Source organism: Salinicola sp. LHM (assembly GCF_034479735.1).
GTDB lineage: Bacteria > Pseudomonadota > Gammaproteobacteria > Pseudomonadales > Halomonadaceae > Salinicola > Salinicola salarius.
The window spans coordinates 2352547-2410217 of the sequence record NZ_CP140261.1 but is presented as its reverse complement, the minus strand read 5'-3'; the positions used below and the strand labels follow the sequence as shown (position 1 = coordinate 2410217).

Genomic DNA, 57671 nt, shown 5'->3' with positions numbered 1-57671 from the left:
TCTATGCGACGTCAACTACTTTGGCCGCTTGGCGACAATTAAAATGGCCGGTTGGGTGGGGTAGTTGTCGTCAGTCCGACGACCCAGCTTTTCCTCCTTGTAATTGTCGTTGATAAGCACGCTTACGGTAGCTCTCCCCGCTCAGCTCCATCAGCGTGGCGTGGTGCACCAACCGGTCGATGGCGGCCACGGCCATCATGCTGTCGGGGAAGATACTGTCCCAGGCGCTGAACGGCTGGTTGGCGGTGATGATCAGGCTGGCCGACTCGTAGCGATGGGCGATCAGCTCGAACAGCACTGACGTCTCGGCCTCGCTGCGTTGGACGTAGCCGATATCGTCGATCACCAGCACGGCGTACTTGTCGAGCTTGATCAGGGCGTCGCTCAGGCGCAGTGCCTGCTTGGCAGCCTGGAGCTCCTGGACCAGGCTTGAGGCGGTGGCGTAGCGCACCCGGTAACCCTGGTCGACCAGCGTATGCCCGAGCCCGGCCGCCACGTGGCTCTTGCCGACGCCGGAGGGCCCAAACAGCAGCAGGTTGTGAGCCTGGTCGACCCACTGCGTGTCGCCGGCCAAGGCGCTCAGTTGCTGGCGCTGCTCGGCCGCGATGGCGTCGAACTCGAAGGACTCCAGCGTCTTGCCCACCGGCAGCCGGGCCTCCTTGAGGTGCCGGGCCAGCCGGCGTCGCTCACGCTCGGCCAGCTCGTGCTCGCATAGGGCGGCCAGTGTTTGTGGCAGGCTCCAGTTTTCGGCTCGGGCGCGGGTTTCCAGCTGGGGCCAGCAGGCGGCCATGGTGGGCAGGCGGAGCTGTCGCAGTAGCAGCGGCAGCGTCTGGGCATCAGGCATGGCAGCACACCTCTGTGGTCGGCACGCTGGGCACCAGATGGTTGTAGCTGGCGATGTCATGCTGAGTCACCTGGGGGAAAACCAGCGTGGCGCTCGGCGTGGCGGCGAAGCGGGCCTGGAGCTCGGCCAGCGTCGGGCTCTTCCCGCGCGCCAGGGCGCCCAGCCAGTAACTGGCGATCGCCTCGGCCTGGTCCTGCTCGGCGGCCAACGCCAGAGCGCCAACGATGCGCTTGCAGGCCTCGGCGACCGGCAAGGCGGCGGTCAGCCGGGCGTACAGCTCGCGCCACTCCGCACTCGGCAACAGGTCGTCGCGGAACGTCAGCCCCGCCAGCGCCCGGGGCTTGCGGACCAGCCAGCCGATCACATGGCGGTAATCGATGACCCGCAACCGGCCGCTTTCCGGCGTGGCATGCAGCCGCCTCAGCGTCAGCAATGCTTGCTGTGCGTGATGCAGCACCAAGCGATCATCGTAAAGGTGCACCCGCAGGTTCTCGCCGATCAGCCGGGACGGCACCGAGTAGAGCACCTTGCGCACCTGGATGGTGCTGGAGGTAGTGACGCGCACCGTCACCTCGCTGTAGTCGGTACCGGGCCGGCTGGGCAGTGGCTGCAGCGCGCCACGCTCGACGGTGATCCGGGCCGCGTTGCGGCGGTTGATCGCGGTGGTCACCTCATCGAGGAAGGCCTGGTAGTCATCGAGGCTAGCGAAGTCCTGGGAGCCGCGCAGCGTCAGGCGCTGTTGCAGGCGCCGCTTGAAGTGGCCATGTGGCGACTCGATGCTGGCGTTTTCATGGCCGCGCCCTGGGTTATTACGGGTGGCCGTCATGCCGTAGTGAGCGCACAGGGCAGCATAACGCTCGGTGAGGTCGGCTTCCGCCTCCCGGCCGAGGTTGCGGAAGGCCGCCGACAAGCTGTCGGTGCGGTGCTCCGCGGGGACACCGCCAAGCCGCTCCAGCGCACGGGTCAGGCCTTCAGCCAGCGCCGGGTAGCTCTCGCCACCGAGCACCACCCGGACATAACACCAGCCGCTGTAGGCCAGGCGGAAGTGGTAGAGCCGGTGATCAAGCAGCTCCCCTGCCACGGTAATGACAATCCCCTTGAGCTCGGTGAAGTCGGAGAGGCCGCGCAGCCCGGGGCCATGGGTTTGCGGGAACATTACCTCTTTCTCCGGGCCGTGCGCGGCTCGCCAGCCCTTGACCCGGCGCTGCAGGGTTCGCAGCAGGCTGTCCGGGTACTGGCCGGGGTGCTGCTCCTGCAACCACTCCAGCAGGGTCAGTGCCTGCAAGCCCGGGGCGGCGGCCAGCTGGGGGACGAGCGTGGTCTCCCACACATCGGCGAAGGGGTCGGGCCGGGTTCGCCAGTGCCGTGATGCCGGCGGCTCGGAGGACTCGGCCCGGCGTTCGAGGCGGCGAGCGGTTCTGACGGAGAGGCCGGCCTTGGCGGCGGCGACCTCCTGGGTCTGGCCTTGTTGACGTTGCGACATATAGAGCGTGACCTGTTGGCTGGTGACCGCCATACCGGCTCCCTGGTGGGTCGGGACAAGCGGTCAAGCTTAGGGCAACCGGTCACAGTAGTTGTCGTCGGCCGGCCAGAGTAATTGTCGCTCTATACCAGGTCGATGAACCTGGCATCGAAGCCATGAGGAGCCGCGTCGTCGGCACGTAGAAAGACGTGCTTGGCATAAAGGCTGCCATGGCGCCAGCGGCGGTTATGCAGTGTACGAAGCAGCTCGCCGCAACTGTCGATAATGCGCCCTCGGGTCGGTTCGGGCGTGTCGGACCACCCTGAGTGGATATCGATCATGTCGGCATACCCTTCGAGCTCGGGCGTGATCAGGATAGCCTGCCAGTGTCTGACGTTCTTTCGCTCTTCGAAATAGGCGGTTTCCAGAGCGGGAATATTCAGCCGGTGAAACGTCGCGACGTTGCGTGCCTCACGCGCGAAGGTGGGTTCGCCGAGGGGGCGCTGGAGGCTGCGACCCAGATGGTTGGTTTGGCGTTTGACGAAAAAGGTTCGTGGCGGCAAGTCCTGTGCCTCGAGAGTGACTCGGCTGACTTCCGAATGGCCACCTCTTTCCAGGTTGGGGGCATCGACGGGATCGAGATCGAGTGACCAGAGCGCGTCGAAATCATCGATTTGGTTCTGCTGAAAGTAGGGTTGATACCGGGGAGCAAGAAAACGTTGCACAGTGGGTCCTATCGACTGCTTTTCTTCATGGGTCGTCGCTGGAGGCCAGCCTGCAAACCTGCCAGAGCATAGTGGCCAGCTCGCCGCTTCACGTCACCGGCTTCGAGCGATTGGGTGTCTTGTTGGTTCTGCGCCGGATTCGCAGCGGTGGGAGAAATTATAACCGCGGGGAGTTTGATCGAAAGAGATCTGAATGAATTAATGCGCTGCTGGATATTATATTCAACAACACTAAAGTAGATGAAAATTCCTCTTCCTCTCGATCTCGATATCCTGATAGTCTAGTAGCTATTGTAGGTCGCTGAAGCCCTTTGCTACTAGATATTGATTTTCTATGTGTCAAAGTGTCAGTTCGGCGAGGAAGAAATCGTTTGGAAACGCGCCCGATATGCGCGTTTTGGCCTGATTTTGGCCTAAAGAGTTCATGGTCGCGATCCCGCGATCTTTTGGCCTGGCATATTTCAGCGTAAAGTGATGAAGTGTGCCGGGCGTCTTTTTTATTGGCAACGCGAAGGCTGCCTTCTGGCAGGCCGATACAGTAGCTTCTCCCCGAATCTTTTCTCAATCTTTCCGTTTCTCTCGTCGTGTATCGCGCGCGACATCAATCGGCTCTGTCATCCGAGAAGAGTACATGCATCAGCTTTTGACGCAGGTTAATTGAAATGAGCCGAGAAAGGCGCAAACTGAATTCCAATTAACTTTATCATTAAGTTTAATTAGAGCGTCGCCGAATCAATTGGATCTCTCGTTCGATATTTGGGAGTGCTCTTTGGAATGACAATGAAATTGACTGCGCGAGATTGGCAGGCTGTCCACCATCAAGCGAAGAATGCTCCCAGGACCGGGACTTTGGCTCACCGAGCTCAGGCCGTCGGGATGCCCTTGGGAACCTTGAAAACGCGGGTCAAGAAGCTGATGGATAGAGGCATCGAGCGGGAGCGTGCCATTGAAATTGCGCTGAGCAAGCCGGTCGGGCCTCAGGGACGTCCCAGGAAGCTGACCCATCGCTAGTGCAGGGATATAGGGATAAAGGGACGAAGGCAGTCATCAGCAGAGCCATGCACTCTCTTCAGCGGGCTGTTGCCGACGCCGTGGGAGAGGGGAAGCCATCGAGTGACTTTGAATGCGAGCCCCGAGCGACGCCCGGGGCGACCCGTCTTGTAGAGGAAAGCAGAAAAAGGCGTGAAGCTCAGGAAGATTGAGGATTTCCCTCCCACTGCGGCTTGCCGTCGCGCATCAGGACACGCTCGCCCTCGGGCTTGTCGTCCAGCTTGGCTTCATGAACTTCGCCGTCATAGCGGTACCGGACATCGTAACCGACGGTCTCCTGTTTGCTGTCGTTGACGGTGCTGCAGCGCTGTTCGGTCGTCTGGTAGGTGTCGCCCTGCTGCATCTGCTGCTGGACCTGATTACCCGCCAGTCCGCCGCCGACGGCACCTGCTGCCGTCATGATCTTCTTGCCGCTACCGCCGCCGAACTGATTGCCTACGACCCCGCCGACAATGGCGCCAATGGCTGTGCCGGCGATGCGATTTTCGTCTTTCACCGGGCGCTGGTGCGTGACCGTGACGTTCTCGCAGACCTCACGGGGTGTGCTGGAAGTCTGCACGATCGGGTCCACACTGACGATGTCGGCATATCTCGGGCCGCTTTCGGAGGATTGATAGGCCCCGACAGCGACGCCACCAGCGATGCCCAGTGCCGCTATGATGCTGCCAATGATGATCGGCTTCTTCATGACCTTGCTCCTTCTTCGTACTCACCGTGGATATCGCGACGAGGCGTGAGTATCCGGCGGTGGACTGCCACTTCTCTTTTGGTGTCCCTGTCGATTGCCGGTCGGCATCCGCCTTGAGAATCGACGCGTCCGGACGAGTTCTCCAGATGGGCTCAGTATAGTCTCGAAGCGCTCGCCAAACGCCTGTGTCAGGCGTTGTTGAACACTGTTTTCATTTTGGTAACGAGGTGTTGTCGATTGGCGACAGGCCTCGATACGGCAGACAGTCGTCTGGCGAAAAACCGAGGAAAGGCAGCCGTATATTCGGGGGAACGGCCGAGAAGGGTTGGTACGAGGGGAAGGGTTGGTACGAGGGGAAGGGTTGGTACGAGGGGGAAGGAGCGGTACGTTCGTCGGCACCGTGATCATGGTGCCGACGATATCGGTCGTGGCGTATTACAGCTCGAACGTCGCCAGCTTGCGCTCGACCTTGGCCTTCTTCAATTTGGCCACCTTGGGCAGGCCGTTCTCGAACGGGGGGAAGTCCTCGCCCAGAATCAGCGGGGCGAGATAGCGTCGCCCGGCTTCGCTGATATAGAGACCTTCTTCGCTGATGTAGTCGCGCGGCATGAACTTCTCGTGGTTGGCGATCTCCGACAGCGGCGCCGCCTCGATCTTCCATTCGTATGGCGTGTCCGAAACGCGCTTGATTGCCGGCATCATCGAATTCTGCCCCGCCAGGGCGAGTTCGACGGCGGCTTCGCCCACGGCATAGGCCTGATCGACATCGGTCTTGGAGGCGATGTGGCGTGCGGCGCGCTGCAGGTAGTCGGCCACTGCCCAGTGGTATTTATGGCCGAGATCTTCCTTGACCATGGAGGCCAGCATCGGCGCGACTCCGCCCAGCTGCTTATGGCCGAAGGCATCGGTGCTGCCGGCATCGGCAAGGAAGGTGCCGTCGGCATATTGCGCGCCTTCGGAGACCACGATCACGCAGAAACCGTGACGTTTGACGGCCTCGTCGATACGCGCCATGACCGTGGCCCGATCGAAGGCGATCTCGGGAAAGATGATCACATGCGGTGCCTGTTCGGACGACTCGCCAGCCAGCGCGCCAGCGGCAGCGATCCAGCCTGCATGACGACCCATGACTTCGAGAATGAACACCTTGGTCGAGGTGGAACACATCGATTCGATGTCGAGCGCCGCTTCTCGTGTCGAGGTGGCGACGTACTTGGCGACACTGCCGAAACCGGGTGAGTTATCGGTGATGGGTAGATCGTTGTCGACGGTCTTGGGCACATGGATGGCCGTCAGGGGGTAACCCATCGTCTCCGAGAGTTGAGAGACCTTGAGGCAGGTATCGGCGCTGTCGCCGCCGCCATTGTAGAAGAAGTAGCGGATGTCGTGAGCCTTGAACACTTCGATCAGGCGTTCGTATTCGGCGCGGTGCGTCTCGATCGACTTGAGCTTGTATCGGCAGGAGCCAAAAGCGCCTCCCGGTGTATGGCGGAGCGCCGAGACGGATTCGTCGCTCTCCTGATTGGTATCGATCAAGTCTTCCATGAGCGCGCCGATGATGCCGTTGTGCCCGGCATAAAGGTGACCGATGCGGTCCGGGTGGCGGCGGCAGGCCTCGATCACGCCGCAGGCGCTGGCGTTGATGACGGCGGTGACGCCACCGGACTGGGCGTAAAAGGCATTATGCTTGGCCATGTCGGCTCTCATCTCCTGGTATTCGGTTATGCTGGCTCACGTCGTTGGCCCGGCGTGCGCGGATCTTCTACCGGTGCTGACTTCCTTGACGCTGCGCGGTAGAGACAGCCTGTCTTCGGCCACCAAGTGATGAAGCCCGGCGGTCAACGGCGTGATGCCTCTTGTCGAGGATGTTGCGATGTCGCGAGTCACGGATGCCGGCCCAGCATAGCCGAAAGGCGAATGCCTGTTAACAGAGAAGCCCGTAGCTGCCTCGGTCATTTTTCTGCGACTGCGGAATGAGTTAGCCGCTAACGCCTGTCATTGTTGCCACGATGAGCGGGGTATCTGGCAGCGGTGTTTCGATACGTTTCCGGAAGACATCAAGGATCATGGAGCGTCTCCAAGCGGCTCTCGAGGCCATTTTTCGCTCAATGGCAGGGGCCGGGTTCCACGGCGAGCGGGCCGGTGGCCCGGCTCGCGAGGCCATGCTAGGCTCGCCGGCTCATGCAAGGGAGAGTGGTATGCACGTTCATGTAGTGGGGGTCTGTGGCACGTTCATGGGCAGTCTCGCGCGTCTGGCAAAGATGCTGGGATATCGCGTGACCGGCTCGGATGCCAACGTCTATCCCCCGATGAGCCTTCAGCTCGAGGAGATCGGCATCGAGTTGATGGAGGGTTATCGCCCCGAGAATCTCGAGCCGGCTCCCGATCTGGTCATCGTCGGCAATGCGCTCTCCCGGGGGAATCCGGAAATCGAAGCCTTGCTGAACGCCAAGCTCCCCTATACTTCCGGGCCGCAGTGGCTGGCGGAACACGTATTGCCGGGGCGGCAGGTTTTGGCAGTGGCGGGGACGCACGGCAAGACCACCACGGCGAGCATGCTGGCCTGGATACTGGAAACCGCGGGTTTCGAACCCGGGTTTCTGATCGGCGGTGTATTGCGCAATTTCGGATGCTCGTCTCGTCTTGGCAAGGCCGGTGCGCCGTTCGTGGTGGAAGCGGACGAATACGACACCGCGTTCTTCGACAAACGTTCGAAGTTCGTCCACTACCGCCCGGATGTCGCGATTCTCAATAACCTGGAATTCGATCACGCGGATATCTTCGCTGATCTAGCGGCTATCGAGCGCCAGTTTCACCATTTCGTTCGAACCGTGCCGGGTAACGGCGGCCTGTTGGTCGCCGACGACGAGCCGGCACTGGAGCGGGTTCTGGCGCAGGGCTGCTGGTCGCCGGTACAGCGCTTCGGTCAACGTGACGGCAGCGATTGGCGTTTTGCGCTCGACCCGGAGGATAGCCGTGTCTTTACGGTGACGGCCGGTGGCGAGCAGCAGGTGGTTCATTGGGCGATGAGTGGCCGCCACAATGCCGCCAATGGCGTGGCCGCGCTGGCGGCCGCTCATCGGCTCGGGGCTTCGCTGGCCGACGGTTGCCGAGCGCTATCCACTTTCGCGGCGCCCAAGCGACGCCAGGAGGTCCGCGGGGAGGTGGCCGGGATTCAGGTGCTCGACGACTTCGCGCATCATCCCACCGCGATTGCGCTGACCCTCGAAGGGCTGCACCAGGACCGCCACGGTGGCCGGTTGCTGGCAATCATCGAGCCGCGCTCCAACACCATGCGCCAGGGCACGATGAAATCGCGCCTGGCCGACAGTACGTCGATAGCCGACCGGGTCTGGTGGTATCAGCCACCGGGGCTGGACTGGTCGCTGGACGAGGTTGTCGCCGGACACGCGGCCAGCCGGGTATCCAGCGACCTCGACGCGCTCGTCGGCGAGGTCGTGGAGGCGGCAGCCTCGGGCGATCGAATCGTGGTCATGTCCAATGGCGGATTCGGCGGGATTCACGGCAAGCTGCTTCAGGCACTGGAGGCTCGTCATGATGCGCGATGAAGCCGCGACGTACGCAGCGCCAGTCGCCGTGGCGTTGACCGGCGCTTCCGGCGTGCAATACGGGCTGCGTCTGATCGAGTGTCTGGTGGGGGCCGGGCACGAGGTTTACGTAATGATTTCGAAAGCGGCGCATCGCGTCGTCGCGGTCGAGACCGATATCGATCTGCCGGCGCAGCCGGATCGGCTGGCCCAGTCGTTGACCGAGCGATTCGGCGCTGGCGAGGGGCAGGTTCGCTGTTTCGGGCGGGAAGACTGGATGGCGCCGGTCGCTTCTGGCTCCGGCAACTGGCGGGCGCTGGTGATCTGCCCATGCTCGACCGGCACGCTCTCGGCGGTAGCCTGCGGGGCGAGCAACAACCTCATCGAACGGGCCGCCGATGTCGCGCTCAAAGAACGTCGGCAGCTGATTCTCGTGCCTCGGGAGACGCCGCTCTCGGCGGTGCATCTCGACAACATGCTCAAGCTGACCCATATGGGCGCCGTCATGCTGCCGGCGGCGCCGGGGTTCTATCACCGTCCGGACAGCGTCGAAGCGATGATCGATTTCATTGTGGCGCGGATACTCAACCAGCTAGGTATTGCTCAGACGTTGATGCCGCGCTGGGGCGACTGAGTATCGTTCTTCTGCAGGCAGCCTCACACGGGCGAGAAGAAGACGACGCGTGCCGTCTCCAGTATCAGGGAGGCGAGGCAGAGCCATACCCACGGTGGCATGTCGCGGTCGGGGCGCTGAAAATGCTGGTAGCTGATGCGGGTCACGGCGCAGACCACCAGCCCGAGCAGGGCACCGCCGATCAGGTCGCTGGCCCAGTGAACGCCGATCACCAGCCGGGACAGCGCCATGGGCATGCAGACGATGATGCCCATCCAGTAGGCGTATCCGCGGTAGCGCTGGGGCATCACCTGGGCGGCAAACGCTGCCGTCAAACCCACCACGACGACGATCGTCGACGTATGGGCGCTGGGATAGGACATCGAGCCGGTCAGGTAATCGGGGGTGTCCGGCCGCGCCCGCCCCGCCAGATCCTTGAAGACCGTGTTGCTGACCGCGACCAGTATCAGGGCGCCGGCGATGTGCAGTAGCGCCGCGAAGCGCTTTGCATAAAGAAGCCACAGCAGCCACGGCGCCATCAGTACGCTGATGCCCATCGCATCGCCGATCTCGGCGAGTGTTTGGCTGGTTCCCACCAGCCAGCTCCGCTGAAGCAGGTTGGCGAGGGAGTGGATCTGCTCATCCATCGGCAACGGGCCGTCATGCATCAGCACCCATGTGGTCCAGCCAATCAGGGCAATCAGGCTGGTCAGCAGCAACGACAATGACGCCAGGGGGAATTCGTTCGCCGGCGCAGGCGAGCAAAGCTGGTTCCATCCCTTGGCCAGTACGGGGCTGCGAGTCATGCGATTTTCCAGCCAGCGATGCACGCGGCCATCCCCGCTCAGTTGATAGCGGATCCAGGAAAACAGCAGCGCCAATGCCAGTAGCGACAGGGATAGCGTCAGCAGCCAGCGCTCGGCTCCTGCCGGCAACTCCATCAGCTCTTCCCACGAGCGTCCCAGCAGAAAGCCGGGCAAGAGATAGACCGGCGCCCACGCCAGGGCAGAAATGATATTGACGACAGCGAAGCGCTTCGATGGCATCGACAGCATGCCCGCGACCATGGGGATGAATGGGCGCACGGGGCCGACGAAGCGACCGACGATGACCGATAGGGTGCCATACCGCTGGAAGAACGCGTTGCCTCGGCTCAGCCACTCGGGATGTTGCTTCAGTGGCCACCAGTGAGGGATCCGGCTGCGTTGCTTGCGGCCCAGCCAGAAGCTGAGGTTGTCGCCGGCAAAAGCCCCGAGGGTGCCGGCTGCCAGCACCAGCGGCAGGGAGGTGTCGTTATGACCTGCGATCGAGGCGGCTGCACTCAACAGCACGACGCCAGGAACCACGATGCCGACAACGGCCAGGGACTCGATCAGTGCCACCGTGAAAATGATAGCCAACAGCAGTTCCGGCTGAGGCGCAAGCGTATAGAGCCAGTGTGTGAAGTTCACGCGTGAGGTTCCAGCAGTTTGTTGGCGGCGGCTTCGAGACGTTTCGAGAATTGCTCCACGCTTTCCTGCGCCTGAAGGGTGCATACCCGGCTGTAGGTTTCCAGCGGGCCGATGTCTGGATGGGCGACCATTGTCACCACGTCCGAGAGCCTTTTGGCAGCGGCAATGGCTCCAGGTTCAGCCGTGTTGGGCAGAATGAGCCAGAAAACGTTGGCATTGTATTCGCCGAGCAGGTCGCTCTGGCGGCTATTGTCGGAAACCGCGTGGCTGAAATTGGACGAAAGCACCTCGCGCAAGTGGCCACCGAATTGATCTCCGGCTTGATCCAGCTGGGGAATGTACACGACCAGTACGCTCAATGGCTGGTCGAGCGCAGACGCCCTGGCGATTTCTATTTTCAGGTTTGCTCGAATACAGGCGATAGGAAGTCGCTTGTCGCGTCGCCAAGGCCTCAAAGTGAAGCGCTGAGCACGGGATGGGTGATTCAGCAGAACGAGCAAGGTAGCCGCAACGAGCGCCAGCCACCAGCCCAGTATCAGGTTGAGCGCCGTGATGTGTTCGTCGCCGAGCAGAGTGAGCATCGCCGGGACGAGACAGAGCGCCAGCAGGAGCGCCGGGAGGAGCGTCAACAACAGAAAGCCGAGGATTATCGACAGTCCCAGCCACAGCATGGGGGTGTCGCTACTCGGAGCTTCCACCGCACACAGAATCAGCCCGCCAGTCAGAAGCAGATGATCGACCACCGTCGGTCGCAAGCGCCCCAGCCATTGCAGCGGCAGAGAGACCAGCAACGCGATCGCCAACAGCGTAGGCGGCAATATCAAGTCGTAGTGGCGCATCAGGTGTTCCCACAGCGCGAGCCCCACCAGCAGCAACAGCGTAAGTAGCTGAGCGATCAGCTTGTATCGACTCAATGCCAAGGTTGCATCTCCGAAGCATGCTTCGCCGGCTTGCCGGTATGACGAGCGAAACGATCGCCAATTTCCGTCAGTGGGGTCGAGGAGACCTCCCGATGAGGCATGACAGCACAGCCCAGATATCGTCGGCGCTGGTGGGCGGCTTCGGCGCTGGGCGCCACGAGAATCACGGCAACCCCATAGTCATTGAGCCGATAGGCACGTTCATAGAGTGCCAGTTGCTCCTGAAGGTATCGGCAGAGCTGTTTCATGTCGGCACTCGTCGAGCGGGCGCAGCCGAAAACTACCACCTCGCCATGCAAGGCTTCTCGCTCGGCTCGCTTGAGTTCGCGTTGAATGTCGGTATCCAGCTGAGCCGGCGGGAGCAGCCAATCGGGCTTCACTGGCGGCGGCGTCCGCTGCTGTCGCTCCAGGGACAGCAGCCAGACGATAGCCAGGGAAGTCGCGGCAACGACGGCGGTTGGGAGGGTCTGCGTCCAGCCGATGTAGGTCACGCACGACAGGTAGGCCGCCACATTCACCACGATTCCGGCTCGACCCGCCAGCCCCAACAGGCACAAGGGCAGAACCCAGAGCCAGATATCCGTATGGGCGCGACCGACCAGGAGCAGGCCGACGGCGAGCAGGAGAATCGCGATGGGAAACCACGGCGTGAGACGTGCAGGACGAGCCAGCAGGAAAGCGAAGACGACGGCGCTGGTCCAGGCAGTTGCCCTCATCGCGCCTTCGGCCAGCCAGCCCGTCAACAGAGCAAGCACCAAGATAAGCGCCAGAAGCGTTTTGAAGCCGAGGCTTTTGTACTTGCTTTGCATGGTGGCTTATATTGGACCGATTGCGAATGGCGTGCTCGATTCGTGTCTCACTATCGCATGTGCCGGGACTGAGCGTATAGCGTGATCGACGATAACGGGCAAAGCGCTATCGTATCATTGACGCCAAGTTTTCTAGCCTACCGGGCCGTTGCGGATTTCGACGACGAACGGCGCTCGTTGCGGGCTACCAACGAGATGGAATAGTACACCATGCAGCAGACTGCGGCCTCTCGGGTCGAGGATATCGTTCAGTACATGCAGGATCTGGGGCAGCGGGCGCGTAGCGCCAGTGCCGCGCTGCGCCGGGTCGACAGCGGTTCCAAGAACCGCGCGCTGGAGGCCATCGTGGCTCGGCTGGAAGCGGCGCGGCCGGCCCTGGCGGCGGCCAACCGGGAGGATTTGCAGCGCGGGCGCGACAACGGGCTGAGTGACGCCCTGCTGGATCGCCTGGCGCTGACCCCCGAGCGAGTCGATGCCATGATCGCCGGTGTTCGTCAGGTGGCGGCGCTTGCCGATCCCGTCGGCCAGATCGATGGCCTGAGCTATCGCCCCAGCGGCATTCAGGTCGGCCAGATGCGTGTTCCCCTGGGCGTGATCGGTATCATCTACGAGTCGCGTCCCAATGTGACCGTTGAGGCGGCGAGCCTCTGTCTGAAGTCCGGAAACGCCTGCATTCTTCGTGGCGGCTCGGAGGCGGCGTCCAGCAATGCGGCGATCGCGGAGTGCATTCGTCTGGGGCTCGAGGACGCCGGGCTGCCGGCAGCGGCCGTGCAGATCGTGGCAACCACCGATCGTGCCGCGGTAGGGGCGTTGATTACCATGCCGCAGTTCGTGGACGTCATCATTCCGCGAGGCGGCAAGTCATTGATCACGCGCGTCGCCGACGAGGCCACGGTGCCTGTCATCAAGCATCTCGATGGGATCTGCCACGTCTATATCGATGCGGCTGCGGATGTCGACAAGGCGGTGGCGATCGCCGACAACGCCAAGACCCAGCGCTACTCTCCCTGCAATACCATGGAAACCCTGCTGGTGCATGCCGATATCGCGGCGCGGGTGCTGCCCGAGCTGGCAGCGATCTATCGCGACAAGCACGTCGAGATGCGTGGCTGTCCGCGCACACGGGAATGGATCGGCGATGCCGTCGCCGCCTCGGAGGCGGACTGGTCGACGGAGTATCTGGCACCGATTCTGGCGATTCGCATCGTCGACGGTTTCGACCAGGCGGTCGAACACGTCAACACCTATGGTTCGCAGCATACCGACGCGATCGTGACGGAAAACCTGACCCTCGCCAGACGGTTTCTGGCCGAGGTGGATTCCAGTTCGGTCATCGTCAATGCCTCGACACGTTTTGCCGATGGCTTCGAATATGGGCTGGGCGCCGAGATCGGCATTTCGACCAACAAGCTGCATGCCCGCGGCCCGGTTGGCCTCGAAGGCCTGACGACCCGAAAATACGTGGTCTTTGGCGACGGTCATGTCCGGAACTGACGTGCGACAAACTGACGCACGACATTCGTCCATTGCGCGTATCGCCATGCTCGGCGGTACCTTCGACCCTGTCCATATAGGACATCTGCGTAGTGCCGTGGAGTTGGGAGAGGCGCTGGCGCTGGATGCGGTGCACATGATTCCGGTCCACGTTCCGCCTCATCGCACGGCACCCGGTATTTCCGCCGAGCACCGGCTTGCCATGCTGGAGGCCGGTATCGGTGACACGCCCGGCCTGGTGGCGGACGACCGTGAGGTGCGTCGTTCAGGTCATTCCTACTCCGTCGACACCCTGGCGTCATTGCGCGAAGCGTGGGGAGAACAGGCGCGGCTTGTCATGGCCGTCGGTCACGATGCCTTTCTGGGGCTTCCCGACTGGCATCAGTACGAGCGCTTGCTGTCGCTCGCCCATATCGTGGTGATCGATCGTCCCGACCACGAGGAACCGCTGAAGCCGGCACTGGCTTCGTTGATCGAAGGTCGTGAGGTCGCTACGGTCGAATCGCTGATGACGGCGCCTGCCGGCCACTTGTTGCGCCTGCGCTTGCCCAGCCGCATGGCGATCGCGGCGACCGAAGTGCGTCGGCGCTTGCAGCAAGGGCTCAGCGTGCGATATCTGATTCCCGAATCCGTCGAACGCTATATCGAAACCCACGGGCTCTATCGCGAGTCGGGGACTGGCGTTGACGGGTTATCCGAGTAAAATGCGCGTCTTCCGGATTTCCGGGAGACGCGATTGCCCTTTTTCAAGGGGCTATATGACGAGGAGCTATGCAGACAGATACGCTTAAATCATTGGTGGTGGATGCGCTCGAAGAGTTGAAAGCGCGTGACGTCGTCGAGCTGGATGTAGCCGAATTGACCAGTGTCACTGATGTCATGGTGGTCGCGAGCGGCACATCGTCGCGTCATGTCTCCGCACTGGCGGATAACGTGATCGAAAAGGCGAAGGAGGCCGGCCTTCGACCGCTGGGCGTAGAAGGGCAGCAGAGCGGTGAATGGGTGCTGGTGGATCTGGGCGACGTCGTCGCTCATGTGATGATGCCGGAGACCCGTCAACTCTATGATCTCGAGCGTCTCTGGGCCGACCTGCCCACGGATTCGAAGCGTGCCGTGGATCGTCAAGAGCTTCGCGGTCAAGAGCTTCGCGGGTGAAGATCCGGTTGCTGGCCGTCGGCTCGCGCATGCCGGCGTGGGTCGAGGCCGGGGTCGATGAGTATCGCAAGCGGTTGCCGCGCGAGATGCCCTTCGAGATCGTCGAGATCCCGCCCGGTGCCCGCGGCAAGAATGCCGACGTGGCGCGGGCAGTCCAGGCCGAAGGTGATCGGATGCTGGAAAAATTGCGCGATCAGGAACGTATCGTGGCGCTCGAGGTCAAAGGGGCGTCCTGGACGACCGAGCAACTGGCCGCAGAGCTGGACTCCTGGCGGCTGGAAGGGCAGGACGTCGCGCTGTTGGTCGGAGGTCCCGACGGTCTCGATCCCCGCGTCGTCGCCCGCGCTCGGCAATCCTGGTCGCTGTCGGCACTGACGCTGCCGCACCCCCTGGTGCGGGTGGTGCTGGCGGAACAGCTCTATCGCGCCTGGACATTGCTCGCAGGACATCCGTATCACCGTTGAGTCAGAGAGTCAGTCGCTTGTTTCCATTTGACGCCACCGAAAGCGACGCCGCCGGACGCCGTGACGGCTCGGAGCCGATCCCTGCCCTGAATCGCTGCTTCTGTCATGCGTAAACGTCGGGAAAACGTCAAGAACCACGAACAGGAAGTTCGTGTCTTTCGCAATCGCTCGCTGGTCGCTGCCCTGATCATTCTGCTGATGGCGGGCGCGCTCGTTTCGCGTCTGGTCTATTTGCAGATCATCGAGCATGACGTCTTCATCACGCGCTCCGACAATAATCGCATGCGAGTGGAGCCGTTACCGCCGCGTCGTGGCCTGATCTACGACCGAAACGGCAAGCTGCTGGCGGAAAACCGCCCGACCTACAATCTCACCATCGTGCGCGAACGTGTCGATGATCTCGATACCACGTTACAGCGTCTGGTGGATATCCTGGGGCTGCCCGAGGACGAGGTCGAGACCTTTCGGGAGCGTTCCCGTCAGCGCCAGCGACCCTATCAGCCTGCGCTGTTGATCAGCGATCTCACCGAGGATCAGATTGCCCGCCTGGCCGTGAACCGCTATCTGCTTAGCGGTGTCGAGGTCGAGGCCCAGTTGATGCGCTATTACCCTGATCCGATCGTGATGTCTCACGTGCTCGGTTACGTCGGGCGGATCAACGCCGATGAGCTGGCCGATCTGGATCCCGGCAATTATGCCGGTACTCATTTCATCGGCAAGACGGGGGTCGAGTACACCTACGAGGATCAGCTTCATGGCAAGGCCGGCCTGCGCAAGGTCGAGACCAACGCCCGTGGCCGGGTCCTGCGTGAACTGGACCGAAATCCGGCAGAGCCGGGCAAGGACATCACGCTGACCATCGACAGCCGTCTGCAGCACATGGCCTATGATCTGCTGGGCGGACGACGCGGTGCCATCGTGGCCATTCAGCCCAAGACGGGCGACATCCTGGCGATGGTTTCGGCACCGGGCTTCGACATCAACAAGTTCGTGACCGGGATCTCCTACAAGGATTATCGCGCCTTGCAGGAAAATCTGGACCTGCCGCTGTATAACCGTGCGGTACGCGGGCAGTATCCGCCGGGTTCGACCGTCAAGCCGTTCGAGGCGCTGGGCGCCTTGCAGGATGGGGTGGTCAAGCCCAACGACGTCATCTACGACCCTGGCTATTTCCAGTTGCCCAATGATAGCCGGCGCTACCACAACTGGCTGCGGTGGGGGCATGGTCGTGTCGATCTCGAGCGAGCGCTGGAAGTCTCCAACAACACCTACTTCTATACCATGGCGTACCGGCTGGGCATCGACCGTCTCTCGGCGTTCATGCACCAGTTCGGCTTTGGCGAGGTCACGTCGCTGGATGTCCAGGGAGCGTCGCCGGGCCTGATGCCGTCACGCGAATGGAAGCGCGAGAAGTACAACCAGGTGTGGTATCCGGGAGAAACGCTTTCTGCCGGCATCGGTCAAGGATATTTCATGGCGACGCCACTCCAGTTGGCGGCTGCCACCGCGACACTGGCCAATCGGGGACAGTGGGTGCGGCCGCACCTGGCCAAGCGCATCGGCGACGACACCGTCGAGCCGCCGTTCGCGGACACCAAGCCGGATGTACAGATCGATCAGGCGCGCTGGTGGCAGGATGTCTTCAAAGGCATGGAAGCAGTGATGAACGGCTCCGAAGGGACCGCCCGCAAGGCTGGCGCTGGCCTGCAGTACGAGATGGCAGCGAAGACCGGCACCGCTCAGGTCTTTTCGTTGGGGCAGAACCAGAAGTACGACGCCGACGAACTGGCCGAACGCCTCCGTGATCACGCGCTGTTCATCGGTTTTGCGCCCGTAGACGACCCTCAGATCGCGGTTGCCGTCATCGTCGAGAACGCAGGCGGCGGCGTATCCGGCCTCGGTCGCGAGCTTACCGATGCCTGGCTGTTGCCCGACGGAAAGCTCGAGGATCCGCCGGGTACCACCGTCAACGAAGAAATCGAGAGTATCGATGGCGATTGATTTCCAACGCGTGGCACCGAGAGCCCATCAAGCCCGAGTCGGGCGCAAGCGCTCGTTGTGGCTGCGCATGCATCTCGACCCGTGGCTATTGTCGATCCTGCTGCTGCTGATCTCGTTCGGACTGGTGGTGCTCTACAGCGCCAGCGGCATGTCGGCCTCGACGACGATGGCGCAGGCGTCGCGCATGGGCGTGGCCTTGCTGGGCGCGGTGATCATCGCGCAGTTCTCGCCCGGCACGCTGTTCCGGTGGACACCGCTGGCCTACGGTGGCGGCCTCTTGATGCTGATCGCCGTCGAGATCATGGGGGACATCGGCATGGGCGCCCAGCGCTGGCTGGAGATCGGCCCGTTGCGATTCCAGCCTTCGGAGGTGATGAAGATCGCCATGCCGATGATGCTGGCGGCCTATTTTCATCGCCGCCCCCTGCCGCCCACCTGGCGCGATCTGATCGTCTGCGCGGTGATCATCGGGGTGCCGGTGCTGCTGATCGCCCGTCAGCCTGACCTGGGCACGTCATTGCTGGTGACCTGCGCGGCAGTGTTCGTGATTCTGCTGACGGGGCTGTCGTGGAAATTCATTCTGACGCTGGGGGCCATGGCGGGGGCGGCGGCGCCGCTGCTGTGGATCAACATGCACGATTACCAGCGTCAGCGAGTGTTGACCTTTCTCAATCCGGAAAGCGACCCTCTCGGTGCCGGGTGGAACATCATCCAGTCCAAGACCGCGATCGGCAGCGGCGGGCTGGAAGGCAAGGGCTGGGGGCTGGGTACGCAGTCCCAGCTAGAGTTCCTGCCGGAGCGCCATACCGACTTCATCGTCGCCGTGCTGGGAGAGGAGTTCGGCCTGATCGGCATGTGTACCATTCTGGTGCTGTATCTGTTGCTGGTCTCGCGCGGGCTGGTCATGGCCAATCATGCGCAGGACACCTACGGCCGCTTGCTGGCCGGTAGTATCGTATTGACCTTTTTCATCTACGTTTTCGTGAATATCGGCATGGTCACGGGCATTCTGCCGGTGGTCGGCGTGCCATTGCCGCTGGTCAGCTATGGCGGGACCTCCAGCGTGACCTTGATGGCCGGGTTCGGTATTCTCATGTCGATTCACACGCACCGGCGCCTGTTGACACACTGACGCCGGACGAGCCGCAAGCAGGGAGCTAGTCGCGCATGCCGCTGCGTTGGAGACGAGATCGTCGGTTCAGCATCAGTCTGTTGCTGGTGGGACTCTGGGGTTTGGCAAGCGCGGCGGCGCAGGCCGAGGAGAATTTCGACCCGGCCACCCATCCCGAAGTGCAGGAGATGGTGGAATCCCTGTCCCGGAAGGGCTTGCCGAGTCACGAGCTGGAAGCCGCGATGCAGGCGGCGCAGTATCGTCCGCAGGTACTGGAGGCGATGGATCACGCGGCGGAAAGACGCTTGCGCTGGGACGAGTACCGCGACATCTTCATCCAGCCTGAACGTATTCGGCAGGGCGTTGCCTTTCTCGAGAAGTATCATGAAGCGTTGGCGCGGGCCGAGAAAGTCTACGGCGTGCCGCCGGAGATCGTGGTGGCGATCCTGGGTGTCGAGACCCAGTACGGCCAACACAAGGGCACGCATCGTGTGCTGGATTCTCTCTCCACGCTGGCCTTTCACCATCCTTCCCGAGGTGCCTTCTTTCGCGGTGAGCTCGAGGCGTTTCTCGATATCACGCTAGGTCAGGATGTCGATCCCGCCACGCTTCATGGCTCCTACGCCGGTGCCATGGGCTATCCGCAGTTCATTCCGACCAGCTATCAGGCGTACGCGGTCGATTTCGATTTCGATGGCCTGAAGGATCTGTGGAACAACCCGGTGGACGCCATCGGCAGTATCGCCAATTACTTCAGCGAGCATGGTTGGCAGCGGCATCAAGCGGTGCTGGTCGAGGCCGATGGCCCCGATGTGTTGCCGTCTTCCATCACCTTCAATCGTACCGAGCCGCCGGATACATCGATTTCGGCGTTGCAGCAGGTCGGTATCGAGCCGACGGCGGGGAGCTTGCAGCCGAGTGACGAGGTCGTGCCGTTGGCCCTGGATTTTGCCGACGGGCACATTCGCTATGTGCTGGGCCTCGACAATTTCTACGTCATCACCCGCTACAACCACAGCCATCTCTATGCGATGGCGGTCGCGACGCTGGCGCAGCGCATTCAGACTGCCATGTCCGAGGACGCGCAAGGTGACGGGGCATGATTCGGTGTGCCGTGAGATGGCGCTTCTCCCTGGCACTGTTGCTGCTGGCGCTATTGGCGGGATGTGCCGGTGGCGGCGGCTCCCAGGGTGGGAGCGGTCGTTACGCCATGGATCAGGATGCCTACCCGGATACGCCGAAAGACGTCGCCAACGTGCCGGATGCGGTGCCGCGCGTGGAACCCCGTTCCAGGAGCGGTAACCGCTCGACCTATACGGTATGGGGCAAGACCTACCATGTGCTCGACGACCCTGCCGGTTACGAGGCCGAAGGGCTCGCTTCCTGGTACGGCGTCAAGTTTCAGGGATACGACACGGCCAATGGCGAGACCTACGACATGTACCAGATGTCGGCGGCGCATCGCTCTTTGCCGTTGCCGACTTACGCGCGTGTCACCAATCTCGATAACGGTCGCAAGGTCATCGTGCGGGTGAACGATCGTGGCCCGTTTCACAGCGACCGGCTGATCGATCTTTCCTACGCGGCGGCTGCACGCCTGGGTATTCTGAAAGGCGGGACGGGGCGGGTGAAGGTCGAGGCGATAGACCCCGTGGTCTGGGCACGTACGCATGGTGAGTCGGCGGGTGACCGCTCGCAGGCCGGTCAGAGCGCGGCCGCGTCCCGTTCGGTATCGCGTCAGCCATCGACATCGGGGGCTTCCCCCCGGCCTGTCGCTTCGCAGGCCGAGGGTGCGAGCTCTGGCGCGAATTACCAGGCAAGCATCGATCCCGTTCTGACGGCGGCGAACGCCGAGGAATCTCCGTCTTCGTCCACGCTATCTTCTGCAAGCGCTGCGCCCATCTCCGCCTCCGAAGGATCGCTGGCGGCGGGGCAGCGCTTCGTGCAGGTTGCCGCGCTCGGTTCACGAGCCGGTGCGGAAGCGTTGAAGAACCGGCTGCAGGGCTTGCTGTCGCGGCCGGTTCGCATCGACAATGCGTCTCCTCTCTATCGTGTCCAGGTCGGCCCCATTCATGACCTGGCATCGCTCGAATCCATCAGGGCTACTCTGCAGGACGCCGGCTATAGCCAGACGTTCCTGGTAGCGCCCACTCAGTAACCTCGTCCAGTGAGAACCCGATTGTCATGAAAGCGTTGTTCACTTCGTCTGTATCACGCCTGGTCATCTCAGCGTCATTGTGTCTGGGGCTGCTGTCGTCTCCGGCCGGCGCCCAGCAACCCACTCCCGATAGCCAGATGTCGGCATCCAACCCGGAACCGGAGCAGTTGATACCCTCGCCGCCTGATCTGGCCGCGTCTTCCTGGGTGCTGATGGATGCTTCCACCGGCCAGTTGCTGGTGAATCACAACGGCGATCAGCGGCTGCCGCCCGCCAGTCTGACCAAGATGATGACGGCCTACATCGTCGAGCAGGAAATCGACGGCGGCAGCATCTCCGACACCGACATGGTCAGCGTCAGTGAAAATGCGTGGCGCACGGGCGGTTCACGCATGTTCATCCAGGAGGGCACGCAGGTCAGCGTCGAGAACCTGCTTCGCGGCGTGGTGGTGCAGTCCGGCAACGATGCCAGCGTGGCGCTGGCAGAGTACGTGGCCGGCAGTGAATCGGCGTTCGCTGACCTGATGAATCAGCAGGCTCAGCGCCTGGGAATGCAAAACAGCCACTTCATGAATCCGACAGGGCTGCCTCACGACGACCACTATTCGTCCGCTCATGACCTGGCCATCCTCGCGCGCCACATCATCACGGATTTCCCTGATCACTATCAGGTCTATTCGGAGAAATATTTCACCTACAACGACATTCGCCAGCCGAACCGCAATCGTCTGTTGTGGCGCGATCCGGACGTCGATGGCTTGAAGACGGGCCATACCGAAGCAGCCGGCTACTGTCTGGTCGCCTCTGCCAAAAAGCAGGATACCCGCCTGATCGCCGTGGTGATGGGCACCAATTCCGATGAAGCCCGGGCGGCGGAAACCCAGCGCCTGCTCAACTACGGCTTCCGTTTCTTCCAGACTCGCAAGCTCTATGACGCTGGCTCCGTACTCAACGAGGCGCGTATCTGGGGCGGCGCCAGTGATACCGTTCGTCTCGGCGTGCAGGACGAGGTCAGCATGACCGTGCCGCGGGGTAGCGCCGATAACCTGACCGCACGCCTCAATCTGCCGGAGACGCTGCGTGCGCCGATTCAGGCCGGACAGCAGGTCGGTACCCTGGAGATCAAGTCGGGTGACGAGGTGCTGGGCCAGCAGCCGCTGGTGGCGTTGGAAGGGGTCGAAGAGGGCAGTATCTTCAAGCGTGTATGGGACTCCATCGTGCTGTTCGTGACCGGGCTGTTCGATTAAGGCAGCTCTTGCGCTGTCGGTCGGGCGCTGGCGAGATTCGGTGCCCGGCCAGGCGGCAGTGCCGAAAGATGACGAAGGTTCCAAACGGAGTAGCGGATCCTTTCAGCGGTTTCCGCGCTTCGCCGGCATCGGTTGGTGCTCGGGCTGTTGTTGAGTAGAATGGTCGGAAATGACTTTCAGCGCCTAATGCCATGACTCAGATAACCATAGCGCCATGACCCAGACACCCAATGATGTTGACCTGCCTCGGCCCAAGGTCGAATTTCCGTGCGACTACTCGATCCGGGTAGTCGGTGATGCCGCCGAAGATTTCGTTGCGGCCATCAGCGAGGTGATCGAACGGCATGCTCCCGGGTTCGATTCGGCATCCATCAAGCTTTCCGACAGTCGCAACGGTCGCTTTCAATCGGTTCGAGTGGTCATTCATGCCACCGGAGAAGCGCAGCTGGATGCGCTGTTTCAGGATCTGAAGGCGACCGGACGCGTACACATGGTGCTGTGACGCTAATGTCCACGTTGCAACTCTACCGACTCGGGCGTCAGCCTTATCTGCCGGTGTGGCAGGCGATGTCGCGTTTTACCGACACGCGCGATGCCTCGGCGCCGGATCAGTTGTGGCTGGTCGAGCATGACCCCGTCTTCACCCAGGGGCGGGCCGGCAAGCCCGAGCACCTGCTGATGCCGGGAGACATACCGGTCGTCGCGAGCGATCGCGGTGGCCAGGTGACCTACCATGGGCCGGGGCAGGTCGTGCTCTATCCTTTGCTCGATGTGCGTCGGCGAGGGCTTGGCGTACGGGAGCTGGTGACGCTGCTCGAGAACGCCGTCATCGATCTGCTGGCGCACCATGGCGTCGATGCACGTGCGCGACCGGACGCCCCCGGGGTCTATGTCGCCGACGACAAGATCGCATCGCTGGGTCTGCGAATTCGGCGGGGCTGCAGTTTCCATGGCGTCGCGCTCAACGTCGACATGGACCTGTCACCGTTCGCCCGAATCAACCCGTGCGGCTATGCGGGATTGAAGATGACCCAATTGCGTGACCACGTGACCGAGCCGGTGTCATCGATCAGCGAAGCCGAAAGATTGGCAGGCTGCTTTGCACGCCGACTGTCCGCGCCACTCGACGCTCGATCCGGGTGGCCACAAGCTTTTGAACCGGCAGCGATTGCTTAGCTGCCGATGTTCCACGACCTATCAGGAAGGGATCTATGACCGAGACGACCGTCATGCCAACGCCCGAGACCAAGAAGCCGGCACGCGCCGAGCGCGGAGTCAAACTGCGCGGTGCCGAGAAGGTCTCTCGGATTCCCGTCAAGGTCATTCCGACCGAAACGTTGCCGAAGAAACCGGACTGGCTGCGCGTCAGAATGCCGGTTTCTCCTCAGGTCACCCATATCAAGCAGACCCTGCGCAAGCACGGACTGCACACCGTCTGTGAAGAAGCCTCCTGCCCTAATCTGGGCGAGTGTTTCAGTGGCGGGACGGCGACCTTCATGATCATGGGCGATATCTGTACCCGCCGTTGCCCCTTCTGCGATGTCGCGCATGGACGACCCAATGCGCTCAACGAGAACGAGCCTCGCGAACTGGCGGAAGCCATTGCCGAGATGCGGCTCAATTACGTCGTGGTGACGTCCGTGGATCGCGATGACCTGCGTGATGGCGGGGCGCAGCATTTCGCCAACTGCATTCGCGAGATTCGTCGCGACAGCCCGAACATCGAAATCGAAGTGCTGGTTCCGGATTTCCGCGGACGCATGCAGGTGGCGCTGGACATTCTGGAAGGCGAAGCGCCGGATGTCTTCAACCACAACCTGGAGACGGTGCCGTCGCTCTATCGCAAGGTCCGCCCGGGTGCCGATTATCAGTGGTCGCTGGACTTGCTTAAAGGGTACAAGGCGCGCCGTCCGGAAGTCATGACCAAATCAGGATTGATGCTCGGAGTCGGTGAAACCGACGAGCAGGTGATCGAGGTCATGCGCGATTTGCGCGCTCATGATGTCGACATGCTGACCCTGGGTCAGTACATGCAGCCTTCGCGCAATCACTTGCCTGTCGATCGCTGGGTGCACCCCCAGACCTTCGACTGGTTTGCCGAGCAGGGCAAGGCGATGGGATTCAAGCATGTCGCCTCGGGGCCGCTGGTGCGTTCGTCCTATCATGCCGACAAGCAGGCACACGGGGTAGAGGTGAAGTAAGCGTGCCTCGTCAGAAAGACGTTAACGGGCCTGCCGATAAGATCGGCAGGCCCGTTCTGTCTCAGCCTGATCCCGTTCCGTCCCTGCCTGGTCCCGTTCTGCCCCTGCCTGGTATTGTTTTCATACCGGAATGCGATATGACGAACCGTTTGGGTCATGGGCAACAGGTATGCATCCAAGGAGGTTTTTCAGGCGTATTCAATGACCGTTCGTCACGTACGTACCACGGATCATCCGGGCAGGATTTCCGTGCGCCGCGCCAGGCGGTCGTTACGCTTCGGAGAATTATCGTCGAAGAACTATCTTTGAAGGATTATCTCGCGGCTTTTCTGTCCGGAACCACGTTGGCTGTGCGGCGTTGATGATTTCTCGAACCTGAGGAGTAAGAGTCCGCTCTATGATTGCACCGGATATGCCCCATAACGAAGTCGAGCGTCTAACCGTTTTGCGGGATCTACAGCTGCTCGATTCGGAATCCGACAAGGGGTTCGACCGTTTGACGGAATTGGCGACCCAGATTTTTGACGTTCCCATGTCGATGATCACGCTGATCGACGAAGAGCGTCAGTGGTTCAAGTCGCATCAGGGCTTGAAGGTCTGCGAGACGCCAAGGCGGATTTCTTTCTGTGGTCACGTCGTGGCCGACGGCCAGCCAATGGTGGTCAACAATGCCTTGCGGGATGCACGTTTTTCGGACAACCCGCTGGTGACGGGAGACCCTTTCATTCGCTTCTATGCTGGCTATCCGCTGTTCGTGGAGCCGGAAGCCTGTGTGGGCACGCTATGTCTGATCGGCATGCTTCCCCGGGCTTTCGAGGAAACCGATATGCAGCGATTGAGGCTTCTTGCCGCTCAGGCCGAGGAGCTGATCCAGCTGCATATCCTGCGTGTCCAGGCGAATCAGCGTGATCGGGCCTGAGCGCTGACGTCCTTTTTAAACCTCATCAGCAGGAAGACACAGCAGCGTCGGCGTCTCGATCGGTGTCATCGGGGCCCGGAAATGTGCATTCAATTCCGGCAGCAGTTCCCGCACGAAGCGTAGAAAAAGCTCCGTGACTGGCGTCGGGTAGCGATCCTTGGGATAGACCGTGCACCATGAGCGTTTCAGAGGGAAGCCGGGAATGCGCGGGCTCGCCAGCAGTCCGGAAGCCAGCTCCAGCTGTACGGCCAGGCGTGGGAGCACGGCCACACCCAAGTGCGCCATGACCCCCTGCTTGATGGCTTCATTGGTGCCGAGCTCGATGGTGTGGTGCAGGGAGATGCGCTCCCTTGCCGCAAAATCCTCGAATGCCGTCCGCGCGCCGGAGCCTGGCTCCCTCATCAGCAGATAGTGCCGCGCGAAATCCTCGAGCGTCGCCCGCTCGGCCGTGACCAGCGGGTGGCCCGGCCAGACCACCGGTATCAATTCGTTGTCCAGAATGGGCATGAATACCAGGTTGGGGTCGTCCGGCACCATACCCATGATGACCAGGTCATCTCGTCTCTCCGCCAGCCGCTCGAGGGCCTGTGCCCGGTTGCAGACGCGTAGTCGAATCTGGACTTCCGGATAGCGGGCTCTGAAGCGCGCCAGAATGTGCGGCACGACGTATTGCGCGGTCGAGACGGCTGCAAGGTTGAGTTCGCCCCGGATCGTGCCCGCCAGCTCCGACAGCTCCATCTGCAGACTCGAAACCTGACCGAAGATCGACTGCACGGACGCGGCCAGCGCATCGGCGGCGGGCAGTATATGGAGTGTCTTGCCGGCGTACTTGAACAGTGGCTGGCTCAGCGCCTGCTCGAGCTGTCGGATCTGAGCGCTGACGGCAGGTTGCGTCAGGCCCAGCTGTTCGGCAGCGCGTGAATAGGATTGCTGACGATGAACGGCCTGGAAGACCTGGAGCTGACGGAACGTCAGACGATTGAGCAGGTTGGGACGCGACATTCAGGATGCTCTCACGGTCAGGTATAACGTTTAGCTTATAGGTTGGCAAAAAAATATCAATTTTTCTATTGGTACCCGGATCGCTAGCGTAGGGAGACGATAACAAAGCGTCGCCACGCACAAACCGGGAGGGCAAACGGTGTTTAAAAAGCTGCTTATCGCCAACCGCGGCGAGATTGCCGTGCGTATTGTACGAGCCTGCGCCGAGATGGGCATCCGTTCGGTTGCGATCTATACCGAACCCGACCGTTTCTCCCTGCATGTCAAAGGAGCGGACGAAGCCTATTTCGTCGGTGACGAACCGCTGGCGGGCTATCTGGATCCGCGGCGGATCGTCAACCTGGCGCGGGAAACCGGCTGTGATGCCATTCATCCCGGCTACGGCTTCTTATCCGAAAGTGCCGAATTTGCCAGGATCTGCAGCCAGGCGGGTATCGCGTTCGTCGGCCCGAGTGCCGAAGTGATCGCCAGGATGGGCGACAAGACCGCCGCGCGAACGGCGATGCGTGAGGCAGGCGTGCCGGTGACGCCGGGTTCCGACGGTAATCTCGCCAATCTCGATGAAGCGCTGACGGTTGCCGAAGAGATTGGCTACCCGATCATGCTCAAGGCGACATCCGGCGGCGGTGGCCGTGGCATTCGCCGCTGCGACACGGCCGAACAGCTCCGGCAGGCCTGGGATCGCGTGATTTCCGAAGCGACCAAAGCCTTCGGTAGCGCGGAAGTGTTCATGGAGAAGTGCGTCGTCGATCCGCTGCACATCGAAGTCCAGGTACTGGCGGATAGCCACGGTGGGGTCATCCATCTGTTCGAGCGCGACTGCTCGATCCAGCGCCGCAACCAGAAGCTGATCGAAATCGCGCCCAGCCCCCAGCTGACGCCGGAACAGCGCAGCTACGTGGGCAAGATGGCAGTGCGCGCCGCCCAGGCAGTCGGCTACCAGAATGCCGGTACCGTGGAGTTCCTGGTCAAGGACAACGAAGTCTTCTTCATGGAGATGAATACCCGGGTTCAGGTCGAGCACACCATCACCGAGGCGATCACCGGCGTCGATATCGTCCGTGAACAGTTGCGCATTGCCGCAGGCGACCGGCTGGCCTATCGCCAGGAGGATATCCGCCACCAGGGCTATGCCATCCAGTTCCGGATCAACGCCGAGGACCCCAAGAACGACTTCCTGCCCAGCTTCGGTCGCATCACCCGTTACTACGCGCCCGGCGGCCCCGGCGTCCGCACGGACACCGCGATCTATACCGGCTATACCATTCCGCCGTACTTCGATTCGATGTGCCTGAAGTTGATCGTCTGGGGAATGACCTGGGAAGAGACCCTCAATCGTGGCATTCGGGCGCTGAACGACATGCGTCTGCAAGGGGTGAAGACCACCGCACCCTATTACCAGGAAATTCTGCGCCATCCCGATTTCCGGGCCGGGCACTTCGACACCGGGTTCGTTCCCGCCCATCCCGAACTGCTCAACTACTCCGTCAAGCGCAACCCTGAAGAGGTGGCGTTGGCGATTGCGGCGGCCATCGCGGCTCACGCCGGACTTTGAATGCGCCGAATGGATCAGAATCAGGATCAGGAGAAAAAGATGAACAACGCCGACTCGTCATCCGTCAAGATCAGCGACGTCGTCCTGCGTGATGGGCATCAGTCATTGATTGCCACGCGCATGCGAACCGAAGACATGCTGCCAATCTGCGCCAAACTCGACGCGATCGGGTTCCATTCACTCGAAGTCTGGGGCGGCGCCACGTTCGACGCCTGCGTGCGTTTTCTCAAGGAGGATCCCTGGGAACGCCTGCAGTCGTTGCGCGAAGCGCTTCCCAACACGCCGCTACAGATGCTGCTGCGGGGTCAGAACCTGCTTGGGTATCGCCACTACGCGGATGACGTGGTGGAGCGTTTCGTGGCGCGCTCGGCCGATAACGGCATCGACATCTTTCGGGTCTTCGATGCGCTGAACGACCTGCGCAATCTGGAGACCGCCATGAAGGCGGTCAAGGCCAGCGGCAAGCATGCCCAGGGCACTATCTGTTATACCGTCAGCCCCGTTCACACTCGGAACATGTATGTCGAGCAGGCCAAGCGGCTGGTCGACATGGGCGCCGATTCGATCGCCATCAAGGACATGGCCGGTCTGCTGACCCCATACGCCACCGGCGAGCTGGTGGCAGCGCTGGCCGAGGCGGTCGACGTGCCGATCCATCTCCATGCCCACGCGACGTCCGGGCTCGCTTCCCTGAGCCAGATGAAGGCCGTCGAAGCAGGCTGTCGCCATATCGATACCTGTATTTCCGCCTTCGCCGGCGGTACCAGCCATCCCTCCACCGAAGCGATGGTGGCGGCGTTCCAGCAGACGCCCTATGACACCGGCCTGGATCTGGTCGCGCTGAAGGAGGTCGGCGACTACTTCCGGGAAGTGCGCAAGAAATACGCGGCTTTCGAAAGCGAATACACTCGCGAGGATGTGAGCGTACAGATCTGGCAGGTGCCGGGGGGCATGATGTCCAACCTGGCCAATCAGATGAAGGAGCAGAATGCGCTGAGCCGGATTCAGGATGTCTTCGATGAAATTCCGAAGGTTCGTGCCGATCTGGGGTATCCGCCGCTGGTAACGCCGACGTCGCAGATCGTCGGGACCCAGGCCGCCATGAACGTGTTGACCGGCGAGCGTTACAAGTCGATCACCAACGAGGTGAAGCGCTACCTGCTGGGTGGCTACGGTCAGCCGCCGGCCGAGGTGAATGCCGAGGTGCGTCGCAAGGCGATCGGCAACGAACTGGTCGACGAGGGCCGTCCCGCCGACCAGCTCAAGCCGGAGATGGCCAGGCTGAAGCAGGATATCGGCGATCTCGCCGACAGCGAAGAGGATGTGCTCACCTTTGCCATGTTCCCCGATCTGGGGCGGGAATATCTGCAGGGGCGGCGTGACGGCACGTTGACGCCCGAATCGATTCCGTCAGCGGAAGCCGTCGGCGGTGCCGGACGGCCGGTTTCCGAAGGGGTGCCTACCGAGTTCGTCATCGACGTTCACGGTGAGTCCTACGAAGTGCAGATCACCGGTGTCGGCAGTAGCAGTGGCAGCAAGCGCCGTGTCTATCTGACGCTCGATGGCATGCCCGAAGAGGTCGTGTTCGAGGCCAAGGACGAGTTCGTGCAGGAAGGCAATAGCGGGGGGCGCGCCAAGGCCAGCTCGCCTGGGCACGTTACCACGTCGATGCCGGGCAACATTGTCGATGTGCTGGTCGCTGAAGGTGACAGCGTCAAGGAAGGACAGGCCGTCTTGATTACCGAAGCCATGAAGATGGAGACGGAAGTGCAGGCACGGGTCAGCGGCACGGTCAAGGCGGTCCATGTGGCCAAGGGCGACCGCGTGACACCGGGCGAGGTCCTGATCGAAATCGAGTGAGGGCCGGGCTGTCTTCCCGATGAAGGCAATCAAAAACGCGGAGCCATGGCTCCGCGTTTTTTTATCCCGTGAAAAGAGCGCTCTCGATCACTCTTCGACCTGGATGATCTTCATGGTGTTGGTGCCGCCATGAGCATTCATGTGATCGCCGCGGGTCAGGATGACGAGGTCGCCCTTGCTGGCGAGCCCGAGGCTGACCAGCTCCTTGATCGCGCCGCTGTTGATCTCGGTCAGCGGGAAGCGGGAGCTGTCGAAGACCAGCGAGACGACGCCGCGATAGAGCGCCATGCGACGCTGGACCAGCGGTGTCTCGGCCAGCGCGACGATCGGCAGACCGGAGCGGATGCGCGAGGCGATCAGCGGCGTGTAGCCCGACGCGGTCAAGCAGGCGATGGCGACCACGCCGGAAAGGTGGTTGGCCGCATACATGGCAGACAGCGCCAGCGTCTCGTCGATCCGGCTGAAGCCTTCGTGGATGCGGTGCTGGGACTGCTGAGCCGCCCGCTCGCGCTCCGCGCCCAGACACAGCCGGTTCATGGCGCGAATGGTCTCGACCGGGAAGTCGCCGGCGGCGGTTTCCGCCGAGAGCATCACGGCATCGGTGCCATCCAGAACCGCGTTGGCGACGTCGAAGACTTCCGCGCGGGTCGGCAGCGGCGACTCGATCATCGATTCCATCATCTGAGTAGCGGTGATGACGACCTTGTTGAGCGTGCGGGCGCGGGCGATGATCCGCTTCTGCACGCCGATCAACTGGGCGTCGCCGATCTCGACGCCGAGATCGCCGCGGGCGACCATCACCGCTTCCGAGGCACGGATGATGTCGTCCAGCGTTTCCGGGTCGGCAACGGCTTCGGCGCGTTCGATTTTGGCGACCAGACCGATCTCCTGGCCCGCTTCGCCCAGCAGCTCGCGCGCATACTGCATGTCGGCCCCACTGCGCGGGAACGATACGGCGAGATAATCGACACCGATGTCGATCGCGGTCTTGAGGTCTTCCTTGTCCTTCTCGGTCAGCGCCGCAGCGGAGAGGCCGCCGCCCTGCTTGTTGATGCCCTTGTTGTTGGTCAGCTTGCCGCCGACCTTGACCGTGGTGAAAATCTGCGGGCCTTCGATGCGGTCCACTTCGAGCACCAGGCGACCGTCGTCCAGCAACAGGGTGTCGCCGGCCTCGAGATCGTCAGCCAGCTCCTTGTAATCGCAGCCGACGCGTTCGCTGTCGCCGGCATCGCGATCCAGCGATACGTCCAGCACGAAAGGCTGACCTTTTTCGAGCTTGACGCCACCTTCGGCGGCAAAGCGGGCGATACGGATCTTGGGGCCCTGGAGGTCGCCCAGTGCAGCCACCGCGCGGCCGTGACGATCCGCCGCCTCGCGAACGGCCTTGAGCCTGCGGCGATGATCTTCCGGATTCCCGTGGGAGAAGTTCAAGCGAACGACGTCGACCCCGGCTTCGATAATGGCATCCAATACTCCCTCGCGATCCGTGGCTGGGCCGAGGGTGGCGACGATCTTGGTGCGGCGAATCGGACCGTGAAACGCGTGCTGCATGGAAATTCTCCTGGCAACTGAATGAGTCGTCCCGCCGCGCTGAAAAGTCATGGATCGAGTCGCGACGATGACATGTGGTTATTTTACAACAAGGAGCCCGTCTTGTCCGAAGCGCTGTTGCTGTCCTGTCATCCCGGCTTAGAGGAGCCACATGCACCGCCTGCCGGGATGGCTGGCGTTTCAGCCAGACGCCTGCTTTCGGCATCGAATGGCGAATGGATCGCCACCAGCATCCGATGGGCTGTTGACGTTTCAGCCTAGAGGCCTTTCGCGACGATGACGTTACGGAGTCGAGTGTAGCGCGCGAGCGCCGGGTGCGACATGGACGAAAAGTCCCACAAACCCGAGACGACGCCACGGCGCGACTTGGAATCCGTCTTGTCAGCCCCATTGTGAATGGCCATTGACATCGCACCGTCAATGTTGGTCAAAGTCAAGCTACGGCTGGCGCCATGGGAAAGGCTAGGGTAGGGTAGGCGGATTTTCCGGTCGGCCCCACTCCCTGCCATCGAGCACGCCATCGGCTGGGACCGCCGCTATATATAAAGAAGCAGGAGCGCTATGGGCAAGTCACTGGTTATCGTCGAGTCGCCGGCCAAGGCCAAGACCATCAACAAGTATCTCGGCAACGATTTCGTGGTGAAATCGAGTGTCGGGCATATTCGTGATCTGCCGACCAGCGGTTCTTCCAAGCAGGCCAGCGATCCCAAGGAGCGCGCGAAGCAGGCGGCGATCACCCGCAAGATGTCGCCGGAAGAGAAGGCGGAGTACAAGAAGCAGAAGCAGTGGGATCAACTGGTTCGGCGCATGGGTATCGACCCCGAACATGGCTGGCGGGCCCATTACGAGATCCTGCCGGGCAAGGAGAAGGTGGTCGATGAGCTCAAGAGGCTGGCCGACAAGAGCGATACCATCTATCTCGCGACCGATCTGGACCGTGAGGGAGAGGCGATCGCCTGGCACTTGAAGGAGACCATCGGTGGCGACGACTCGCGCTACAAGCGAGTGGTGTTCAACGAAATCACCAAGAATGCCATCCAGGAAGCCTTCAAGCAGCCCGGCACGCTCAATATCGCCCGAGTCGAGGCGCAGCAGAGCCGCCGCTTTCTGGATCGCGTAGTCGGCTTCATGGTCTCGCCTTTGCTGTGGAGCAAGGTGGCTCGTGGCCTCTCCGCCGGCCGTGTGCAGTCGGTGGCCGTACGGCTAATCGTCGATCGTGAGCGCGCTATCCGGGCATTCAACCCGGAAGAGTTCTGGGACGTCCACGCCGATCTCGTCACCGCCGACGGCGAACCGATCCGCTTCGAGGTGGTCCGCGAGAATGGCGAGACTTTCCGCCCGACTTCCGAGAAAGAGACCCTCGATCGCATCGCGCCGTTGCGGCAGGACACGCTGGACGTGACCAGCCGCGAAACCAGGCCGACCAGCTCCAAGCCCAATGCGCCGTTCATTACCTCGACGCTGCAGCAGGCCGCCAGCGGTCGACTGGGTTACTCCGTCAAGAAGACGATGACGCTGGCCCAGCGGCTCTACGAGGGCGGTTACATCACCTACATGCGTACCGACTCCACCAACCTGTCCCAGGATGCAGTCGAAGGCGTGCGCGACTACATTCATTCCGAATTCGGTGAGCGCTATCTGCCGGAAGCGCCGAATCGCTACTCGAGCAAGCAGAACGCTCAGGAAGCGCACGAGGCCATTCGTCCTTCCAACGTCAAGCAGCGGGCCGACGATCTGCCCGTCGAGCGCGACGCCCAACGGCTGTACGAGCTGATCTGGCGCCAGTTCGTCGCCTGCCAGATGGTGCCGGCGGAATATCTTGCTACCACGCTGACCATCGAAACGGCCGGCTTCGAGCTCAAGGCCCGTGGCCGGGTGCTCAAGTTCGACGGTTATACCCGCGTGATGAAGCCGGTGGCCAAGAAGGACGAGCAGGCGCAACTACCCGATATCGGCGAAGGCGCGACGCTCGAGGTCGAACAGATCGACCCGCAGCAGCATTTCACCAAGCCGCCGGCGCGCTACACCGAAGCAAGCCTGGTCAAGGAACTCGAGAAGCGCGGCATCGGCCGCCCGTCGACCTATGCGGCGATCATCTCCACCATTCAGGATCGCGGCTACGCCAAGCTGGACAACCGGCGTTTCTATGCCGAGAAGCTCGGCGAGATCGTGACCGATCGCCTGGTGGAATCGTTCAATGACCTGCTGGACTATGGCTTCACTGCCCGCATGGAGGACCGGCTCGACGAGGTCGCCGAGGGCCATGAGCAGTGGCAGAAGCTGCTCGATGCCTTCTATGCCGATTTCAAGCAGAAGCTGGAGCGTGCCGAAGGCGAGGATGGCATGCGGCCCAACGAGCCCATCGAAACCGATATCGCGTGCCCGACCTGTGGCCGCCCGATGCAGATTCGCATCGCGTCGACCGGCGTGTTCCTGGGCTGTTCCGGCTACAACCTGCCGCCGAAGGAGCGCTGCAAGACGACCATCGATCTGATCCCGGGAGAGGAAGCCGTACCCGCGGATGCCGACGAGGCCGCCGAGACGGAAGCGCTGCGCGCCAAGCGTCGTAACCCGAACACCGGCACGGCGATGGACAGTTACCTGATCGATGAAGGTCGCAAGCTCTATATCAGCAACGATGACGACGGCTACTACGAAATCGAGCAGGGGCGTTTCCGGATCAAGGGCTACGATGGTCCCGTGATCGAATGTGACAAGTGCGGCTCCGAAATGCAGCTCAAGAGCGGCCGCTTCGGCAAGTATTTCGCCTGTACCAACGAGGGCTGCGGCAATACCCGCAAGCTGTTGAAGAGCGGCGAAGTCGCACCACCCAAGATGGATCCGATTCCGATGCCGGAGCTGGCTTGCCAGAAGGTCGACGATCACTACGTGCTGCGCGACGGTGCCAGCGGTCTGTTCCTGGCGGCCAGCCAGTTCCCCAAGAACAGGGAAACCCGTCCGCCGCTGGTCAAGGAGCTGAAGGCGCACGCCGACGCTCTGCCCGAGAAGTACCATTTTCTGCTTGAAGCGCCGAGCGAGGATCCTGACGGTCGGCCGGCTCAGATCCGCTTCTCGCGCAAGACCAAGAGCCAGTTCGTCATGACCGACGAAGAGGGCAAGGCAACCGGCTGGCGGGCCGTCTACGAAGATGGCCGCTGGCAGGTGGAGGACAAGCGCAAATGACCTCGGTGGCCCGTACCAATCAGCTGCTCTATCAGGCTGAATTGTTGCTGGCGGTCGAGCCGGGCAACGACGAGCACGCGACGGCGCGCCGCATGGCGCTGGAGGAGGCCGCGCTGGGCCAGTTGGAACTGGCGCTGGATTCCGTGCTGCGAGAAGTCACCGAGCATACCGATCTGCCCCACGACGGTTGGCAGGCGTGGCTGCGGGCGACGAACGTCAATGTGGCCGAGCTCGAACGGCTACGGGCCTTGTCCCGTGATCCTGAAAGCTGGCTGGGGACGCTGCTGGCGCGATTGCAGGCGCTGCACGGCGCCGACGGCGTGGCCCGCCGCGATGCACGGGCAGGGCTGATTGCCAGTGCCGGCGCCCCATCGCTGGGCGATACGCTGCGCTGGTGCCACCGTGAATTCAAGACGCTGCTGCCGGCACTGCGTGAAGGTAGCAGCGAGTGGTGACTGGCTCGGGGTAAACGTGTTAGCCTGAATCCAGACATCAACGACCGGGGCCCAGGCTCTGGTCGTTTTTTATTGGTCCCGTTCTTTTATTCGAGTCGTCACTCCATGAAAGAGAGTGACAAGAGAGGTGAGCCGTGTCCGATATCGCGATTCTGGAAATCGTCGAACTTGCCAACGGAGAAGTGGTGCTGCGACCGGCAGAGGCAACGGGTGAGCCGCTCGTCTCGATCCGCTTCTCCGAAGAGGCCGTCGAGCTGTTGCGGCGCAGTCGCTTCGACGTGGCCCGCGAGATGCTCGACCATGCGATCACTCGAACCCATCTGTGGGAAGGTGATGAAGAAGATGCCGCCGAAGAAGCGCCGGCGACCGTTCACTAGCCGGCTCTGCGCCCTCTGGTCCGTGAGACGGTGACGCGATCCTGCCGCGACCGGGGGTGCTGACCGACGCGGACCGCCGTGTCCCTTACTGCATCAGGCCCGCTACCAGTGCCATGATCACGGCGATGACGGCCGATGTCAGTGCGGTCACCAACAGCACGCGACGCCGGGTGGCGCTGAAAGTGAAGAAGGTGATGAAAGCGATGGTCATCGCGAGCATCGAAATTGTCCAGGCGTAATTGGCCATAGAGCGGCTGGCTCCTGCATCGAGATTATGGGATTCGTCGACGGCGCATTATACAGATCGCGAGGGCCGCTGCGGCGCTTGCAAGTCTACGGGATTCACGCGGCGCACGATGATAACGCTTGCAAGGGTTTGCTCGTGTCAGGTCTGTTGACGAACCCTGGCGTAAGGCGGGCCGGTGGCGAGCCTTCACTTGCCAGTGACCAGTGACCAGTGACCAGTGACCGGTGCTGGGCGGCACCCAGCGCCGGCCTTGGCGAAGCCGAGAGCTGACGTCGGCGTTCAGCGCAGCTTGGTCAGCCGCAATTCGGCCAGTTGAGCGGGCGGCAGGAAGGAGTCCGAGCGCGCCTCTTCCCAGTAGTTCCGGAAGACGGTGTGCTCGCTGTTGCCTTCGAGCAGTTCGTCCGGTTTCAGGAAAGTGAACAGCTTGTCGTAGGACTGGATCTCGTCGGCGGACACGCGCCGAATGATATGCTCAGGCCCCAGTTCCGCGGGATGTTGCAGGCCCGCGGCGGCGAGCATCTCGGCCAAGCCCTTGAGCGTGTTGTGGTGAAAGTTGTAGACCCGCTCGGATTTGTCGGCGACATCCAGGTGGCGGCTGCGCTTGGGATCCTGGGTCGCCACGCCGCTGGGGCACTTGTCGGAGTGGCAGTTGAGTGCCTGGATGCAGCCCAGCGAGAACATGAAGCCGCGTGCAGCATTGCACCAATCGGCACCCAGCGCCAGGGTCCGGGCAATGTTGAATCCGGAAGTGATCTTGCCGGCGGCGCCGATCTTGATCTCTTCGCGCAACCCAGCGCCGACCAGGGTGTTGTGCACCAGCATCAGCGCTTCGGTCAGCGGCACGCCCAGACGGTTGATGAACTCCAGCGGTGCGGCTCCCGTTCCGCCTTCTCCACCGTCGACGACGATGAAGTCGGGGCGCTGGCCGGTTTCGCGCATGGCCTTGACCATGGCGAACCACTCCCAGGGATGGCCGATGGCCAGCTTGAAGCCGATGGGCTTGCCGCCGGACAGCTCGCGCAGGCGGCCGATGAAGGTCATCAGCTCCAGCGGCGTGGAGAAAGCGCTGTGGCCGGCAGGGGAGACCACGTCCTCGCCCATGGGCACCTCGCGCGCCTCGGCGATCTCGGCGGTGACCTTGGCGGCGGGAAGGATGCCGCCGTGGCCCGGCTTGGCGCCCTGCGACAGCTTGATCTCTATCATCTTGACCTGTTCGTCGCGCGCGTTGGCGGCGAAACGCTCTTCATTGAAGCTGCCGTCGTCGTGGCGACAACCGAAGTAGCCGGAGCCGATCTCCCAGACCAGATCTCCACCGTGAATTCGGTGATAGCGAGAAATCGAGCCTTCGCCGGTGTCGTGATAGAACTTGCCTTTGCGAGCGCCGGCGTTGAGCGCTTCGATGGCATTGCCGGACAACGAGCCGAAACTCATGGCCGACACATTGAACACGCTGGCGGAGTAAGGTTGGCTGCAGAGACTACCGCCGATCTGGACCCGGAAGTCGCTGTCGTCGATATGGGTCGGTCGCAGTGAATGGTTGATCCACTCGTGGCCGGGCGCATACATGTCGATCAAGGAACCGAAGGGCTTCTTGTCGCTCTCGTTCTTGGCCCGCTGGTAGACGACGGCGCGCTGCTCCCGGGAGAACGGACGCTCGTCGAGGTCGGACTGGATGAAGTATTGACGAATCTCCGGCCCGATCGACTCGAGGATATAGCGACAGTGCGCCAGAATGGGATAGTTGCGGCTGACGGTGCGGTGCTTTTGACGGATATCGTGAATCCCGAGCCAGGACAGGCCGCCGAAGATGACCACGCCCCACCACCAGTATGAGGATGAGGCAAGCCCGACGAGGGAAACGGCCAGCAGGCAAAGGCTGGCGATGAAAACGGCATTACGTGACGGTAGACGAGAAAGGCCAGTAGCGTAGCTCATGCAAACATCGGCTCCAGAAAGGTGAAATCGCGGCGGGCTGGGGCTGCCGCGACCGCCAAGGATAGCGCAACGCCTTGCGTTGCGGCCAATGTCACGCGGGACTACGTTGAGGCATCGTTACTACGTTGAGGCAGTTGCGTCCATGTCTCGCGCCGGGAGAACGGGAGTGGATGTCGAGTCGCCGCGTGCCGGCATGCCGGTTTTTCGCTCATTCAATGCAAGGAATGCTTGAACTTGCGACATCATCGATCGTTTTTACGTCTGCGACTGGTCCTGCTCGTGCTGCATGGCTATGTCGGCTGGCGCCTGCTGCCCGAACTTTCGCTGGGCATCTGGAGCAACGTCGTCGGGGCCGGTTACCTGCTGACCAGTGCGCTGCTGATGCCCTGGGTGATCCGGGTAACCTGGCTCAACGGTCGCTGGTTCGCCTGGCCGGTCGCCGTGATGACGGGGGTGTTCTCCTTTCTGCTGCTGTTCACGTTGGCCCGGGACATTCTGCTCGCGACATGGCACGTGGCGACTGCGCCGACGGCCTTGCTGGTCACCGGTAGCGCCTGGGGCGTGCTGATCGCATCGTCCGTGCTGTCGATCTATGCGGTGTGGCAGGCGAGAAGAGTGCCACGGGTCGTCGACGTGTCGGTGCCGCTGGTCGGGCTGCCGGCTGCGCTGGAGGGGCTGACGATCGTTCAGTTGAGCGACTTGCATATCGGCCCGACGATCAAGCGCCAGCACTTGCAGCGCATCGTCGAACGGGTCAATTCGCTGACCCCGGATCTGGTCGCGATAACCGGTGATCTGACCGATGGCCGCGTCGCGGAGCTGGAAGAAGACCTGGCGCCGTTGGCGAACTTGAGAGCTCGCCATGGCGCATTCTGCGTGACCGGCAATCACGAGTACTACAGCGAGGCCGAGGCGTGGGTCGCCGCCTTTGAACGTCTGGGCATGCGCGTGCTGATCAACGAGTGCGACCCTGTCGAGCATGACGGGGCGGTACTGGCCGTTGCCGGCATTACCGATCTGTCGGCGGGGTACTACGTCCCGGCGCATCGCAGCGACCCGGCGCTGGCTGCCCGTGACATACCGCCGGGCGCGACGCGCCTGCTGCTCGCGCATCAGCCCAATTCCGCGCCCGTGGCGGCAGAGGCCGGGTTCGACCTGCAGCTTTCCGGCCATACTCACGGCGGACAGATATGGCCCTGGAGCCTGCTGGCGCGTCGTGCCAACCGCTTTCTGGCCGGGCTGGGCAAGGAGGGGCGGATGTGGGTCTATACCAGCCGGGGTACCGGCTACTGGGGGCCGCCGATGCGTTTTGGCGCGCCCGCCGAGATCACGCGGATTTGGCTGCGCCGGGCAGACTGAAGAGCCACGAGCCACGAGCCACGAGCCACGAGCCACGAGCCACGAGCCACGGCGGCGTCGGGCCGCTGTAAAAAAGAACGCCAGCGATGATGTCGCTGACGTTTTCGTGGAATAGCCGCGGTCTAATTTTTCGCAGCTCAGGCCGCCTTGGCTTTGCGGTTGAGGATATCCAGCAGCGTGTCGATGCGCTGGAAGCGATCTTCTTCCTTTTCCATGTCGCCGTGGAAGCGCAGCGTGTCGGCGCCGTCGAGCTTGTACTCCGCCGGCTGGCGCTGGATCAGTTCGACCAGCGTCATCGGGTCGACCTGCGGGTCGGGGCCAAAGATCACCCGGCCGCGTTCGGCTCCGGCTTCCAGCTTGGCGATACCGAGGCGCTCGGCACGCTGGCGCAGCCTCGTCTGGCGGAACAGTGCCTTGAGCGGCGCCGGTAGCAGGCCGAAGCGGTCGATCATCTCTACCTGCAGTTCCTTCAGCGCTCCCTCGTCGGCTGCGCTGCTGATGCGCTTGTACATGATCAGGCGCTGCTGAACGTCGGGCAGGTAGTCGTTGGGAATCAGCGCCGGCAGGTTGAGGCTGATTTCCGTGCCCTCATCGAGCGGGGCTTCGATATTGGGCGTCTTGCCGGCGCGAATCGCCTTGACCGCACGATCGAGCATCTGCATGTAGAGGCTGTAGCCGATGGTTTCCATCTGGCCGCTCTGCTCGTCGCCGAGCAGTTCGCCCGCGCCGCGGATTTCCATGTCGTGGCTGGCGAGCGTGAAGCCGGCGCCGAGATCGTCGCTTTGGCTGATTGCCTCGAGCCGCTTGATCGCATCCTTGGTCATCGCCTTGGGCGGCGGCGTCAGCAGGTAGGCATAGGCCTGATGGTGGCTGCGTCCGACCCGGCCGCGCAGCTGATGCAGCTGGGCCAGGCCGAACTTGTCGGCGCGCTCGATGATGATGGTGTTGGCGCTGGGCACGTCGATGCCGGTCTCGATGATGGTCGAGCAGACCAGCACGTTGAAGCGCTTATGGTAGAAGTCCGACATTACCCGTTCGAGGGCGCGCTCCGGCAACTGGCCGTGAGCCACGCCGACGCGGGCTTCCGGCACCAGCTCGCGGATCTTTTCGGCACTGGCTTCGATCGTCTTGACCTCGTTGTGAAGGAAGTAGACCTGGCCGCCGCGAAGCACCTCGCGCAGGATCGCCTCCTTGACCACCGGCTCGTTGCGCTGCTGCACGAACGTCTTGACCGAGAGGCGTCGTGCCGGGGGCGTGGCGATGATCGACAGATCGCGAATGCCGTTCATGGCCATGTTGAGCGTGCGCGGAATGGGTGTCGCGGTCAGCGTGAGAATATCCACCTCGGCGCGCATTTGCTTGAGGCGCTCTTTCTGAGCGACGCCGAACCGATGCTCCTCGTCGATGATCATCAGGCCCAGGTTGGAGAATTTGACCGACTTGGAGAGCAGCTTGTGGGTGCCGATGACGATGTCGGCACGGCCTTCTTCGATGCGCTTCAGGGCATCGCCTTCCCCCTTGCCGCCAGTGAAGCGCGAGAGCATCTCGATCTGCACGGCAGTATCGGCGAAGCGGTCGCGGAAGTTGTCATAGTGCTGCTGGGCCAGCAGCGTGGTAGGCACGAGTACCACTACCTGACGGCCGGAACTGACGGCCAGGAACGCGGCGCGCATGGCGACTTCGGTCTTGCCGAAACCGACATCGCCGCAGACGACGCGATCCATCGGCCGCGGCGCGGTCATGTCGGCGATCACCGCCTCGATGGCGGCGTGCTGGTCAGGGGTTTCCTCGAACGGAAAGCTCGCCGCGAAGCGCAGATATTCCTCGCCGGGCATGTCGCTGACGAATCCTTCCCTGGCCTCGCGCCGCGCATAGATGTCGAGCAGCTCGGCAGCGGTGTCGCGGACTTTCTCGGCCGCCTTGCGCTTGGCCTTGTCCCAGGTGTCCGAGCCCAGCTTGTGCAAGGGGGCGAGTTCGTCGGTAGCGCCGGCGTAGCGCGAGATGAGCTGAAGATTGTCGACCGGCACGTAGAGCTTGGCGCCGCCGGCATACTCCAGCGCCAGGAATTCGGCTGCCTGACCGCCGGCGGTAAGCATCTCCAGGCCCAGGTAACGCCCCACGCCGTGATGCTGATGCACCACGGGCGCACCGGGGCGCAGCTCGGAAAGGTGGCGCACGGCCAGCTCGTTGTCGTCGGTTGCCTTGGCGCGGCGGCGCGTCTGGCGCACGACTTCGCCGTAGAGCTCGGTTTCGGTGATGACCGCGATAGCGGGATCGCCCAGCCAGAGACCTTCGTCCAGCGCCCCCTCGGCGATCGCGAGCGGCTGGTTGCCATCCAGGAAGTTCTGCCAGCCATCGATATGGGGGATATCCCGATGCAGCGGCGCGAGTGCCTCATCCAGCGCTTCGCGGCGCCCGCGGGACTCGGCGACGAACAGAATGCGCAGATCACGATGAGCATCGAGAAACGCCTCCAGCGTCGCCAGCGGGTGCTGGGCGCGGGCATTGATCGCGACTGCCGGCGGTGATTGGGTCGCGCTGGCGATGGCGTGGCGTGAGGCCGAGTCGGTCACGAATTCGAGACGGGGGTGCTGTTTGATCGCGGCGAAGACTTCGGCCGCGGGCACGAACGCCTTCGCCGGGGGCAGCAGCGGGCGAGTCGGGTCGACGCCGAGATTCTCGTAGCGACCTTCGATCGAGAGCCAGTGATGTTCGGCAGCTTCGAAAACGTCGGGCAGCAGCGCAATGCGCGTCTGTTCCGCCAGATGTTCGAACAGCGTGGCGGTCTCCTCGAAGAACAGCGGCAGGTACTGTTCGAGGCCGGGAGAGGGAATGCCCTTGATCGCATCCACATAGAGCGGGCACTGCCGCGGATCGACGTCGAAGAGGGTTTCGAACCCTTCCCGGAAACAGGCGATCGCCGAGCGCGACAACGAGTACTCGTGCGCCGGCAACAGGTCGATGCGCTCGATCTTGTCCTGCGTGCGCTGGGTATCCGGATCGAAGCGCCGCAGCGTGTCGATCTCGTCGTCGAACAGGTCGATGCGCAGCGGGGCGTCAGTGCCCATGGGGAACAGGTCGATCAGCGAGCCGCGCATGGCGTATTCGCCCGGCTCGTAGACGGTTTCCACCGCGCGATAGCCGGCCCGCGACAGGCGCTCGCGAAAACTTTCCCGATCGAGCCGATCACCGGTCGCCAGCGTCAGCACGCGCCCGGCCACGTAGTCGCGTGGCGGCAGTCGCTGCATCAGGGTATTGATCGATGCCAGCACGATCCCCTGGGTGCCTTCCTGCAGTTCCCGCAGCGTCCTCAGCCGTGCCGAGACGATGTCCTGGTGTGGCGAGAAGCTGTCGTAGGGCAGCGTTTCCCAGTCGGGAAACGGCATTACCGGCACGTCGGCATAGAAGCGCAGCGTGCTCTCGAGGCGCTGCGCGCTTGCCGTGTCCGGCGTCACCACCAGCAGTGGTGCATCGTCGGCCAGGCGCGCCAGCGTCAGCGCGGTAGCGCTTCCCTGGGGCAGTTGGCAATAGGTAGTTTCGCGCGTGCCGGTCGGCAGAGGCGGGGCGAGCGGTGTGAAATGCGACATGAGCCTTTCGGAGAACGAATTTACGTGCAGGGATGATAGCAGGCTGTCGCAATGGCGGGGGTGTCGAGCCGCATTTCTTGCCTCGAGTGCCGTTGTCGAACGTCAGGCATCGGCGATGGCCCGTGTAGTGAAACTACAACATTTGCGACTACGCGGCGATTGCGGGGCGTTTCGTAGGATGCAGATAATACTCGGGTTTTTGGTCAGGCGGATGCTCTGAGGCAGTGTTGGCGACCACTGTGCGGACAGTGCCAGCGATCCGTTTGACCGACGCTGTCGATGCGCCAATTCGACCCCCCAATTCGATCAGAGAGAGGCCCGCTTGTGAGTCAGGAACAGCTCGATACCGTCTTCCAGGAGTGGCAGGACAACGAGGCTCGCGCGGAAGAGATGATTCCGCTTCTGGGTAAGCTCTATCGTCAGTACAACGTGATCCCTTCGCTGTTCGGGCGGTCGTTGATCAATCGTTCCGTGACGCGGATTCTCAAGAACCATCGTTATGTTCGCAAGGTCGAGGGAACCGAGCTTTCGGTCGCCGACACGCTGCCGATGGTGCGAGCCATGACCGAACTGAATCTGGGGCCGGCGCATATCGATATCGGCCGACTGGGCGTGGCGTTCAAGCACTCCGGCGAAAGCGATGTCGTGGCGTTTCTCGAGCGCGAGCTGGCCGACATCGTGGGTGCTCACGACGGCAGCGGCATGGGCGGGGAGCCTCAGGATGTCGTGCTCTACGGCTTCGGTCGCATCGGGCGCATTCTGGCGCGCATCCTGATCGAGAAGGCCGGTGGCGGTAACCTGCTTCGGCTGCGTGCCATCGTCGTTCGCGGCAGTGGTGACGATCTCGAGAAGCGGGCCAGCCTGCTGCGTCGCGATTCCGTCCATGGGCCGTTCTCCGGATCGATCGACATCGATCACGAAAACCATGCGCTGATCGCCAACGGTCACTACATCCGCATGATCTATGCCGATTCGCCGGCCGAGATCGATTACACCGTCTACGGCATCGACAACGCCATCGTCGTCGACAACACCGGCAAATGGCGCGATCGCGAAGGGCTGGCTCAGCACCTGCAATCCAAGGGGGTTGCCAAGGTGTTGCTGACGGCACCGGGCAAGGGCGATCTCAAGAATATCGTCCACGGTATCAATCATCAGACCATCGGCGAGGAAGACCGTATCGTCTCTGCGGCTTCATGCACCACCAATGCCATCGTGCCGGTGCTCAAGGCCATCGACGACGAATACGGGATCGTCCATGGCCATGTCGAGACCGTCCACTCCTACACCAACGATCAGAACCTGATCGACAACTACCACAAGGGCGATCGCCGCGGACGCAGTGCGCCGCTCAACATGGTGTTGACGGAAACCGGCGCGGCCAAGGCGGTAGCCAAGGCGCTGCCGGCGCTTTCCGGCAAGTTGACCGGCAATGCGATCCGCGTGCCGACGCCCAATGTCTCGATGGCGATCCTCAACCTGTCGCTGGAGAAAGAGACAGACCGCACGGCGCTCAACGAGTATCTGCGCCAGATGGCGCTGCATTCACCGATGCACAAGCAGATCGACTATGTCGATTCGCCGGAAGTGGTGTCGTCGGACTTCGTCGGCAACCGCCATGCAGGGATCCTGGATGCCAAGGCAACCATCGCCGACGGCAAGCAGGCGGTGCTCTACGTCTGGTACGACAACGAGTTCGGCTATAGCTGTCAGGTGGTGAGAATCCTGCAGTACATGTCCCGCGTCTGTCACCGGTACCTGCCGACCACGCCCTGATTCGTCCATTGAACTTTAGTCTAAAAAGTCTCGGCGCTGCCGAGACTTTTTCGTTGTCCGGCGGCCGGGTCGGCGTGCCGGCGAGTAGTCTTCGGGGGCCGGCATCATTATAATGGTGCGCGTTTTTCGGCGTGGTCCATCGAAGTCATGGGCCATGGAAGTCACCCTTTCTGATAAGAAAAGCATTCGGATTCCGTGACGTCACCTTCCTGTTCTTCCTGAGCCTTGCTGCGGGAGTCGGACATGCCTGGCGTCCGTCGAACCTTTTTCCTTATCGACATCAGATTCGACAACTGGGCGAGACTATGATCGAAGTCAAACGAGGCCTGGACCTTCCCGTTGCCGGGGCGCCGGAGCAGCGTATCGACGACGGGCGCGCCGTGCGCCATGTCGCGCTGCTCGGGTCCGACTATGTCGGCATGAAGCCGACCATGGAGGTCCGTGAAGGCGATCGCGTGAAGCGGGGCCAGGTGTTGTTCACCGACAAGAAAGTGGCCGGGGTTCGCTATACAGCTCCCGGCGCCGGCGAGGTGGTCGCGATCAACCGGGGCGAGAAGCGTCGCCTGCTGTCGGTGGTCATCAAGCTCGACGAGGAAGAGCAGAGCGAAGCCTTCACGGCCCACGGCGTGGATGGGTTGGCGTCGCTTTCACGGTCGCAGGTGGTCGATCAACTGGTCGAGTCCGGCTTGTGGACGGCGCTGAGAACGAGGCCCTTTTCCCGCGTGCCGGAACTCGGCGCGGTGCCGGCCGACATCTTCGTGACGGCCATCGATACGCATCCGCTGTCGGCCGATCCCACGGTGATCATCGACGCCGATAGCGACGCCTTCCGCCAGGGGCTGCAGGTCATCCGTCACCTGACGCCCGGCCGGGTCTTCGTGACTCGCCGCGGCAACGCGACGCTACCGGGCGATGATCTGGAGGGCGTTCAGGCCGAGGGCTTCGAGGGGCTCCATCCGGCAGGCCTGGTGGGTACGCATATCCACTATCTCTCGCCGGTCGGGCTGCAGCGTCAGGTATGGCATCTCGACTGTCAGGACGTGATCGCCATCGGCAAGCTGTTCGCCGAGGGGCGCTTCGATCCGACCCGCGTGGTCGCCATCGGCGGGCCGCGAGCCAAGAATCCGCGCCTGGTCCGCACCCGTCTGGGGGCCAGCAGCGAAGAGCTGCTCGAAGGCGAGATCGAGAAACCGGAAGATACCCGCGTCATCTCCGGATCCATCTTCGGCGGTACGCAGTGCGAGGGAAGTCGCCAGTTCCTGGGGCGTTTCCACCGTCAGTTCTCGCTGCTGGAAGAGGGCAACAAGCGCGCCTTCATGGGCTGGCTGTCGCCCGGTCGCAACCGTCATTCGGTCATGGGGATCTACGTCTCCCAGTTCCTGGGACTGCCCAACTACGCACCCAATACGTCGACCAACGGATCCGAGCGTGCCATGGTGCCGATCGGCGCCTACGAGAAGGTCATGCCGCTGGATATCATGCCGACCCAGCTGCTGCGCTCGTTGATCGTCGGCGACATCGAATCGGCCATGCAGCTCGGCTGCCTGGAGCTGGATGAAGAAGACCTCTCGCTGTGCACCTACGTGTGCCCCGGCAAGTACGAGTACGGTCCCATCCTGCGCGACAACCTGACCATGATCGAGAAAGAGGCCTGATGATGGGGATTCGCAATACGCTCGACAAGCTGGAGCCTCATTTCGAGAAGGGCGGCAAGTACGAGAAGTTCTACGCGCTCTACGAGGCGGTCGATACGATCTTCTATTCGCCCCCCAGCGTCACCAAAAGCATGACTCACGTGCGCGACGGGATCGACCTGAAGCGCATCATGATCACGGTCTGGGCCTGTACGTTCCCGGCCATGTTCTTCGGCATGTACAACGCAGGCCTTCAGGCCAACCTGGCGATTGCCGATGGCTTCGGTGCGATCGCTGGCTGGCGTGAAGCGGTGACCATGGCGCTGGCGGGGAGTCACGACCCGGGCAGCATCTGGGCCAATTTCGTGCTGGGGGCGACCTACTTCCTGCCGATCTATCTGGTGACCTTCGTCGTGGGCGGCTTCTGGGAAGTCCTGTTCGCGGTCAAGCGTGGCCATGAAGTCAACGAAGGCTTCTTCGTGACGTCGGTGCTGTTCGCGCTGACGCTGCCGGCGACCATCCCGCTGTGGCAGGTAGCGCTGGGCATTACCTTCGGCGTGGTGATCGGCAAGGAAATCTTCGGTGGAACCGGCAAGAATTTCCTCAACCCGGCACTGACCGGCCGCGCTTTCCTCTATTTCGCGTATCCGGCCCAGATCTCCGGTGATAGCGTATGGGTCCCGGCCGATGGCTATACCGGTGCCACGGCGCTGTCCAACGCCGCGCTCAATGGCATGGAAGGCCTGCATCAGCAGTACAGCTGGTGGGATGCCTTCTTCGGCTTCATCCAGGGGTCCGTGGGGGAAACCTCGACGCTGGCGATCCTGATCGGTGCGGCGATACTGCTGCTGACGCGCATCGCTTCCTGGCGCATCATGGCGGGTGTCATGATCGGCATGATCCTGACCGCATCGCTGTTCAACGCTATCGGTTCCGACAGCAACCCGATGTTCGCGATGCCGTGGTACTGGCATCTGGTACTGGGTGGCTTCGCCTTCGGCATGGTGTTCATGGCAACCGATCCCGTATCGGCGTCGATGACCAATAACGGCAAGCTGATCTTCGGCGCGCTGATCGGTGTGATGACCGTGCTGATCCGTGTGGTCAACCCGGCCTTCCCCGAGGGCATCATGCTGGCAATCCTGTTTGCCAACCTGTTCGCGCCATTGATCGATCACATTTTCGTACAGGCGAATATCAAGCGGCGCCAAAAGCGGCTTTCAGCGCTGGCGTCCACCGAGAAGGAGGCTGTCTGATGGCGAGCAACAACTCGATCAAGAAGACGCTGATCGTCGCATTTTCCCTCTGCGTCATCTGCTCGGTGGTCGTCTCGTCCGCGGCCGTGGTGTTGAAGCCGAAGCAGTTGCAGAACCAGGCGCTGGACCGCAAGAGCAACATCCTGCAGGTGACCGAACTCTACAAGCCGGGCGATGATGTCGAAGAGAAGTACGCCGAGCTGATCACGCCACGCGTGGTCAACCTCGAAACCGGCGAGTATTCCGACGATCTGGATCCGAATACCTACGATCAGTTCGACGCCGCCAGAGATCCGGCAACGTCGCGCACGCTGTCGGGCGATGACGATATCGCGGGTATCGGGCGCCAGGAGAAGTTCTCCACCGTCTATCTGGTCGGTGATCCCGACGACCCAGACCAGATCGTCATGCCGATTCGCGGCCAGGGATTGTGGGGGCTGATGGAAGGCTTCTTGTCCGTGCGCGGCGATGGCAATACCATCGTGGGGCTTTCCTACTACGACCAGTCCGAAACCCCGGGCCTGGGCGGCGAGGTCGACAACCCGCGCTGGAAGGCGAAGTGGGATGGCAAAAAGATCTACGAGGATGGCGACTACCAGGATCCTCAGATCCAACTCGTGAAAGGCGGTGCCAGCGGCGAGTACGAAGTCGATGCGCTGTCGGGAGCCTCGCTTACCAGCCGAGGCGTCACCAACATGTTGCGGTTCTGGCTGAGTAACGAGGGCTATGCCCCGTACCTCGCCCGATTCCATGACGATTCCCAAGGAGGAGCGTGAAGATGGCTACGGACTCCGTAAAAGACGTCGTTCTATCACCAGTCTTCAAGAACAACCCGATCGCCCTGCAGGTACTGGGGATCTGTTCTGCGCTGGCGGTGACCAACTCCATGAGCGTATCGCTGGTCATGGGGCTCGCGGTCATTGCCGTGACGGCCTTCTCCAGCATGTTCGTCTCGCTGATCCGCAATCACATTCCGTCGTCGATCCGCATCATCGTGCAGATGACGATCATCGCGTCGCTGGTCATCGTGGTCGATCAGGTGCTGCGTGCCTATGCCTATGACATGTCCAAGCAGCTGTCGGTGTTCGTCGGCCTGATCATCACCAACTGTATCGTCATGGGGCGCGCGGAAGCCTACGCCATGCAGAACGGCCCGGTGATGAGCTTTCTCGACGGCGTCGGCAACGGACTCGGCTATGCCGTCATCCTGCTGATCGTCGGCTTCGTTCGCGAGTTGCTGGGGTCAGGCAGCGTGTTTGGCCTGACCATCCTGCCGACGGTTCAGAACGGTGGCTGGTACGTGCCCAATGGCTTGATGCTGCTGCCGCCTTCGGCATTCTTCGTCATCGGCCTGCTGATCTGGGTGCTGCGTACACTCAATCCGGAGCAGGTCGAGAAGACGGAATACCGTATCGTTGCCAACAGCAAGGCCAAGATCAAGGAGACTGCCAATGTTTGAACACTATCTCAGCCTGTTCGTGAAGGCGGTCTTCGTCGAGAACATGGCCTTGGCATTCTTCCTGGGCATGTGTACGTTCCTGGCCGTCTCCAAGAAGATTTCTTCCGCCATCGGTCTGGGCATCGCCGTCGTCGTCGTCCTGACCATCACGGTGCCGGTCAATAACCTGATTCTCAATTACCTGCTCAAGGCGGGGGCATTGAGCTGGACTGGCCTCGAAGGTGCCGAGAACATCGACCTCAGCTTCCTGGGCCTTTTGAGCTATATCGGCGTCATCGCGGCGATCGTCCAGATCCTCGAGATGTTCCTCGACAAGTTCGTGCCGGCGCTCTACAACGCACTGGGCGTTTTCCTGCCGCTGATCACCGTCAACTGCGCCATCATGGGTGCCTCGCTGTTCATGGTTCAGCGTGACTACACCTTCGGCGAGTCGGTGATCTATGGTGCCGGCGCGGGTGCTGGCTGGGCGCTGGCGATCATGGCGCTCGCGGGTATCCGCGAAAAGCTCAAGTACAGTGATGTGCCCGGCAGTCTGCAGGGACTGGGGATCACGTTCATCACGGCCGGTCTGATGTCGTTGGGCTTCATGTCCTTCTCCGGCATCCAGCTTTGACGCCAGCAAGACCCATGGCGTCCAGGCAACGACATCAACGCAACAAGGAAATAGGAACCCGACATGGTTGATACATCCATCATCGTGCTCGGCGTCGTCATGTTCACCGTGATCGTGCTGGGGCTGGTGGCGGTCATCCTGGCCGCGCGCAGCCGGCTGGTCAGCAGCGGTGACGTGGCGATCGAGATCAATGGCGACCCTGACAACACCGTGACGACACAGGCCGGGGGCAAGCTGCTTCAGACGCTGGCCGCCAACGGCATCTTTCTGTCGTCGGCCTGCGGCGGCGGCGGCTCCTGCGCGCAGTGCAAGTGCCAGGTGAGCGAAGGCGGCGGCTCCATCCTGCCGACCGAAGAGTCTCACTTCACTCTGCGCGAGAAGAAGGAAGGCTGGCGCCTTTCCTGCCAGGTGCCGGTCAAGCAGGACATGAAGATCCGTGTCCCGGATGAGGTCTTTGGCGTCAAGAAGTGGGAATGCGAGGTCATCGAGAATCCCAACGTCGCGACCTTCATCAAGGAGCTGAACCTGAAGCTGCCGGAAGGCGAAGAAGTGGCCTTCCGTGCCGGTGGCTACGTGCAGTTGGTGGCGCCGCCCTACGACGTGAAGTTCTCCGATTTCGATATCGAGGAGCAGTATCGCGGCGACTGGGAGAACTTCGGGCTGTTCAACCTCACGCACAAGAACGACGAAGAGGTGATCCGCGCCTACTCGATGGCGAACTATCCCGAAGAGAAAGGGATCCTCAAGTTCAACATCCGTATCGCGACGCCGCCCCCGAAATCCAGCCATCCGCCGGGGCTGATGTCGACCTACGTCTTCAGCCTGAAGCCGGGCGACAAGGTGACCGTCATGGGGCCGTTCGGTGAATTCTTCGCCAAGGATACCGACGCGGAGATGGTGTTCATCGGCGGCGGTGCGGGCATGGCGCCGATGCGCAGCCACATCTTCGATCAGCTCAAGCGACTGAAATCCACGCGCAAGATGTCGTTCTGGTACGGCGCACGCTCCTGGCGCGAGACGTTCTACAACGAAGAGTACGATCAGCTGGCCGAAGAGTTCGACAACTTCGAATGGCATCTGGCGCTCTCCGATCCGCAGCCGGAGGATAATTGGGAAGGGCCGACCGGGTTCATTCACAATGTGCTCTATGAGAACTATCTCAAGGATCACCCGGCGCCCGAGGACTGCGAGTACTACATGTGTGGGCCGCCGATGATGAATGCCTCGGTGATCAAGATGCTGACCGATATGGGCGTCGAGCCCGAAAACATCATGCTGGATGATTTCGGCGGATGATCCAACGGCTTGAGCGCCGAGTGACGGGGCCGATCCTTCTGGGGTTGGCCCTGTTGCTATTCGCACTGCTGGCCGGGTGCGAGCGCGAACCTCAATCCTACCGGCTGGAAGGGCCGATTTTCGGCACCGGATTTCACGTGACCTTCTACGGTGACTACGACGACGAACAGCTCGACAGGATCGAGCATTCGGTCAAGGATGCACTGCATCGCGTCGACCGCCTGATGTCGACCTACAAGCCCGATTCCGAGCTGTCACGCTTCAATCAGGCAGCAGTGGGCGAGCCGTTCGAGCTCTCCCCGGAGACGGCCGAAGTGATTCGGGAAGCGATCCGCGTGGGTGACATGTCCAGCGGTGCTTTCGATGTCACGGTCGGATCGGCCGTCAACCTCTGGGGCTTTGGCCCGGATAAGCACCCGGATCGCGTGCCCAGTGACGACGAGATCGCGGCAGCGCTGAAGGAAGTCGATTATCGGGCTCTCCAGCTCGATGGCGATACGCTGACCAAGACCAAGCCGGTCTACGTGGATCTTTCCGGTATTGCCAAAGGCTACGGTGTCGACGCGGTCGCCCGGGCGCTGGACGACCTGGGGGTGAGCCGATACCTGGTCGAGGTGGGCGGCGAAATTCGTACACGAGGCGACAAGCCCGGCGACCAGCCTTGGCGGATCGCGGTGGAAAAGCCGGTCTCGAACGAACGTAGCGTGCAGCGTATCATTGAGCTGGATGATTCGGCAGTGGCGACATCGGGTGACTATCGCAACTATTTCGAAAGCGATGGCAAGCGTTATTCTCACACCATCGATCCGCGGACTGGTCGCCCGATCACCCACCATCTGGTTTCCGTGACAGTGATCACGGCTGACTGCATGACCGCCGACGCCTTGGCGACAGCCATCGATGTGTTGGGCCCAGACGCTGGTTATGCCATGGCCGAGCGTGAAAACCTGGCGGTCTATCTCGTTGTCAAAACGCCGGAAGGCTTCGAAACGCGTGTATCCACGGCGTTTCAAAACTATCTCAAAGATTCGGAAGAGGAGAATCAGTCATGACGATCTGGATTCTGGCCTTCGCCATCATGCTGCTGTTGGTAGGCGGCATGGCGATTGGCGTCATCCTCGGACGCAAGCCCATAGCCGGTTCCTGCGGCGGTCTCAATACCCTCGGCCTCAAGAGCGGGTGCGAGATCTGCGGTGGCAACGACAAGGTCTGTGAAGAAGAGAGTCGCAAGAATGTCGCTGGTGCGCGCCGGCGCAGCGATGAAAATCGCGGTGCGGATCTTGGCTACAACGCTGTCAAACGTTGAGTAGCGGCAGTATCGGGTTCGTTTGTCGGTCGCCACGATCCAATCAGGTCGTACCAGCCATCATGTAAGGAGTAGGCGAAGCAAATGGCAGTTCACAACTATGACGTCGTGGTCATCGGCTCGGGACCCGCGGGCGAGAGTGCCGCAATCAATGCGGCGAAACATGGCAAGCGCGTCGCCATTGTCGAGCGGCAGTCGTCCGTCGGTGGCAACTGTACGCACTGGGGAACGATTCCTTCCAAGGCGCTGCGACATCAAGTCAAGCAGATCATGCAGTTCAACACCAACCGCATGTTCCGTGATATCGGCGAGCCGCGCTGGTTCTCGTTTCCCAAGGTGCTCGAGCGTTCTCGCGTGACGATCGACCAGCAGGTCGAACTGCGTACCAAGTTCTACTCTCGCAATCGCATCGATCTGTTTTTCGGCGTCGCGCGCTTTCGTGACGAGCATACGGTCGTCGTGCGGGACAATCACGAAGGTGCGGAAGAGCTCAGTGCTCCTCAATTCGTGATCGCCACCGGATCACGGCCCTATCGTCCGGCCGACGTCAATTTCCGCCATCCGCGAATTTACTGCTCGGACACCATTCTCGGCCTGTCGCATACTCCGCGGACGCTGATCATCTATGGTGCCGGCGTGATCGGCTCGGAGTACGCTTCGATCTTCTCCGGCCTGGGCGTCAAGGTCGATTTGATTGACACCCGCGAGCGCCTGCTCTCCTTCCTTGATGACGAAATCAGCGATGCGCTCTCCTACGAGCTGCGCAACAACGGCGTGCTGATTCGTCACAACGAAGAGTACCGTAGCGTCGAGGGCGACGAGGCCGGCGTGGTGGTCAACCTGGAATCCGGCAAGCGGCTTCGTGCCGACGCCTTCCTCTGGGCCAACGGTCGTACCGGCAATACCGACGATCTGGGTCTCGAGAACATCGGTCTCGAGCCCAACGGCCGCGGTCAGTTGCAGGTCGACGGCCACTACCGCACCCAGATCCCGCACATCTACGCGGTGGGCGACGTGATCGGCTGGCCGAGCCTGGCGAGTGCGGCCTACGATCAGGGGCGCAGCGCCAGCGATGAATTTCTCGGCGAGGATTTCCGCTTCGTCGATGATATTCCCACCGGGATCTACACCATTCCCGAGATCAGTTCCGTGGGCAAGACCGAGCGGGAGCTGACCGAAGCCAAGGTGCCTTACGAGGTCGCCCAGGCCTTTTTCAAGGATACCGCACGCGCGCAGATTACCGGCGACACGGCGGGCATGCTCAAGATCCTGTTCCATCGCGAAACGCTGGAAATCCTGGGGATTCACTGCTTCGGCGACCAGGCCTCCGAGATCGTCCATATCGGCCAGGCGATCATGCAGCAGAAGGGCGAAGCCAATACGCTACGCTACTTCATCAATACCACATTCAATTATCCCACCATGGCTGAAGCCTACCGAATCGCTGCCCAGAACGGTTTGAACCGACTTTTCTGAGTGGCCGGCCTGATCGTCGTTCGCCCCTGAATTGCAGCCTTGTCATCGAGGCTTCGCGAGTCAGGGGCGACGGCGTTTCTGGTGGCTCGTTTCCTGCAGGGTAGAGGAACGCTGACAATCCGCGTTGCGCCATCTGGGGCTGGAGTAGCGGTCAGGCTTGCGGATCGTTGCTGCCGCTGTCAGTGTCCTGCTCGCGCTGCTTGTCGAGCGCGATCTGCAGCGCCGGGTTGCGATAGCGGTAGACGCGCAAGCTTTTCAGGAAGACATCGTCCTCCAGTCGCTGATCGGAACGGCGTGCACGGGTTCGCGTTGCTGGCGGCCGTACCGGTGGATCGTTGAGATGTGGCATCTTCAGCGCCGGGTCCGGAATGAACAGCGGCAAGGGCAGGTTCATGGCGCGTCGCATTCGACCATCCGCCAGCGCTTCGCGGAAGAAGAGATTGGCCCGCATCACCGGTGCCTGCTGCTGGATCTGCGCCAGTGGCTCGCCATCTGGTATATCGGCGAGCTTGCGCAGCTGGATCTGAATGTGGGATGCCGACAGGTCCATCTGCTTCAATCTGGCTTCCGCGTCGGCCACGCTCATGCGCTTGATCGAGCGGCCGCTGGTATACCACGCCAGCCTGATCCGCGATAACGGCGCGTCGGCAATGGGCACCTGACGCCAGCACTGCTTGAGATGGAGGCGGGCGAGCCCTTGGCCACGCAGATGATCATGCAGCACCGGGTGCCGGAAAGGCAGCACAGCCTTGGCCTCGGTGATGAGTCGAGGGGCGGATTGGCGAATGCGTTTCAGCGTTGCGGCGAATCGCGCCTTGCCGAGGTTGACCGTCTGGACGGCTTCCATGATCGTCGGCGTTGCGACGACCACACCAATGTAATTGCGCGTCTCGCGGCCGTCCTGTCCGTCCTGATACCAGAAGTCGGTCAGTGCGCGGCGTAGCCATTGCGCATCGACCGTCGTCTCGCCCAATGCCCAGGCGGGTGTCGGATTGTTGGCATAGACCGTTGCCAGCTGTTCGACCGCCTCGATCAGACGATCGAAATCGGATTCCAGCTCGGCCAGCAAGCGATACTGCAGTTCCATGGGGCGTCTCCTGAAGACAGATATCGATTTATACCGTTATCTTTCTTGGTGCGTCTACCCATTGGCGATGTTTTCTTCCGCAAGGAAGCAAGGAAAAGAGGGGGCATGCAGAGAGAAGGTCGTCCAGGAAGAACGTCATTTAGAGAGGACGAGCATTTAGAGGGAATGATCGTCTAGAAAATCGACCATCTTGCGCCGCTGCCATCGCCGGAACGATGGCAGCAGCGACGAACGCTATCAGCGATCGCGATAGCGGCGGGTCAGGTCGCCATAGGCGTCGATCCGTCGGTCACGCAGGTAGGGCCAGATGCGGCGAACATCTTCGCTGCGAAGCAGGTCGACCTCCACCAGCAGGTTCTGGCTTTCCTCGCCGCCATGGGCCAGCAGCTCGCCCTGGGGGCCGCAAACGAAACTGCCGCCCCAGAAGTCGATGCCTTCGCCGACGCCGGAGAGATCGGGCTCGTGGCCGACCCGGTTGGCGACAATGACCGGCAAGCCGTTGGCGACGCCATGCGAGCGCTGGATCAGGGTCCAGGCATCCTTCTGGCGCTGCTTTTCCGCCGTGTCGTCGGAAGGCGTCCAGCCGATGGCGGTGGGGTAAAGCAGAAGATCCGCGCCTGCCAATGCCATCAATCGAGCCGCTTCCGGATACCACTGATCCCAGCAGACCAGCACGCCGAGGCGGCCGACGGAGGTGTCGATCGGCTCGAAACCCTGCTTGGCGTCTTCGTCGCCAGGCGTGAAGTAGAACTTCTCGTAGAAGCCGGGATCGTCGGGGATGTGCATCTTGCGATAATGACCGACGCGGCCCCGGGCGCGGTCCAGCACGATGGCGGTGTTGTGGTAGAGCCCCGCGGCGCGGCGTTCGAAGATCGAGCCGACGATGACGATATCCAGCTCGCGGGCCAGGGTCGCGAGCCGTTGGCCGGTCGGGCCATCCAGGGGCTCGGCCAGGTCGAACAGTTCGGTATCTTCGCACTGGCAGAAGTAGTGCGTCGCGTGCAGTTCCTGCAGCAGTACCAGTTCGGCACCTTGGGCGGCGAGCTCGCGGATACCGCCTTCGCTCGCTTCGAGACTGCGCTGCTTGTCTGGCCAGGCTTGCTGCTGGACCAGGCCGACCTTTAGCGTTCTGGACATGATCTCTCCTTAAACCTGTATTTCGAACCGGCTCTTTGACTCGGCTTCTCGCCTCAGGTTTCCACTCAGCCCAAGGATAGCGAGGGATCGAGCGATCCGCGCGGCAACTGCATGGTCAGGCAGTGAAGGCTGCCATGCTGACGGATGACGGCGCGACAGTCGATCGGTATCACGTCGCGGCCGGGGAAGGCGCCGTCGATGACCTTGAGTGCCTGGAAATCCGCGGCATCGCCATAGGTCGGAACCAGGACGGCGCCGTTGATGATCAGGAAGTTGGCGTACGTTGCCGGCAAGCGGTGGCCGTCGTCCGGATCGAAGCAGGGCTTGGGCCAGGGGAGTGCCAGCAGGCGATAGGGCGAGCCGTCCTCGCGGCGGAGCGCCTTGAGTTCGTTCTCCATCGCCGCCAAGGCCTCGTAATGCGGATCCCGGGGATCGTCGCAACGCACGTAGGCGATCGTCGCCGGGTCGCAGAAGCGCGCCAGGGTGTCGATATGGCTATCGGTATCGTCGCCTTCGAGATGCCCGTTCTCGAGCCATAGCACGCGGGAGACGCCGAGCTGCTCGCCCAGGCAGGTCTCGATGGCGTCGCGGTCGAGGCCCGGGTTGCGATTGGGATTGAGCAGGCAGGCGCTGGTGGTGAGTAGCGTGCCCTCGCCATCGGTGTCGATGGCGCCGCCTTCGAGTACCAGCGTCTGCGATTCGACCGGTGCCGCGAATACCTGTCGGGATGCCAGCGCCCGGGTCAAGGCATCGTCCCGTTCGGCGGCGAACTTGCCACCCCAGCCGGTGAAGACGTAATCGAGCAACGTCAGGCGGCCATCGCGTTCGACGGCGATCGGGCCGTGATCCCGGGCCCAGGTGTCGTCGCTCGGAACCTCCACGAGATGCCAGCGCCGGGCGTCGATGCCCAGCGCGGTGAAACGCGCCGCCAGGCGTTCGCGCTGAGGCTCGTCGTGCACGACGACCAGCACCGGCTGATAGCGAGTGATGGCTACGACCATCGCTTCCAGCGTTGCCTCGATATGCTCGAGCAACGGTGCCCAATCGCTGGTCGGGGTCGGCCAGGTCAGTTGAATGGCATCCTGGGGGTGCCACTCGGGGAACAGACGCAGGGTCATGGTGTCTCCATTGCGCATAAGGGCCGATGTGCGTCAGAGCCGATGTCGAGGACGCGGCATTGTAGAGCCTGATCGCGGCGATGCAAGCAGGAGTCGCGCGTCGTCTCGACGCAGCGACGACGGCGCTCGCTACCGCTTTCCGGTGAGCGCCAGTGTAGCGTGGGCGACGCCGCTGGCAAGCCGAAGGTCGCCCGACAAACTGGCGTTTTCGGGAACCGACAAAACCCGTAACATGAGCCGCTGCTGACAAGGAATCCAACCTGATGCTCGACCGTTTACCCTTTCTGGTGGGCCTGAGATACGTCCGGGCCAAACGACGTAACCACTTCATTTCCTTCATATCGCTCACCTCGATGCTTGGCCTGGCCTTGGGGGTCGCTGTCCTTATCCTGGTGCTGTCGGTCATGAACGGCTTCGATCACGAACTGCGTACCCGCGTGCTCGGCATGGTGCCGCATACCCGCATCGAACAGCAGGGCGGCATGCAGGACTGGAAAGCGCTGGCCGAGAAGGTCGACCAGCATCGGAATGTCGTCGCCTCGGCCCCCTACGTGCAGCAGCAGGGCATGTTCTCGGCCAGCGGACGCACCCAGGGCGCCATGGTCACCGGGGTTCAGCCGGAATACGAGCGTGACGTCTCGATCATCGATCAGCACATGCAGACCGGCTCGCTCGACGATCTCTCGGCCGGCAGCTGGCATGTCGTGCTCGGCTCGCTGCTGGCGCGCAATCTCGGGGTCGGCGTGGGTGACCGGGTGACGCTGCTGGTGCCGGAGGCATCGATCACACCGGGTGGCGTGTTTCCGCGCCTGAAGCGCTTCACCGTCAGCGGGATCTTCAAGGTCGGTGCCGATCTGGATGCCAATCTCGCCTATGCCAATATCGAGGACATGCAGACACTCGCCCGCCTCGGCGACAAGGTCGATGGATTGCGTCTGGAGCTGGATGACCTGTTCAAGGCCGGGCCGGTGACACGGGACATCGTCTCGAATCTGGGTGCCGGTTATCGAGGCATGGACTGGACCTATACCCATGGCAACCTGTTCCAGGCGATCCAGATGGAGAAGCACATGATCGGTCTGTTGCTGATGGTGATCGTCGCGGTGGCGGCGTTCAACATCGTCTCGACGCTGGTCATGGTGGTTACCGACAAGCATGCGGACATCGCCATCCTGCGCACCATCGGCGCCAAGCCGAAGTCGATCATGGGAATCTTCGTCGTGCAGGGGCTGGCGATCGGCATCATCGGTATCGTGATCGGGGTGATTGCCGGCGTGATCCTGGCGCTGACGGTGTCCGACATCATTGCCTGGGTCCAGGCCGTCACCGGTATCCAGTTCCTCGATCCCAACGTCTATTTCATCAGCTACCTGCCGTCGCGGCTCGAGATGAGTGACCTGGGCGTGATCGTCTCCAGCGCTTTCGGACTGACCTTCCTGTCGACGCTCTATCCGGCCTGGCGAGCGGCACGTATCCAGCCGGCAGAGGTACTGCGTTATGAGTGAAGCCAATTTCCGGTCATCGTCTGCCAGCGGAGGCAAC

The 57671-nt window shown here is 62.0% G+C and carries 49 protein-coding genes (1 of these 49 running past the window's edge); 33 read left to right on the top strand and 16 right to left on the bottom strand.

Annotated elements, in window-relative coordinates; all coding sequences use genetic code 11:
• Positions 1–70 precede the first annotated feature (70 nt).
• The 5 genes from istB to R5R73_RS11140 all read right to left on the bottom strand — a co-directional run bounded on the left by istB (position 71) and on the right by R5R73_RS11140 (position 6464).
• Positions 71–844, bottom strand: coding sequence for an IS21-like element helper ATPase IstB (gene istB, locus R5R73_RS11160; RefSeq protein WP_322527534.1), 774 nt, complete (start codon positions 842–844; stop codon positions 71–73).
• Positions 837–2360: an IS21 family transposase gene (gene istA / locus R5R73_RS11155; protein WP_416221188.1), complete on the bottom strand. Its 1524-nt coding sequence runs from the start codon at positions 2358–2360 to the stop codon at positions 837–839. Before istA ends, istB begins: the two co-directional genes overlap by 8 nt.
• Positions 2361–2449: 89 nt before the next feature.
• Positions 2450–3031, bottom strand: a complete 582-nt coding sequence (locus R5R73_RS11150) for a lipopolysaccharide kinase InaA family protein (protein WP_322527533.1) — start codon at positions 3029–3031, stop codon at positions 2450–2452.
• A 1189-nt stretch (positions 3032–4220) separates the two neighbouring features.
• Positions 4221–4769, bottom strand: a complete 549-nt coding sequence (locus R5R73_RS11145; protein WP_322527532.1) for a glycine zipper 2TM domain-containing protein — start codon at positions 4767–4769, stop codon at positions 4221–4223.
• A 435-nt stretch (positions 4770–5204) separates the two neighbouring features.
• Positions 5205–6464: a 6-phosphofructokinase gene (locus R5R73_RS11140; protein WP_322527531.1), complete on the bottom strand. Its 1260-nt coding sequence runs from the start codon at positions 6462–6464 to the stop codon at positions 5205–5207.
• A 503-nt stretch (positions 6465–6967) separates the two neighbouring features.
• Between R5R73_RS11140 and mpl the strand changes: the two genes are divergently transcribed.
• Together mpl and R5R73_RS11130 are read left to right on the top strand one after the other, a co-directional pair.
• On the top strand, positions 6968–8338 hold the full coding sequence (gene mpl / locus R5R73_RS11135; RefSeq protein ID WP_322527530.1) for a UDP-N-acetylmuramate:L-alanyl-gamma-D-glutamyl-meso-diaminopimelate ligase: 1371 nt from the start codon (positions 6968–6970) through the stop codon (positions 8336–8338).
• A complete protein-coding gene (locus R5R73_RS11130; RefSeq protein WP_276231648.1) occupies positions 8328–8951 on the top strand; it encodes a flavin prenyltransferase UbiX in 624 nt (207 codons plus the stop codon). The genes mpl and R5R73_RS11130 overlap by 11 nt, the downstream gene beginning before the upstream one ends.
• 23 nt (positions 8952–8974) lie before the next feature.
• Here R5R73_RS11130 and R5R73_RS11125 read toward each other — a convergent pair whose 3' ends face one another.
• Genes R5R73_RS11125 through R5R73_RS11115 form a run of 3 tightly spaced genes read right to left on the bottom strand, consistent with a single transcriptional unit; the run spans position 8975 to position 12059 of the window.
• Positions 8975–10381 (bottom strand): bifunctional DedA family/phosphatase PAP2 family protein, encoded by a 1407-nt coding sequence (locus R5R73_RS11125; protein WP_276231589.1) that lies wholly within the window; start codon positions 10379–10381, stop codon positions 8975–8977.
• On the bottom strand, positions 10378–11247 hold the full coding sequence (locus R5R73_RS11120; RefSeq protein WP_322529588.1) for a diguanylate cyclase domain-containing protein: 870 nt from the start codon (positions 11245–11247) through the stop codon (positions 10378–10380). Before R5R73_RS11120 ends, R5R73_RS11125 begins: the two co-directional genes overlap by 4 nt.
• A gap of 44 nt (positions 11248–11291) precedes the next feature.
• The gene (locus tag R5R73_RS11115) at positions 11292–12059 is read right to left on the bottom strand and encodes a hypothetical protein (RefSeq protein ID WP_322527529.1); all 768 of its coding nucleotides are present in this window, start codon (positions 12057–12059) and stop codon (positions 11292–11294) included.
• Between the two features lie 261 nt (positions 12060–12320).
• Between R5R73_RS11115 and R5R73_RS11110 the strand changes: the two genes are divergently transcribed.
• The 13 genes from R5R73_RS11110 to R5R73_RS11050 all read left to right on the top strand — a co-directional run bounded on the left by R5R73_RS11110 (position 12321) and on the right by R5R73_RS11050 (position 24860).
• The gene (locus R5R73_RS11110) at positions 12321–13604 is read left to right on the top strand and encodes a glutamate-5-semialdehyde dehydrogenase (RefSeq protein ID WP_110630754.1); all 1284 of its coding nucleotides are present in this window, start codon (positions 12321–12323) and stop codon (positions 13602–13604) included.
• Positions 13605–13650: 46 nt separating this feature from the next.
• Complete coding sequence (nadD, locus tag R5R73_RS11105; protein ID WP_322529587.1) at positions 13651–14307, top strand: nicotinate-nucleotide adenylyltransferase; 657 nt, start codon at positions 13651–13653, stop codon at positions 14305–14307.
• A 68-nt stretch (positions 14308–14375) separates the two neighbouring features.
• Positions 14376–14759 (top strand): ribosome silencing factor, encoded by a 384-nt coding sequence (gene rsfS, locus R5R73_RS11100; protein ID WP_322527528.1) that lies wholly within the window; start codon positions 14376–14378, stop codon positions 14757–14759.
• Positions 14756–15223, top strand: coding sequence for a 23S rRNA (pseudouridine(1915)-N(3))-methyltransferase RlmH (gene rlmH / locus R5R73_RS11095; protein ID WP_322527527.1), 468 nt, complete (start codon positions 14756–14758; stop codon positions 15221–15223). The genes rsfS and rlmH overlap by 4 nt, the downstream gene beginning before the upstream one ends.
• Positions 15224–15328: 105 nt before the next feature.
• Positions 15329–17224 (top strand): penicillin-binding protein 2, encoded by a 1896-nt coding sequence (gene mrdA, locus R5R73_RS11090; protein WP_110630760.1) that lies wholly within the window; start codon positions 15329–15331, stop codon positions 17222–17224.
• The gene (rodA, locus tag R5R73_RS11085; RefSeq protein WP_087719854.1) at positions 17214–18356 is read left to right on the top strand and encodes a rod shape-determining protein RodA; all 1143 of its coding nucleotides are present in this window, start codon (positions 17214–17216) and stop codon (positions 18354–18356) included. The genes mrdA and rodA overlap by 11 nt, the downstream gene beginning before the upstream one ends.
• 35 nt (positions 18357–18391) lie before the next feature.
• Positions 18392–19438 (top strand): lytic murein transglycosylase B, encoded by a 1047-nt coding sequence (mltB, locus tag R5R73_RS11080; protein ID WP_322527526.1) that lies wholly within the window; start codon positions 18392–18394, stop codon positions 19436–19438.
• Positions 19435–20493 carry a septal ring lytic transglycosylase RlpA family protein gene (locus R5R73_RS11075; RefSeq protein ID WP_322527525.1) on the top strand — a complete coding sequence of 353 codons (1059 nt, stop codon included), beginning with the start codon at positions 19435–19437 and terminating at the stop codon, positions 20491–20493. The genes mltB and R5R73_RS11075 overlap by 4 nt, the downstream gene beginning before the upstream one ends.
• 26 nt (positions 20494–20519) lie before the next feature.
• The gene (locus R5R73_RS11070; protein ID WP_110630764.1) at positions 20520–21740 is read left to right on the top strand and encodes a D-alanyl-D-alanine carboxypeptidase family protein; all 1221 of its coding nucleotides are present in this window, start codon (positions 20520–20522) and stop codon (positions 21738–21740) included.
• A 214-nt stretch (positions 21741–21954) separates the two neighbouring features.
• On the top strand, positions 21955–22242 hold the full coding sequence (locus tag R5R73_RS11065; RefSeq protein ID WP_110630766.1) for a YbeD family protein: 288 nt from the start codon (positions 21955–21957) through the stop codon (positions 22240–22242).
• 5 nt (positions 22243–22247) lie between these two features.
• Complete coding sequence (gene lipB / locus R5R73_RS11060) at positions 22248–22916, top strand: lipoyl(octanoyl) transferase LipB (RefSeq protein WP_110630768.1); 669 nt, start codon at positions 22248–22250, stop codon at positions 22914–22916.
• Between the two features lie 35 nt (positions 22917–22951).
• On the top strand, positions 22952–23941 hold the full coding sequence (gene lipA, locus R5R73_RS11055) for a lipoyl synthase (protein ID WP_208625282.1): 990 nt from the start codon (positions 22952–22954) through the stop codon (positions 23939–23941).
• Positions 23942–24338: 397 nt separating this feature from the next.
• A complete protein-coding gene (locus tag R5R73_RS11050) occupies positions 24339–24860 on the top strand; it encodes a GAF domain-containing protein (protein ID WP_276231579.1) in 522 nt (173 codons plus the stop codon).
• Between the two features lie 15 nt (positions 24861–24875).
• Here R5R73_RS11050 and R5R73_RS11045 read toward each other — a convergent pair whose 3' ends face one another.
• Entirely contained in the window at positions 24876–25862 is a 987-nt protein-coding gene (locus R5R73_RS11045; protein ID WP_110630772.1) for a LysR family transcriptional regulator, read from the bottom strand.
• Between the two features lie 139 nt (positions 25863–26001).
• Here R5R73_RS11045 and R5R73_RS11040 point away from each other — a divergent pair, with 139 nt between their 5' ends.
• Positions 26002–27417 carry an acetyl-CoA carboxylase biotin carboxylase subunit gene (locus tag R5R73_RS11040; RefSeq protein WP_110630774.1) on the top strand — a complete coding sequence of 472 codons (1416 nt, stop codon included), beginning with the start codon at positions 26002–26004 and terminating at the stop codon, positions 27415–27417.
• A 39-nt stretch (positions 27418–27456) separates the two neighbouring features.
• A complete protein-coding gene (gene oadA / locus R5R73_RS11035) occupies positions 27457–29277 on the top strand; it encodes a sodium-extruding oxaloacetate decarboxylase subunit alpha (RefSeq protein ID WP_322527524.1) in 1821 nt (606 codons plus the stop codon).
• Positions 29278–29364: 87 nt separating this feature from the next.
• Here the strand turns inward: oadA and pyk are convergent, their stop codons facing one another.
• Positions 29365–30828, bottom strand: coding sequence for a pyruvate kinase (gene pyk, locus R5R73_RS11030; protein ID WP_071233112.1), 1464 nt, complete (start codon positions 30826–30828; stop codon positions 29365–29367).
• 561 nt (positions 30829–31389) lie between these two features.
• Between pyk and topA the strand changes: the two genes are divergently transcribed.
• The 3 genes from topA (at position 31390) to R5R73_RS11015 (ending at position 34843) form a co-directional block, all read left to right on the top strand.
• Positions 31390–34011 carry a type I DNA topoisomerase gene (gene topA / locus R5R73_RS11025; RefSeq protein ID WP_322527523.1) on the top strand — a complete coding sequence of 874 codons (2622 nt, stop codon included), beginning with the start codon at positions 31390–31392 and terminating at the stop codon, positions 34009–34011.
• Entirely contained in the window at positions 34008–34466 is a 459-nt protein-coding gene (locus R5R73_RS11020) for a DUF6586 family protein (RefSeq protein ID WP_110630780.1), read from the top strand. The genes topA and R5R73_RS11020 overlap by 4 nt, the downstream gene beginning before the upstream one ends.
• Before the next feature lie 134 nt (positions 34467–34600).
• Positions 34601–34843 carry a hypothetical protein gene (locus R5R73_RS11015; protein WP_071233109.1) on the top strand — a complete coding sequence of 81 codons (243 nt, stop codon included), beginning with the start codon at positions 34601–34603 and terminating at the stop codon, positions 34841–34843.
• An 85-nt stretch (positions 34844–34928) separates the two neighbouring features.
• Here R5R73_RS11015 and R5R73_RS11010 read toward each other — a convergent pair whose 3' ends face one another.
• Together R5R73_RS11010 and R5R73_RS11005 are read right to left on the bottom strand one after the other, a co-directional pair.
• Positions 34929–35090 (bottom strand): hypothetical protein, encoded by a 162-nt coding sequence (locus tag R5R73_RS11010; RefSeq protein WP_157957008.1) that lies wholly within the window; start codon positions 35088–35090, stop codon positions 34929–34931.
• 279 nt (positions 35091–35369) lie between these two features.
• Positions 35370–37025, bottom strand: coding sequence for an FMN-binding glutamate synthase family protein (locus R5R73_RS11005; protein WP_110630782.1), 1656 nt, complete (start codon positions 37023–37025; stop codon positions 35370–35372).
• 234 nt (positions 37026–37259) lie between these two features.
• Here R5R73_RS11005 and R5R73_RS11000 point away from each other — a divergent pair, with 234 nt between their 5' ends.
• Positions 37260–38384, top strand: a complete 1125-nt coding sequence (locus tag R5R73_RS11000) for a metallophosphoesterase (RefSeq protein ID WP_322527522.1) — start codon at positions 37260–37262, stop codon at positions 38382–38384.
• A gap of 137 nt (positions 38385–38521) precedes the next feature.
• On the opposite strand, the gene mfd is transcribed toward R5R73_RS11000, so the two are convergent.
• Positions 38522–41971, bottom strand: a complete 3450-nt coding sequence (mfd, locus tag R5R73_RS10995; protein WP_322527521.1) for a transcription-repair coupling factor — start codon at positions 41969–41971, stop codon at positions 38522–38524.
• A 324-nt stretch (positions 41972–42295) separates the two neighbouring features.
• Between mfd and R5R73_RS10990 the strand changes: the two genes are divergently transcribed.
• From R5R73_RS10990 to sthA, 10 genes are all read left to right on the top strand, one after another.
• Positions 42296–43747 (top strand): glyceraldehyde-3-phosphate dehydrogenase, encoded by a 1452-nt coding sequence (locus R5R73_RS10990; RefSeq protein ID WP_110630788.1) that lies wholly within the window; start codon positions 42296–42298, stop codon positions 43745–43747.
• A 305-nt stretch (positions 43748–44052) separates the two neighbouring features.
• Complete coding sequence (locus R5R73_RS10985; RefSeq protein ID WP_110630790.1) at positions 44053–45402, top strand: Na(+)-translocating NADH-quinone reductase subunit A; 1350 nt, start codon at positions 44053–44055, stop codon at positions 45400–45402.
• Positions 45402–46637, top strand: a complete 1236-nt coding sequence (locus tag R5R73_RS10980) for an NADH:ubiquinone reductase (Na(+)-transporting) subunit B (protein WP_071233103.1) — start codon at positions 45402–45404, stop codon at positions 46635–46637. Before R5R73_RS10985 ends, R5R73_RS10980 begins: the two co-directional genes overlap by 1 nt.
• Complete coding sequence (locus tag R5R73_RS10975) at positions 46634–47413, top strand: Na(+)-translocating NADH-quinone reductase subunit C (RefSeq protein WP_110630792.1); 780 nt, start codon at positions 46634–46636, stop codon at positions 47411–47413. Before R5R73_RS10980 ends, R5R73_RS10975 begins: the two co-directional genes overlap by 4 nt.
• 2 nt (positions 47414–47415) lie before the next feature.
• A complete protein-coding gene (locus R5R73_RS10970) occupies positions 47416–48096 on the top strand; it encodes an NADH:ubiquinone reductase (Na(+)-transporting) subunit D (RefSeq protein ID WP_071233101.1) in 681 nt (226 codons plus the stop codon).
• Entirely contained in the window at positions 48089–48709 is a 621-nt protein-coding gene (gene nqrE, locus R5R73_RS10965; RefSeq protein ID WP_071233099.1) for an NADH:ubiquinone reductase (Na(+)-transporting) subunit E, read from the top strand. Before R5R73_RS10970 ends, nqrE begins: the two co-directional genes overlap by 8 nt.
• Positions 48710–48772: 63 nt before the next feature.
• Positions 48773–50005, top strand: coding sequence for an NADH:ubiquinone reductase (Na(+)-transporting) subunit F (nqrF, locus tag R5R73_RS10960; RefSeq protein ID WP_071233097.1), 1233 nt, complete (start codon positions 48773–48775; stop codon positions 50003–50005).
• The gene (locus tag R5R73_RS10955) at positions 50002–51057 is read left to right on the top strand and encodes an FAD:protein FMN transferase (protein ID WP_071233095.1); all 1056 of its coding nucleotides are present in this window, start codon (positions 50002–50004) and stop codon (positions 51055–51057) included. The genes nqrF and R5R73_RS10955 overlap by 4 nt, the downstream gene beginning before the upstream one ends.
• Positions 51054–51311, top strand: a complete 258-nt coding sequence (gene nqrM, locus R5R73_RS10950; RefSeq protein ID WP_087719832.1) for a (Na+)-NQR maturation NqrM — start codon at positions 51054–51056, stop codon at positions 51309–51311. Before R5R73_RS10955 ends, nqrM begins: the two co-directional genes overlap by 4 nt.
• Before the next feature lie 84 nt (positions 51312–51395).
• Entirely contained in the window at positions 51396–52787 is a 1392-nt protein-coding gene (gene sthA, locus R5R73_RS10945; protein WP_071233091.1) for a Si-specific NAD(P)(+) transhydrogenase, read from the top strand.
• A 151-nt stretch (positions 52788–52938) separates the two neighbouring features.
• On the opposite strand, the gene R5R73_RS10940 is transcribed toward sthA, so the two are convergent.
• The 3 genes from R5R73_RS10940 to R5R73_RS10930 form a co-directional block, all read right to left on the bottom strand.
• A complete protein-coding gene (locus R5R73_RS10940; protein WP_244179766.1) occupies positions 52939–53874 on the bottom strand; it encodes a DNA replication terminus site-binding protein in 936 nt (311 codons plus the stop codon).
• A 237-nt stretch (positions 53875–54111) separates the two neighbouring features.
• Positions 54112–55011, bottom strand: coding sequence for a carbon-nitrogen hydrolase (locus tag R5R73_RS10935; RefSeq protein ID WP_322527520.1), 900 nt, complete (start codon positions 55009–55011; stop codon positions 54112–54114).
• 65 nt (positions 55012–55076) lie between these two features.
• Positions 55077–56129: an agmatine deiminase family protein gene (locus R5R73_RS10930; RefSeq protein ID WP_322527519.1), complete on the bottom strand. Its 1053-nt coding sequence runs from the start codon at positions 56127–56129 to the stop codon at positions 55077–55079.
• A 263-nt stretch (positions 56130–56392) separates the two neighbouring features.
• On the opposite strand from R5R73_RS10930, the gene R5R73_RS10925 reads away from it, so the two are divergent.
• Together R5R73_RS10925 and R5R73_RS10920 are read left to right on the top strand one after the other, a co-directional pair.
• Complete coding sequence (locus R5R73_RS10925; RefSeq protein ID WP_110630794.1) at positions 56393–57634, top strand: lipoprotein-releasing ABC transporter permease subunit; 1242 nt, start codon at positions 56393–56395, stop codon at positions 57632–57634.
• On the top strand, positions 57627–57671 hold the beginning of the coding sequence (locus tag R5R73_RS10920) for an ABC transporter ATP-binding protein (RefSeq protein WP_071233082.1). Its footprint extends 672 nt past the window's final position; the window shows 45 of its 717 coding nt (coding positions 1–45); its start codon is at positions 57627–57629; its stop codon lies off the right edge, out of view. Before R5R73_RS10925 ends, R5R73_RS10920 begins: the two co-directional genes overlap by 8 nt.

Coding starts and splice junctions, on each gene's coding strand:
- R5R73_RS10970 (WP_071233101.1), top strand. CDS start 47,416: ATGGCTACGGACTCCGTAAAAGACGTCGTTCTATCACCAGTCTTCAAG.
- nadD (WP_322529587.1), top strand. CDS start 13,651: ATGCTCGGCGGTACCTTCGACCCTGTCCATATAGGACATCTGCGTAGT.
- R5R73_RS10930 (WP_322527519.1), bottom strand. CDS start 56,129: ATGACCCTGCGTCTGTTCCCCGAGTGGCACCCCCAGGATGCCATTCAA.
- pyk (WP_071233112.1), bottom strand. CDS start 30,828: ATGCAGCACGCGTTTCACGGTCCGATTCGCCGCACCAAGATCGTCGCC.
- R5R73_RS11070 (WP_110630764.1), top strand. CDS start 20,520: ATGAAAGCGTTGTTCACTTCGTCTGTATCACGCCTGGTCATCTCAGCG.
- R5R73_RS10935 (WP_322527520.1), bottom strand. CDS start 55,011: ATGTCCAGAACGCTAAAGGTCGGCCTGGTCCAGCAGCAAGCCTGGCCA.
- R5R73_RS10985 (WP_110630790.1), top strand. CDS start 44,053: ATGATCGAAGTCAAACGAGGCCTGGACCTTCCCGTTGCCGGGGCGCCG.
- R5R73_RS11010 (WP_157957008.1), bottom strand. CDS start 35,090: ATGGCCAATTACGCCTGGACAATTTCGATGCTCGCGATGACCATCGCT.
- R5R73_RS10980 (WP_071233103.1), top strand. CDS start 45,402: ATGATGGGGATTCGCAATACGCTCGACAAGCTGGAGCCTCATTTCGAG.
- rsfS (WP_322527528.1), top strand. CDS start 14,376: ATGCAGACAGATACGCTTAAATCATTGGTGGTGGATGCGCTCGAAGAG.
- R5R73_RS10940 (WP_244179766.1), bottom strand. CDS start 53,874: ATGGAACTGCAGTATCGCTTGCTGGCCGAGCTGGAATCCGATTTCGAT.
- R5R73_RS11145 (WP_322527532.1), bottom strand. CDS start 4,769: ATGAAGAAGCCGATCATCATTGGCAGCATCATAGCGGCACTGGGCATC.
- oadA (WP_322527524.1), top strand. CDS start 27,457: ATGAACAACGCCGACTCGTCATCCGTCAAGATCAGCGACGTCGTCCTG.
- sthA (WP_071233091.1), top strand. CDS start 51,396: ATGGCAGTTCACAACTATGACGTCGTGGTCATCGGCTCGGGACCCGCG.
- istB (WP_322527534.1), bottom strand. CDS start 844: ATGCCTGATGCCCAGACGCTGCCGCTGCTACTGCGACAGCTCCGCCTG.
- R5R73_RS11045 (WP_110630772.1), bottom strand. CDS start 25,862: ATGTCGCGTCCCAACCTGCTCAATCGTCTGACGTTCCGTCAGCTCCAG.
- R5R73_RS11065 (WP_110630766.1), top strand. CDS start 21,955: ATGACCCAGACACCCAATGATGTTGACCTGCCTCGGCCCAAGGTCGAA.
- nqrM (WP_087719832.1), top strand. CDS start 51,054: ATGACGATCTGGATTCTGGCCTTCGCCATCATGCTGCTGTTGGTAGGC.
- R5R73_RS11140 (WP_322527531.1), bottom strand. CDS start 6,464: ATGGCCAAGCATAATGCCTTTTACGCCCAGTCCGGTGGCGTCACCGCC.
- R5R73_RS11075 (WP_322527525.1), top strand. CDS start 19,435: ATGATTCGGTGTGCCGTGAGATGGCGCTTCTCCCTGGCACTGTTGCTG.
- R5R73_RS11110 (WP_110630754.1), top strand. CDS start 12,321: ATGCAGCAGACTGCGGCCTCTCGGGTCGAGGATATCGTTCAGTACATG.
- R5R73_RS11050 (WP_276231579.1), top strand. CDS start 24,339: ATGATTGCACCGGATATGCCCCATAACGAAGTCGAGCGTCTAACCGTT.
- rodA (WP_087719854.1), top strand. CDS start 17,214: ATGGCGATTGATTTCCAACGCGTGGCACCGAGAGCCCATCAAGCCCGA.
- R5R73_RS11130 (WP_276231648.1), top strand. CDS start 8,328: ATGCGCGATGAAGCCGCGACGTACGCAGCGCCAGTCGCCGTGGCGTTG.
- R5R73_RS11005 (WP_110630782.1), bottom strand. CDS start 37,025: ATGAGCTACGCTACTGGCCTTTCTCGTCTACCGTCACGTAATGCCGTT.
- R5R73_RS10955 (WP_071233095.1), top strand. CDS start 50,002: ATGATCCAACGGCTTGAGCGCCGAGTGACGGGGCCGATCCTTCTGGGG.
- mfd (WP_322527521.1), bottom strand. CDS start 41,971: ATGTCGCATTTCACACCGCTCGCCCCGCCTCTGCCGACCGGCACGCGC.
- lipA (WP_208625282.1), top strand. CDS start 22,952: ATGACCGAGACGACCGTCATGCCAACGCCCGAGACCAAGAAGCCGGCA.
- R5R73_RS11020 (WP_110630780.1), top strand. CDS start 34,008: ATGACCTCGGTGGCCCGTACCAATCAGCTGCTCTATCAGGCTGAATTG.
- nqrF (WP_071233097.1), top strand. CDS start 48,773: ATGGTTGATACATCCATCATCGTGCTCGGCGTCGTCATGTTCACCGTG.
- lipB (WP_110630768.1), top strand. CDS start 22,248: ATGTCCACGTTGCAACTCTACCGACTCGGGCGTCAGCCTTATCTGCCG.
- nqrE (WP_071233099.1), top strand. CDS start 48,089: ATGTTTGAACACTATCTCAGCCTGTTCGTGAAGGCGGTCTTCGTCGAG.
- istA (WP_416221188.1), bottom strand. CDS start 2,360: ATGGCGGTCACCAGCCAACAGGTCACGCTCTATATGTCGCAACGTCAA.
- mpl (WP_322527530.1), top strand. CDS start 6,968: ATGCACGTTCATGTAGTGGGGGTCTGTGGCACGTTCATGGGCAGTCTC.
- mltB (WP_322527526.1), top strand. CDS start 18,392: ATGCCGCTGCGTTGGAGACGAGATCGTCGGTTCAGCATCAGTCTGTTG.
- mrdA (WP_110630760.1), top strand. CDS start 15,329: ATGCGTAAACGTCGGGAAAACGTCAAGAACCACGAACAGGAAGTTCGT.
- R5R73_RS10925 (WP_110630794.1), top strand. CDS start 56,393: ATGCTCGACCGTTTACCCTTTCTGGTGGGCCTGAGATACGTCCGGGCC.
- topA (WP_322527523.1), top strand. CDS start 31,390: ATGGGCAAGTCACTGGTTATCGTCGAGTCGCCGGCCAAGGCCAAGACC.